Annotated in this window: 42 protein-coding genes and 2 pseudogenes; 7 read left to right on the top strand and 37 right to left on the bottom strand. The window is 70.5% G+C overall.

Annotation, left to right across the window (positions count from 1 at the left end):
* From ACTWQE_RS21555 to ACTWQE_RS21430, 26 genes and pseudogenes are all read right to left on the bottom strand, one after another.
* Positions 1-454 (bottom strand): alpha/beta hydrolase (locus ACTWQE_RS21555; RefSeq protein WP_443330646.1); only part of this gene is annotated, 454 nt, incomplete at its 3' end.
* 278 nt (positions 455-732) lie between these two features.
* Complete coding sequence (gene kynU, locus ACTWQE_RS21550; protein ID WP_443330649.1) at positions 733-1926, bottom strand: kynureninase; 1194 nt, start codon at positions 1924-1926, stop codon at positions 733-735.
* Between the two features lie 112 nt (positions 1927-2038).
* Positions 2039-3001 carry a tryptophan 2,3-dioxygenase family protein gene (locus ACTWQE_RS21545; protein WP_443330645.1) on the bottom strand — a complete coding sequence of 321 codons (963 nt, stop codon included), beginning with the start codon at positions 2999-3001 and terminating at the stop codon, positions 2039-2041.
* 235 nt (positions 3002-3236) lie between these two features.
* Positions 3237-3650 (bottom strand): DUF3151 domain-containing protein, encoded by a 414-nt coding sequence (locus ACTWQE_RS21540; RefSeq protein WP_443330644.1) that lies wholly within the window; start codon positions 3648-3650, stop codon positions 3237-3239.
* 38 nt (positions 3651-3688) lie between these two features.
* Entirely contained in the window at positions 3689-5323 is a 1635-nt protein-coding gene (locus tag ACTWQE_RS21535; protein WP_443330643.1) for an MFS transporter, read from the bottom strand.
* Positions 5324-5817: 494 nt separating this feature from the next.
* Complete coding sequence (fbaA, locus tag ACTWQE_RS21530) at positions 5818-6858, bottom strand: class II fructose-bisphosphate aldolase (protein ID WP_443330648.1); 1041 nt, start codon at positions 6856-6858, stop codon at positions 5818-5820.
* Positions 6859-7049: 191 nt separating this feature from the next.
* Positions 7050-7622 carry an orotate phosphoribosyltransferase gene (gene pyrE / locus ACTWQE_RS21525; protein WP_443330642.1) on the bottom strand — a complete coding sequence of 191 codons (573 nt, stop codon included), beginning with the start codon at positions 7620-7622 and terminating at the stop codon, positions 7050-7052.
* A gap of 341 nt (positions 7623-7963) precedes the next feature.
* A pseudogene (locus ACTWQE_RS21520) lies at positions 7964-8740 on the bottom strand (aldose epimerase family protein); the annotation flags it as partial.
* 467 nt (positions 8741-9207) lie between these two features.
* Positions 9208-10167 (bottom strand): SRPBCC domain-containing protein, encoded by a 960-nt coding sequence (locus ACTWQE_RS21515; protein ID WP_443330641.1) that lies wholly within the window; start codon positions 10165-10167, stop codon positions 9208-9210.
* A gap of 459 nt (positions 10168-10626) precedes the next feature.
* The gene (locus tag ACTWQE_RS21510) at positions 10627-12477 is read right to left on the bottom strand and encodes a spermidine synthase (protein WP_443330640.1); all 1851 of its coding nucleotides are present in this window, start codon (positions 12475-12477) and stop codon (positions 10627-10629) included.
* A gap of 57 nt (positions 12478-12534) precedes the next feature.
* Entirely contained in the window at positions 12535-13080 is a 546-nt protein-coding gene (locus tag ACTWQE_RS21505; protein WP_443330639.1) for a DUF2617 family protein, read from the bottom strand.
* Positions 13081-13439: 359 nt separating this feature from the next.
* Positions 13440-13703 carry a hypothetical protein gene (locus ACTWQE_RS21500; protein WP_443330638.1) on the bottom strand — a complete coding sequence of 88 codons (264 nt, stop codon included), beginning with the start codon at positions 13701-13703 and terminating at the stop codon, positions 13440-13442.
* 173 nt (positions 13704-13876) lie between these two features.
* On the bottom strand, positions 13877-15139 hold the full coding sequence (locus ACTWQE_RS21495; RefSeq protein WP_443330637.1) for a tyrosine-type recombinase/integrase: 1263 nt from the start codon (positions 15137-15139) through the stop codon (positions 13877-13879).
* Positions 15140-15221: 82 nt separating this feature from the next.
* Entirely contained in the window at positions 15222-15461 is a 240-nt protein-coding gene (locus ACTWQE_RS21490) for a helix-turn-helix transcriptional regulator (protein ID WP_443330636.1), read from the bottom strand.
* A 511-nt stretch (positions 15462-15972) separates the two neighbouring features.
* Positions 15973-17451, bottom strand: coding sequence for an ATP-binding protein (locus ACTWQE_RS21485; RefSeq protein WP_443330647.1), 1479 nt, complete (start codon positions 17449-17451; stop codon positions 15973-15975).
* Between the two features lie 2 nt (positions 17452-17453).
* Positions 17454-18302, bottom strand: coding sequence for a bifunctional DNA primase/polymerase (locus tag ACTWQE_RS21480; protein WP_443330635.1), 849 nt, complete (start codon positions 18300-18302; stop codon positions 17454-17456).
* Complete coding sequence (locus ACTWQE_RS21475; protein ID WP_443330634.1) at positions 18299-19039, bottom strand: DNA methylase; 741 nt, start codon at positions 19037-19039, stop codon at positions 18299-18301. Before ACTWQE_RS21475 ends, ACTWQE_RS21480 begins: the two co-directional genes overlap by 4 nt.
* Positions 19040-19130: 91 nt before the next feature.
* A complete protein-coding gene (locus ACTWQE_RS21470; protein WP_443330633.1) occupies positions 19131-19589 on the bottom strand; it encodes a hypothetical protein in 459 nt (152 codons plus the stop codon).
* Positions 19590-19793: 204 nt separating this feature from the next.
* The gene (locus tag ACTWQE_RS21465) at positions 19794-21911 is read right to left on the bottom strand and encodes an FtsK/SpoIIIE domain-containing protein (RefSeq protein WP_443330632.1); all 2118 of its coding nucleotides are present in this window, start codon (positions 21909-21911) and stop codon (positions 19794-19796) included.
* 103 nt (positions 21912-22014) lie between these two features.
* Entirely contained in the window at positions 22015-22332 is a 318-nt protein-coding gene (locus ACTWQE_RS21460; protein ID WP_443330631.1) for a hypothetical protein, read from the bottom strand.
* Positions 22333-22334: 2 nt separating this feature from the next.
* Complete coding sequence (locus ACTWQE_RS21455; RefSeq protein ID WP_443330630.1) at positions 22335-22679, bottom strand: RRQRL motif-containing zinc-binding protein; 345 nt, start codon at positions 22677-22679, stop codon at positions 22335-22337.
* Positions 22679-23539 (bottom strand): protein spdB, encoded by an 861-nt coding sequence (locus ACTWQE_RS21450; protein ID WP_443330629.1) that lies wholly within the window; start codon positions 23537-23539, stop codon positions 22679-22681. Before ACTWQE_RS21450 ends, ACTWQE_RS21455 begins: the two co-directional genes overlap by 1 nt.
* Positions 23536-23814, bottom strand: a complete 279-nt coding sequence (locus ACTWQE_RS21445; RefSeq protein ID WP_443330628.1) for a DUF6303 family protein — start codon at positions 23812-23814, stop codon at positions 23536-23538. The genes ACTWQE_RS21450 and ACTWQE_RS21445 overlap by 4 nt, the downstream gene beginning before the upstream one ends.
* Positions 23811-24257, bottom strand: coding sequence for a Pycsar system effector family protein (locus ACTWQE_RS21440; RefSeq protein ID WP_443330627.1), 447 nt, complete (start codon positions 24255-24257; stop codon positions 23811-23813). Before ACTWQE_RS21440 ends, ACTWQE_RS21445 begins: the two co-directional genes overlap by 4 nt.
* The gene (locus ACTWQE_RS21435; protein WP_443330626.1) at positions 24254-24526 is read right to left on the bottom strand and encodes a DUF6284 family protein; all 273 of its coding nucleotides are present in this window, start codon (positions 24524-24526) and stop codon (positions 24254-24256) included. The genes ACTWQE_RS21440 and ACTWQE_RS21435 overlap by 4 nt, the downstream gene beginning before the upstream one ends.
* A gap of 95 nt (positions 24527-24621) precedes the next feature.
* The gene (locus tag ACTWQE_RS21430; protein WP_443330625.1) at positions 24622-24801 is read right to left on the bottom strand and encodes a hypothetical protein; all 180 of its coding nucleotides are present in this window, start codon (positions 24799-24801) and stop codon (positions 24622-24624) included.
* Positions 24802-25195: 394 nt separating this feature from the next.
* On the opposite strand from ACTWQE_RS21430, the gene ACTWQE_RS21425 reads away from it, so the two are divergent.
* The 3 genes from ACTWQE_RS21425 (at position 25196) to ACTWQE_RS21415 (ending at position 27374) form a co-directional block, all read left to right on the top strand.
* Positions 25196-25954, top strand: coding sequence for a GntR family transcriptional regulator (locus tag ACTWQE_RS21425; RefSeq protein ID WP_443330624.1), 759 nt, complete (start codon positions 25196-25198; stop codon positions 25952-25954).
* Positions 25951-26652 carry an AAA family ATPase gene (locus ACTWQE_RS21420; protein WP_443330623.1) on the top strand — a complete coding sequence of 234 codons (702 nt, stop codon included), beginning with the start codon at positions 25951-25953 and terminating at the stop codon, positions 26650-26652. The genes ACTWQE_RS21425 and ACTWQE_RS21420 overlap by 4 nt, the downstream gene beginning before the upstream one ends.
* A gap of 176 nt (positions 26653-26828) precedes the next feature.
* Positions 26829-27374, top strand: coding sequence for a hypothetical protein (locus ACTWQE_RS21415; protein WP_443330622.1), 546 nt, complete (start codon positions 26829-26831; stop codon positions 27372-27374).
* A 74-nt stretch (positions 27375-27448) separates the two neighbouring features.
* Here ACTWQE_RS21415 and ACTWQE_RS21410 read toward each other — a convergent pair whose 3' ends face one another.
* Together ACTWQE_RS21410 and ACTWQE_RS21405 are read right to left on the bottom strand one after the other, a co-directional pair.
* Positions 27449-28030, bottom strand: coding sequence for a hypothetical protein (locus tag ACTWQE_RS21410; RefSeq protein ID WP_443330621.1), 582 nt, complete (start codon positions 28028-28030; stop codon positions 27449-27451).
* 508 nt (positions 28031-28538) lie between these two features.
* Positions 28539-29732, bottom strand: a complete 1194-nt coding sequence (locus ACTWQE_RS21405) for an aminotransferase class I/II-fold pyridoxal phosphate-dependent enzyme (RefSeq protein ID WP_443330620.1) — start codon at positions 29730-29732, stop codon at positions 28539-28541.
* Positions 29733-30023: 291 nt separating this feature from the next.
* Here ACTWQE_RS21405 and ACTWQE_RS21400 point away from each other — a divergent pair, with 291 nt between their 5' ends.
* Entirely contained in the window at positions 30024-31253 is a 1230-nt protein-coding gene (locus tag ACTWQE_RS21400; protein ID WP_443330619.1) for a hypothetical protein, read from the top strand.
* A gap of 42 nt (positions 31254-31295) precedes the next feature.
* Here the strand turns inward: ACTWQE_RS21400 and ACTWQE_RS21395 are convergent, their stop codons facing one another.
* A complete protein-coding gene (locus tag ACTWQE_RS21395; protein ID WP_443330618.1) occupies positions 31296-31838 on the bottom strand; it encodes a YbjN domain-containing protein in 543 nt (180 codons plus the stop codon).
* Positions 31839-32091: 253 nt separating this feature from the next.
* Positions 32092-34779 carry an ATP-dependent Clp protease ATP-binding subunit gene (locus tag ACTWQE_RS21390; protein WP_443330617.1) on the bottom strand — a complete coding sequence of 896 codons (2688 nt, stop codon included), beginning with the start codon at positions 34777-34779 and terminating at the stop codon, positions 32092-32094.
* A 110-nt stretch (positions 34780-34889) separates the two neighbouring features.
* Here ACTWQE_RS21390 and ACTWQE_RS21385 point away from each other — a divergent pair, with 110 nt between their 5' ends.
* Positions 34890-35162, top strand: coding sequence for a hypothetical protein (locus ACTWQE_RS21385; RefSeq protein WP_443330616.1), 273 nt, complete (start codon positions 34890-34892; stop codon positions 35160-35162).
* 75 nt (positions 35163-35237) lie between these two features.
* Entirely contained in the window at positions 35238-35645 is a 408-nt protein-coding gene (locus ACTWQE_RS21380) for a pyridoxamine 5'-phosphate oxidase family protein (RefSeq protein WP_443330615.1), read from the top strand.
* A gap of 200 nt (positions 35646-35845) precedes the next feature.
* On the opposite strand, the gene ACTWQE_RS21375 is transcribed toward ACTWQE_RS21380, so the two are convergent.
* The 7 genes from ACTWQE_RS21375 to dnaK all read right to left on the bottom strand — a co-directional run bounded on the left by ACTWQE_RS21375 (position 35846) and on the right by dnaK (position 42146).
* Complete coding sequence (locus tag ACTWQE_RS21375) at positions 35846-36139, bottom strand: hypothetical protein (protein ID WP_443330614.1); 294 nt, start codon at positions 36137-36139, stop codon at positions 35846-35848.
* Between the two features lie 6 nt (positions 36140-36145).
* The gene (locus ACTWQE_RS21370) at positions 36146-36505 is read right to left on the bottom strand and encodes a cupin domain-containing protein (protein WP_443330613.1); all 360 of its coding nucleotides are present in this window, start codon (positions 36503-36505) and stop codon (positions 36146-36148) included.
* A gap of 336 nt (positions 36506-36841) precedes the next feature.
* Positions 36842-37399 carry an SRPBCC family protein gene (locus tag ACTWQE_RS21365; protein ID WP_443330612.1) on the bottom strand — a complete coding sequence of 186 codons (558 nt, stop codon included), beginning with the start codon at positions 37397-37399 and terminating at the stop codon, positions 36842-36844.
* Positions 37400-37889: 490 nt separating this feature from the next.
* Positions 37890-38366: a heat shock protein transcriptional repressor HspR gene (locus tag ACTWQE_RS21360; RefSeq protein ID WP_443330611.1), complete on the bottom strand. Its 477-nt coding sequence runs from the start codon at positions 38364-38366 to the stop codon at positions 37890-37892.
* Between the two features lies 1 nt (position 38367).
* Positions 38368-39552, bottom strand: a complete 1185-nt coding sequence (gene dnaJ / locus ACTWQE_RS21355; RefSeq protein ID WP_443330610.1) for a molecular chaperone DnaJ — start codon at positions 39550-39552, stop codon at positions 38368-38370.
* A 30-nt stretch (positions 39553-39582) separates the two neighbouring features.
* Positions 39583-40293: a nucleotide exchange factor GrpE gene (gene grpE, locus ACTWQE_RS21350; protein WP_443330609.1), complete on the bottom strand. Its 711-nt coding sequence runs from the start codon at positions 40291-40293 to the stop codon at positions 39583-39585.
* The gene (gene dnaK / locus ACTWQE_RS21345; protein ID WP_443330608.1) at positions 40290-42146 is read right to left on the bottom strand and encodes a molecular chaperone DnaK; all 1857 of its coding nucleotides are present in this window, start codon (positions 42144-42146) and stop codon (positions 40290-40292) included. The genes grpE and dnaK overlap by 4 nt, the downstream gene beginning before the upstream one ends.
* 322 nt (positions 42147-42468) lie before the next feature.
* Here dnaK and ACTWQE_RS21340 point away from each other — a divergent pair.
* Positions 42469-43292: pseudogene (locus tag ACTWQE_RS21340) on the top strand (Fe-S oxidoreductase); the annotation flags it as partial.

Below are 43292 nucleotides of genomic sequence, written 5' to 3'. Positions count from 1 at the left end.
GCCCGGCACCGTCCGCGCCACCGGCACCCTCGGCGCGAACAGCACCATCCATACGCCCGGCAGCCCCGGCAGTCCCCGCAGCCGTCAACTCCTCGACGAGCGCCGGGAGGTGGTCGACAGCCAGCGCGACATCGTCGAACGTCTCAGGCCACCGGCCCGCCCTCGGCCCGCCCCCGGTACCGGCCCCGCCGCCGGACGGGGGGCCGTCCGCCGCGTCGTCCGGGCCGCGGCGGTACTCGACCGAGGCGACGGCGAGACCGCACCCGGCGAGGTACGCCGCGAACGGCGAGATGTGGCGACGGTCGTACGGCGACCGCCAGGCACCGCCGTGCAGCAGGACGACCAGCGGTACGGGACCCCGTCCGCCACGAGGAGCGTAGAAGTCGACGACCTGGTCCCGCAGCGCGCCGTACACGAGGGTCGCGTACGGCGCCACAGGTGCCCGCCCCAGCACGGCCGCCGCCTCGGTAGCCGCGGCGGCCTCCGCCTCCGCTGGAGCCGCCCCTGTTCCTTCGGGTTCGGCAGCGGCCCCCTGCGCGGTACCAGAATCCCCTCCCCGGCGCCGCCGGCGGCGCCCAGGCCACGTGCCCGGCCCGGCGGCCGGTCCCACGGGGGCGGCCCCGGCCGCGTCCGCACAGTGCCTCAGCGCCTCGGACGGAGCCACGGCCGGGTCCGGGCAGTGATCAGGGGCGGCCGCGGCAGGCGGGCCGTCCGGCTGCGGCACAGCCACCGTCAGAGCCTACCGTCCGCGGTGGTGAGGACCTGCCCCAGGACCCGCGCGGCGCGTTCCACGTCCGCGAAGGAGGTGTAGAGCGGGGTGAAGCCGAAGCGCAGGACGTCCGGGCGGCGGTAGTCGCCGACGACCCCGCGGGCCGTCAGTTCCCGCATCACCTCGCCCGCCCCACGGCAGCGCAAAGCGACCTGGCTGCCGCGCTCCGCGTGCGCGGCCGGGGTGACCGACTCGACCGCGCCGGGCGGCACATGGTGCTCCACGCACTCCAGGAAGAAATCCGTCAGCGCGAGGCTCTTCTCCCGTACCGCCTCGATCGACACGCCCTCCCAGACCTCCAGCGCCGCTTCCAGTGCCAGCATGGACAGAATGTCCGGCGTGCCGACCCTGCCGCGTACGGCGCCGTCCGCCGGAGCGTACGAGGCCGCCATGGAGAACGGGTCGGCGTGCGAGTTCCAGCCGGGCAGCGGAGAGTCGAAGAGCGGCTGGAGCTCCCGGCGGACGTACAGATAGGCGGGGGCACCCGGGCCGCCGTTCAGATACTTGTACGTGCAGCCGACCGCGAAGTCGGCCGCGTGCGCGTCGAGGCCCACCGGCAGCGCGCCCGCGCTGTGGCACAGGTCCCAGACCACCAGCGCCCCGGCCGCGTGCGCCGCCGCCGTCGTGCCGGGGAGGTCGTGGAGCCGCCCACTGCGGTAGTCGACATGGTTCACCAGCGCCACGGCGGTGCGCGGCCCGATCTCGGCGGCCATGGCGCCGGGGGCGACGGCCCGGATACGGGTGCCGGTCATCCTGGCCGCGGACTCGGCGATATAACCGTCGGTGGGAAAGGTCGAGGCGTCGACCAGCACCTCCTCGCGCGGCACCGTCCCCGGCGCCCGGGACCGGGCGATCCGTACCGCCGCGACGACCGCCTTGAAGACATTGACGCTGGTGGAGTCCCCGACGACCACCTGACCGGGCCCGGCCCCGATGAGCGTCGCGATCCGGTCGCCGATCCGCTCCGGCGCCGTCCACCAGCCGCTCTCCTCCCACGAACGGATGCGTAGCGCGCCCCACTCCCGCTCGATGACCTCGGCCATCCGGCCGGGAACGCCGCGCGGCAGCGCGCCGAGGGAGTTGCCGTCGAGATAGGTCACCCCGTCGTCGACGGCGAAGCGCTCACGGATGGCGGCCAGCGGATCCACGACGTCCATCCGGGCGGCCCGTGCGGCGGGGTCGCCGGGCAGTCCGGAGTCCGGGGCGGAGCCGCCGCCATGTCCCGCCGAGGCGGCGGAACCCTGTCCGGCATCGGTGCCGGTGCGCGCCTCAGACATGGCTGCGGGCCGTCCACAGCTCGGGAAAGACGTTCTTCGCCGCGCGCTTCTCCAGCCAGGCCACCCCCGCGGAGCCGCCCGTACCCGTCTTGGCGCCCATCGCCCGCCGGGTGGCGACGAGATGGTCGTTGCGCCAGCGCCACACCAGCTCGGCGACCTCGGTCAGCGCCTCCCCGAGGCGGGCGAGTTCACCGTCCTGCGGGCCGGAGTAGATCGCCTGCCAGGCCTGTTCGACCGCCGGGTGGGGCTCGTAGCGCTGAGCCGGGTCACGGTCGAGGACTGACTCGGGAACGGCGTGCCCACGGCGGGCGAGCAGCCGCACCACCTCGTCGTAGAGGCTCGGCTCGGCGAGCGCCTTCTCCAGCTCGTCGTGTACGCGCGGCGCACCGCGGTGCGGGACGAGCATCGACGCGGACTTCTCGCCGAGCAGGAACTCCAGCCGTCGGTACATCGCGGACTGGAAGCCGGAACCCTCGCCGAGCGCGCCGCGGTAGGAGTTGAACTGGGCGGGGGTGAGGTGAGCGAGCGGCTTCCAGGAGGCGTTGAGCGATTCGAGCTCGTAGGCGGAGCGCCGGAGAGCGGCCATGGCGACGGGCAGGTCGTCCTGGCGCAGCGCCTCGGCGGCGGTCCGCCACTCGTGCACGATCACGGTGAACCACAGCTCCATGACCTGGGTGGTGACCAGGAAGACCATCTCGCCGGGGTCGTCGGAGAGCGGGTGCTGGAGGTGGGTGAGGACATCCGCCTGGACGTAGTCCTCGTACGGCGTCGTGCCGTTGAAGTCCAGGTTCGGGGTCTCCGGACCGGCCTCCGACGCACCGGCCTCCGACGCACCGGGCTGCGGCTCAACGGCTTCCGGCTGACCGGGCTGGGATTCACCGACTCCCGGCTGAGCGGATTCCGGCCTGCCGGCTTGCGACGCACCGGCTTCGGGTCCATGGGGCGACTGCGACATCACTGTCTCCTCGGTACTACGTGCTACCGGGTAGCGGTCCGCCCCTTCCTCTCGGCATCGGAGCCCCGGTCCCCTCTCGGGCCCGGCTTCCGCGAACGGCGGAACCGGGCCCTCAGCGCATCATCGGTCTCGTGCGCGCGTACAGCAAGGAACCTGCCTGCGCCGAAGCGGCAGGCAGGCCCGGGAGGCCGACAGCACAGGCGGTCGTACGGCCTCGGTGGTGATCAGGTGGTGATCAGGTGAGGATGTCGGCGGCGGTCGGGGAGGAGTCCCGCAGGAAGGTCGAGCAGCGCTCGTACTCCTCCTGCTCGCCGATGGACTGCGCGGCGCGCGCCAGGGCATGCAGCGCGCGCAGGAAGCCGCGGTTCGGCTCGTGCTCGAACGGCACCGGGCCGTGGCCCTTCCAGCCGGCGCGGCGCAGCGCGTCGAGCCCCCGGTGGTAGCCCGTGCGGGCGTACGCGTAGGACTCGACGGTCCGGCCGCCCTCGAAGGCGTCGTCGGCGAGCTGCGCCCAGGCGAGGGAGGAGGCCGGGTACTTCGCGGCGACCTCGGCGGGAGCCGCGCCGGAAGCGAGCAGCTCGCGGGGCTCGGGGTCGTCGGGCAGATGCGTCGGGGGAGGTCCCCCGAGAAGGTTCTCGTGAATGGACATGGGTTCCAGTCTGCCTGGCCCCGGCCCGGATGGGGTGATCAGGACGGGTCGGAAGCGGGAGTGCCGGGGTCGAGCGGCGGTGCGTTCACCGCGCAGTACGTACGGCATTCCGCACGGCAGGGCCGCCTCGGGGCGGCCTCCTCACCTTCGGCCGGCGGCGCCGGGGCCGGCGCCTCGGACCGTACGGCCAGGAAGGCGATCAGCGCGCCGAGTCCGAGGATGCCCGCGCACAACGGCATCGCCCGCCGGAAGGTCTCCGCGAACTCCCCCGCGTCCCGGTAGGCCTCCGGCCCCATCCCGGCGAGCAGCGGGAGCGCGGCCACCGACAGGAGCCCGGCCGCACGCGCCACCGCGTTGTTGACACCGCTGGCCAGGCCCGCGCGCCCCACCTCGACCGACGCGAGCACGGTCGCGGTGAGCGGCGCGACCAGCAGCACCATGCCGGCACCCATGACGAGCAGTGGGGGCAGCACATCCGTCCAGTACGAGGACCCGGCCCCCACCCGCGTCATCAGCAGCATGGCGGTTCCGCAGAGCAGCGGCCCCACGGTGAGCGGGATTCGCGGCCCGATGCGCTGCCCCAGCTCTCCGGAGCGCGCGGACAGCGACAGCATCATCAGCGTGGTGGGCAGCAGGGCGGTCCCGGCGGCGAGAGCGGAGTAGCCGAGGACCACCTGCAACTGGAGGACGGTCAGGAAGAAGAAGCCTGCGAAGGCCGCGTACACGCACAGGGTCACGGCGTTGACGGCGGTGAACTGGCGGGAGGCGAAGATCTTCGGCGGCAGCATCGGATCGTCGCGCCGACGCTCCAGTCGGACGAAGGCCGCCCCCAGCAGGACGCCGCCGACTCCGGTGATCACCACGGTCGGGGAGGCGCCCTGCTCGGGGGCGGCGATCAGGGCGTAGGTGACCCCGCCGAGGGACAGCGCACCGAGGGCTGCCCCGGCGACGTCGAACCGGCCGTGCGCACGCGGGTCGCCGGTCTCCGGCACGTGCCGCAGCGCCACCGGTATGCACACCGCGGCCAGCGGCACGTTCAGCAGAAACACCCAGCGCCAGCCGGGCCCGTCGACCAGCCAGCCGCCGAGGAACGGCCCCACCGCCGCCGCGACGCCGCCGAGGCCGGACCAGGCGCCGACGGCCCGCGCCCGATCGTCCGGGTGGAAGCTGCCCTGGATGATCGCCAGCGAGCCGGGCGTGAGGAGCGCCCCGCCGATGCCCTGGACGGCCCGTGCGGCGATCAGCACCCCGGCGTTCGGCGCCAGTCCGCAGGCCAGCGAGGCCAGGGCGAACCACACGACGCCGACGACGAAGACCCGCCGCCGGCCGAACCGGTCCCCGAGCGCCCCGCCCAGCAGGATCAGCGAGGCGAGAGTGAGCAGGTAGGCGTTGACGGTCCACTGCAGCACGGCCAGATCGGCGTTGAGATCGGCTCCGATGCGCGGCAGGGCGACATTGACGACGGTCCCGTCGAGGAGGGCCATGCCGGACCCGAGCACGGTCGTGAGCACGATCCACCGGCCCGAGGCCTCCGACAACCGGATCGTGCCGGCCCTCGCGCCGGGCCGTGGCGGAGAAGGTCCGGAGCCGCCCACCGGCTCTGCCCTGGCGGGGCGCCCCGCCGCCGGACCCGTGCCGGACTCGCCCCCGGCCCCGGGCGAGGAATCACCCATACCCGGGATCATCCTCGGGTCACCGGCCCGAGGCCAGCCCGGCGGCCGTACGAGCCGTCGGAGACCGCAGCAGCGGAGCCGGTCCGCGACGCGGCACACGACAGCAGAGGCCGGGCACGGGGGACGAAGCAGCCCGACGTTCCGTACGGCCCCAGGTCCCGGTCAACGGCCCGTCCGCAGGCAGCCACACCGTGCTGCTGACCCGACTCGCAGACGGCCCCGTGTCACGGACGGCCCCGATCGCGGACGGCCCCGATCGCGGACGGCCCCGATCGCGGACGGCCCGTTCGCGGACGGCCCGTTCGCGGGCGGCGCCCGCCGTCGACGAGAGAGCGGCGCGGAGCGCAGGGGCGCCCAGCGGAGTTACCAGGGCACCACCGGCCGCCTCCGCACATGGGAACGCCGGAACGGCGGCCCGGGAGAGGCGTGCCTCTCCGGAAGCGCGGCGGGCCCGGCACCTCCGGTGAGGTGCCGGGCCCGTTGAGCCACCGGGGCTACTTCAGCTTGGTGCCCGTGGAGCGCAGGTCCGCGCAGGCCTTCGTGACACGCTGCGCCATGCCCGCCTCGGCGGACTTGCCCCAGCTGCGCGGGTCGTAGGTCTTCTTGTTGCCGACCTCGCCGTCGACCTTCAGCACACCGTCGTAGTTACGGAACATGTGGTCCGCGACCGGGCGGGTGAAGGCGTACTGGGTGTCCGTGTCGAGGTTCATCTTCACGACGCCGTTCTCCAGCGCGGTGCGGATCTCCTCCTCCGTGGAGCCGGAGCCGCCGTGGAAGACGAAGTCGAACGGGTTGTCCTTGCCGTACTTGGCGGCAATGCCGTCCTGGAGGTCGCGGAGCAGGTCGGGGCGGAGCACGACATTGCCCGGCTTGTAGACGCCGTGGACGTTGCCGAACGAGGCGGCCAGCAGGTAGCGGCCCTTCTCGCCCAGGCCGAGGGCCTCGGCGGTGCGCTCGACGTCGGAGACGGTGGTGTAGAGCTCGTCGTTGATCTCGTGCGTGACGCCGTCCTCCTCGCCACCGGTCGGGGTGATCTCGACCTCGAGGATGATCTTCGCCTTGGCGGCCTCGGCGAGCAGCTCCTGCGCGATGGCGAGGTTCTCGTCGAGCTTCTCGGCGGAGCCGTCCCACATATGGGACTGGAACAGCGGGTTCTGGCCCGCGGCGACACGCTCCTGCGAGATGGCGAGCAGGGGCCGGACGTAGCCGTCGAGCTTGTCCTTCGGGCAGTGGTCGGTGTGCAGCGCGATGTTCACCGGGTACTTCTTGGCGACGACATGCGCGAACTCGGCCAGCGCGACGGCACCGGAGACCATGTCCTTGCTGTACTGGCCGCCCAGGAACTCCGCGCCACCCGTGGAGACCTGGATGATGCCGTCGCTCTCCGCCTCGGCGAAGCCGCGGAGAGCCGCGTGCAGCGTCTGCGACGAGGTCACGTTGATGGCCGGGTAGGCGAACTTGCCTGCCTTCGCCCGGTCGAGCATCTCGTTGTAGACCTCGGGGGTTGCGATGGGCATCTGTCCGCTCCTTGTGATCTGCGGGTGTGCAGCCGGGGTTCCGGGGGCTGCTCTCCGGGAATTTCAGTGGCCCTGACCTAGGGGGCGACGTCATCGTCGCCCCCATCTTCCCAGACGAGGACGATTGGTCCACCCGGCCTATAGCCCATACGGCGGCAAAGGGTGGAGGGTTTCACGTGAAACCCTCCACCCTTTGTTGAAACAGCAGGTCAGAGACCCAGGTCATCGAGTCCATACGCCTGAATGTACGGAAGCCCAGCTTCCGCAACCGCAGGCGCGGCGCCGCGCTCGACGATCACCGCAACGGCCACGACCTCGGCGCCCGCCTCGCGTGCCGCCTCGACGGCGGTGAGCGGAGAACCACCGGTGGTGGAGGTGTCCTCGACCACGAGCACCCGGCGGCCCGTGATGTCCGGCCCCTCGATCCGGCGCTGCATTCCGTGCGCCTTCTGCGCCTTCCGCACGACGAAGGCGTCCAGCTTGCGGCCCCGGGCGGCGGCGGCGTGCAGCATCGAGGTCGCGACGGGGTCGGCTCCCAGGGTGAGCCCGCCCACGGCGTCGTAGTCGAGGTCGGCCGTGGCGTCCAGCATGACCTGGCCCACGAGCGGGGCGGCCTCCGCGTCGAGCGTGATCCGGCGCAGGTCGATGTAGTAGTCGGCCTCCAGCCCGGAGGAGAGGGTCACCTTGCCGTGGACGACGGCCTTGTCCTTGATCTGCTGCAGCAGGGCATCACGAACATCGGGGGTCACGGGGGTCGTCCCCCGAGAGATGGCTGCACTCATACGGATGAGCCTAACCGGGCCGGCCGCGGGTGCGAGCCACGGCGGTGTCCGCGTCCGGAGGCAGGCCACCGGTCAGCCGGGTCGACAACGCCGCGGACCCCGGGCTGAAGCTCCGCGCCCGTGCGGCCGACGCTCTCCGGGCCCATGAGGACCTCCGCCACGGCCCGTACGGCCGACGCGGCGGATCCCTGCGGCCGACGTCGCGGGTCCGTACGGTCGACGCCACGCACCCCTGCGGCCGACCCCCCGGCCCTGCGCCCGACGCCAGGGCCCCGTACGGCCCGACGCCACGGACTCGTACCGACGGACGCCGCCGGTCCGTACGGTCGGCGCTCCGGGCCGAGCCGACGCCATGTCCAGGTGGTGGCGATCTCCAGGGGCTGGACCGGGGTGACCAGGCAGGGATGCGTATTGAGACCGTTCGGCGGCCCGGACTGCGGCTCGACGCACACCGCCTCGGCCTGCTGGTCGTAGACGACGACCCACTCCGCGCGACTGGTGACCCTCAGCTCCAGCTGACCGGGCCAGGTGAGAGTGACGTCCACGCCGTCGGGCATTCCGAAGCAGTCGTCCCACGGACCGGGCTCCGGCACGATATGCCGACCGGTCGGCAGATGGTTCTCGCCCCGCTCCTCCTGCCAGCCGGGCGTGAAGCCGATCTCCACGTCCGCACCGCCGGTGCCCAGATTCCGTACGAACCAGGGGTGCCAGCCCGCCTGGGCGGGGAAGGAGTCACCGATCGTCTCGACCCCCATGGTGAGGGTCAGGGAGTCCTCGGTGAGGTCGACCAGCTGGGTGACCCGGCCGGGGTACGGCCAGGGCTCGGCGAGGTCGTGGGTGAAGACGGCGGACGCCTTCTCGGTACGGGCCGTGCTCCACGCGGCGTCCCGGCCGGTGCCGTGGATCGCGTGCGGCGGGGCGTTGAGCGGCAGTTGATGCCGTACGCCACCGTTGAGGAAGCGGCCGTTCTCGATACGGCCGCAGAACGGCACCATCGGAAACGCCCCGTACTCCGCGCCCTGTCTCAGCAGCTCCGTACCGCCGATCCGCAGTGAGCCGAGACGGCAGCCGAGTGCGGGCAGCACGGTCAACTCGGCGTCTCCGGCGCCGAGTCGCACCGCGCCGCGGGTTGCCGCTTCCGGGGAGCCGGTGTCATGGGTGCTCACCCCTCGAACCCTAACCGTGCCGCCGCCCCGGCGCCCGGGCGCCGGCCTTGCGCGCGGTCGCGCAGACAGGCGCGGGGCCTCGTGCCGTGACCGGGAAGGTTCACCGGCTCGCGACGCCCGGCACGGCACTCCCCCAGCTACCGCTGGGTGAGGTCCCCCCCGGCCGAAGGCTGGGGGACCCCCACGCTGCGTTGCCGGAGTCGCCCGAGTACTCCCCTGGCCTTCGGCATGGGGGACCCCAGTACGAGGGCGATCTCCCCCGGACCCCGTCCGGGGGCACCCCCACCGCCGTGCGATGCACCGCACCGGACGCCGCGAGCTTCCCGGCGAGCCCTCCCGGTCACAGCACTGGCCAGGGCCCTCCCGCCGGACGGAGTCCGGGGGAGTCGCGGGGTCCGGGCACCATCGCCCGGACAGGGCTATCGGCGGCGGCGCAGAATGCGGCCGACGACCACGGCCGAGGCCACGACCACCGCCGCGGCGGGAGCCGCCCAGCGGAGCGTGACCGTGGTGGAGGCGGGCTGGGGCGCGGGCACGGGGGCGTACCGGCCGCGCGGCGGCGCGTGGTCGACCTCCTCGGCACTGCGGCCGATCATGGTGCGGCGGGCGTGCGCGGCCTCGGCGGGCGGCCCCGGCTCGAGGTCGTCGTCCAGCTCCGGCTCGACGTCATCTCCGGACTCGCTCTCGCCTTCGGCACCGGCGTCGTCATCGGTGTCGTCATCGGCATCGGCGTCGGCGAGCGGGTCGAGCGATGGTGGCGGAACCTCCGTCTCGAAGAGGGAGGCCGCTGCCGCCTCGGACTCGTCCCCCTCGGCACGCGCGGCCCGCTCCGCGCTCTCGGCGGCCTCCGTGGAGCGCGCGTGGGCGCCGTTGTCCGGAGAGGGGATGCCCGGAATGGCGCGCTGGTTGTCGTCGTCCTCATCCGAGCCGAGAGGAGCCGACTCCAGGCTTGCGGTCAGTTCCGAGGCGAAACGGTCCAGCAGACGCCGGCCGGCGGCAGCGGCCGCAGCGTCGTCGACCTCGGCGAGCCGCCCCTCACTGCGTACCGTCCCGCCACACGTCAGCACCGATCCGCCGTCGCCGGCGGACAGCCGTACGGTCAGCGCGAGCTTCACGGACCCGCTGCCGCGTGACTCCGCGCCGTCGGCCTCGACCGCGAGATCGCCGCCGTCCTGCGGTGTGATGCGAAGGGTGCCGCGATAGGTGATGGTCGAATTGCCGACGCGCAGGCGCAGCCTGCCCACGAGTGCGTCCGGGGCCTCCGGCGCCGCGTCGGTGTCCGGCTGGAACCCGGGAACGCAGCGGGCGACGCGCGTGGGGTCGGCAACAGCCCGCCGCACGGTGTCGGCGGAAAACGGAACGAACACCTCATGCTCCATGGAGACCGAGCCTACCCAGCCACCGGCTCACGGCACGCGTATCCGGCAACATCCCGCTCCTTCGATTGCGAGCCCGCCTCCCGTACGAGGACCCCGGGACGGGGCGGGCAGCAGGCCCGCGTCTCCCGTACGACGGGTGCCGGGACGGGTTCGTCTGCCGCACGAGGACGCCGGGACGCCCGCGTCTCCCGTACGACGGGTGCCGGGACGGGCCCGTCTGCCGCACGAGGACACCGGGACGGGCTCGGTCCCGCGTCTCCCGTGCGGGCCACCGGGACGGCTGTCGGCCCGCCGCCTCCCGTACCGTGCCGGGACGGGCCCGACTGTGCATGGAGCGCCCCGGCTCTCGGCCTCCTCTGACGGCGGCACCGGGAAAGGGCCCTCGGCCCGGCCCGCCCGGCACCGCCACGGTTCGGCGTTCGGCCCCCGCCCCGGCCCGCTCACGACCGGCGTACCAGCTCATTCCAGATAGCGCGGGTGCATCAGGGTCGACGCCGGTACGCCCCGCACCCGATCGCTCTGCGCCGACCATGCCGCCCGCCGCAGCGAGGACGGAGTCAGTGAGCTCAGCGGCGGCGCCCCGGCGGGCAGCTCCAGCCGGATCGGCCGGCGCTGCCGCGACGCCAGGACGAAACCCCAGTCCCGCGGACCGGCCGCCACGTCCGCGGACCGGTCCGGGCCCCCGGGGAAGCCCGAGACCCGTCCGCCCACCCGGTAGGGCGCTGTCCGCAGCCCCACCGAGCGCAGCGTCGCGTCGACGGTCCAGAACACCCTCGGCCGTACGGAAGGCGTGCCCGCGTGGACGGCGAGCCGTCCGTCCGGAGCCAGCACACGCCGCGCGAGACCGTAGAACTCCTGCGAGTACAGCTTGGTGCTGGGCGTGATCCCCGGGTCCGGCAGATCGGAGATCACCACGTCGTACGGGCGCGCGCCCTCCGCCCGTACCTCCGTCCGCAGCCATTCGAACGCGTCCTCCGGCACCACCCGCACCCGGCGGTCTCCGAAGGCATCGCCGTTCAGGGCGGAGAGCCCGGGGTCCGTACGGGCCAACCTCAGGACTCCCGGGTCGAGTTCGACGATGGTCACCGACCGCACATCCCCGTAGCGCAGCACTTCGCGGAGGGCGAGCCCGTCGCCTCCGCCCAGCACCAGCACCCGGCGGTGCGGTCCGGCCATCGCCGGGTGGACGAGCGCCTGGTGATAGCGGGCCTCGTCGCGGCTGCTGACCCGCAGCCGTCCGTCGAGGAAGAGGGACAGCGAACGGGGACGGCGCCTGGACGGGCCCGCGACCTCCCCGGAGCCCCCGACCTGCCCTGCGCCGCCCCTGATCTCCGCGGAGCCCCCGGCCGTCCCGGCCTCCCCGCTCTCCCCGGCCTCCCCGCTCTCCCCGGCGTCCCCGATCTCGTCAGCGTCCCCGGCCTCCCCGGCCTGCCGCGCGCCTCCGGCCTGCCCAGTACTCCTCGTGCCTCCCGCCTCCCCGGTGTCCCCGGTGAGGACGATCTCCTGCACCTCCGTCTGCACCGCGACCCGTACGTCCGCCCCGTACACCGCGCGCCGCGCCGCCTCCTCGAAGGGGCCGACGACGGCCGCCCCGGCGGCGAGCAGCGCCAGCACCAGCACATTGACCACGAGGAGCAGCCACCGCGCCCGTACGGTCAGATCGCGGCGGAAAAGCCACAGCACCGTCGCCCCGCCCGCGACGGCGTTCACCGCCCCCGTCAGCAGCGCCCCGCTCAACTGCCCCAGTGCCGGCAGCAGAAGAAAGGGGAACGCCAGCCCGCCGACGAGCGCGCCCACATAGTCCGCCGCGAAGAGATCGGCGACCGCACCCCCCGCGTCCTGCTGTCTGATGCGCTGAATCAGCGTCATCAGCAACGGCACCTCCGCGCCGATCAGCACGCCGATCGCCAGGGAGAAGGTGACGAGCACGGTGCGGGACTGCCCGAACCAGGCGAAGGCGGCGTACAGCGCCATCGCCGATGTGCCACCGACCAGGGCCAGCGCGGCCTCGACGAGCCCGAAGCCGACCGTGGGACGGCACCGCAGCCGCTTGGCCAGCAGCGAGCCGACGCCCATCGCGAAGACCATCACGGACAGCACGACCGACGCCTGGGTGACGGAGTCACCGATCAGATACGAGGCGAGGGCGACGAGTTCGAGTTCGTAGACCAGGCCGCAGGCGGCGCAGACGAAGACGGCGCCGAGAACGAAGTACCGGCCCAGGCCGGCAGGTACGGGCAGCAGCGCCGGGCCCTGCGGCTCTCGCGGCGGCGCCGCGCGCGAAACGCCGGACACGGAAGGGTCGATCACGCTGGAACGGTACGTCACACCTCACGACGGACAGGTCACCCACAAGAGTGCAATGGGTCACGGCGCTCCGGCTGGGCTGACGGCCTGCGGGGATACGGGCAGACGCGCACTGATCCGCGTACGGGTCGCCACGAGCCGCCCCTCCTGCGGATAGGCGTGCCACGTCCGCCACCGCAACTGCCCCTCGTGGCGCTGCGCCATCATCGCCGTGAAGGCGTTCGGGCTGCCGGGGAAGGTCCCCGCCAGGCCGTGCGGGTGTTCGGCGACCAGCGCCAGCAACTCCTGGGCGCGCCCGGCGAACGAGCCCCGGGAGAGCGTCTCGACACGGGCCGCGAACTCGTAGTCCCAGTTCCCGACGCGTTTGGCCACACCCAGCGGCAGAGGCTTGCTGCTGCCGGGCATACAGGCCACGGTCTCCGAGCACACCCCCTGCTCCTCCTCGACGAGCACTTGGTGGGAGGCGCCGAGCAGCCTCAACTGCACGGTGGCGTCGCCGAGTCGGAGGTCGAGCACCGCCAGGGCGGGCAGCGGCTCCCGGCCCAGGGCCCAGGCCAGGTCGGTTGCACGGGTATCGGTATAGGCCGTCTTGAGAGTGGTGAGCATGGGTCGGCTCCGCAAGCATGCTGCGAGTGGATTGGTGGGCCGGCCCGCCCCGAAGAAGGACCTGGGGAAGAAGTCGTCGCCGGCTCGTGCCCACGTGGGGTCGGTCCGAGGAATACGGAATCATGAAATGCGCGGGGCCCACAGTATTTTTACCCATCTTCTCCGGGTTTCCATCCCCCAGAGGGCCTTACAGCTCAACTGTTCAACTACAAAGCACCCGGCGGGCGTTGGGCCCGCCGGATGCATATGCGTTCAAGCATGGGACAGACGCACAAACCGCTGGTGGATGCGGTAGTTCCGCGGCTGTCGCAGTGGCGCTCGGTGACCGCGGCAGCGATGGTCCGGCTGCCGCCGACGGCTCAGCTGCCGCCACCACCGCCGCAGCCGCCACCGCCACCGCCGCCCCCGCCGCAGGACGACCCGCCACCGCAGGAGGAGCCACCGCCGCATGAGGAGCCGCCGCCACCGTGGTGGTGACCTCCGTCCCCCGCCCACCAGCTTCCCCCGCCGACGGAACCGCCCCCGCGGCGGTTACGGCCCCCCGAGCCGTTCGCCGACTTGGCGGCGCCGATGATGACGGCCAGCGCTATCAGCGCGATCACCGCGAAAATGATGATGCCCATCAGACCCTCACGCTCCTTTCGGTCCCCCGAAGCGAGGTCCCCCCGCTTCTTGCGTGGAGGGCTGATGCCCCCGGGTCCGCGGGGCCAAAGCAGAGTTGAGGAAGTTCAGAGCCTTCTCACGGGGCAACGACCCCTGACCTGCACAAAAGGGCAGTTCAGGGGCCGTCGGTGGGTCATTGGGCCGTCTGGGGGCCGTGATCTTCCTCGGAGAGGCGCTGAAACACCATGTCGATGGCGCGGCGGGCACGCTGGCGGCTGTCGGGCATCAGGTGGGCGTACACCCGCAGCGTCAGCCCCGGGTCGGCATGCCCCATGTACTCGCTGACGGCCTTGATGTTCTCACCCGCGTCCAGCAACGCGGATGCGTAGAAGTGCCGTAGGGCGTGCATGCCGTGCTCGCGCGCCGAGTCGTACTTGCCGTCATCCTCCGCGTCTGGGATGAGTCCAGCGACCGCGAGAGCGGGCTTCCACTCCTTTCCGTTGAAGTTGCTACGCCAGACCATGCCCCCTTGCTCCGCCGTGAAGATCAGCCGGGCGGACACCTTCGGTCCCTCGGGCACGTCCCACGGCAATGTGATCTCCACAGGCTTGAAGGCGTCCATATGCGCCCGTAGGGCTTCCGCCACGGAGCCGGGCAACGGCACGTCCCGCTTCTTGCCTCCCTTGGGGAGGGCGAACACCGGGTGCCCTTCCACGTGCTTGATCTGCCGGACCACGTGAAGCGTGCGCCCGTCGGCGTCAATGGCGTCCTCAGCGAGCCCGAACACCTCGCCCTGACGCAGGCCGCATCCGGCTCCGACGTTGACCATCGCTTGGTACCGGTCCAGAAGGGCCGCGCGAACGGCGAACACCTGGTCGGGCACCCACGGGATGACGGGATGCGCATCGGGCTTGGGCCGCCGCACGGTCCGCGCACTGCACGGGTTGCGCGACAACAAGGTGTCGTCGACCGCGGCGGACAGGACCGCTTGAACGTCCGCGAAGATGTTCCGGGCGTAGGAGGCGCTGACACCGGGCTTTGCTTCCAGGGCCGCGACAAGCTCCCTGATGTGCTCCGGCCGGAATGTCCCGATCGGCCGGGAGCCGAGCACCGGGTAGACGTGCAACCGCAGGCGCCGGCCGAGTTCCTTCCGCGTCATCGGGCTCGAAGTCCTGGTGTCCAACCACTTGTCGGCGTACTGCCGGAACGTGATCTGCATGGACTTCGGGTCCGTGTACTGACCGCGCGTCATGTCCGTCTCGATGGCACTGAGCCACTTCTCAGCAAGCCGCTTCTGACGGTCGGGGAAGCTCTTGGACTTCTCGGTGCCGTCCGGGCCGACGTACCGGGCGCGGTAGCGCAGGCCGCTGCCGTGGCGGTCGCTCTTGACGCGGACAGTCTTGCCGTCGGCGTTGGTCTCGGTCTTGAACCAGCGGTCTTGGATGTGGCCTGCCATCTGGGGCGGGGTCCCTTCTGGGCATGGGAGGGGGAGGGCCACGGTGTGGCCCTCCCCGGGGAGTCGGGTGGTGCGGCAGGTCTCAGACGGCGTCGTCTAGGGCGGTGCGTTCGGCCTCCCACGCCTGTACCGCGGCGGGGTTGAAGCGGAGGTAGCGTCCGACGCGGAAGCCGGCCGGGCCGATGCGCTTACGTCGCCACTGGTAGACGGTCTCGACGCTCGGGAGGCTGAACATAGTGACCAGGTCCTCGGGGGTGAGGTAGCGGTCCGGGAGCCCGCCGCGCAGGAGGGCGCGCGGGTCGGGCGGCTCTTCGGTGGCCATGGCTGGTGACTCCTCATGTCCGTGGCGGAGTTGGGTGAGGGGTCCTGCGGTGGGTTCTGGTGCCGTGGGTGGAGTGCAGGCGAGGGCGAGCGTGCGTGTGTCCGAGGTGCGGATTTCTGCGTCACCTGCGTCATGTGCGTCACTTATGGCGCTGACCTGCGGCTTTTGGGTGACGCAGGGGCCCCGAGGGTGCGTCACGGGTGACGCAGACCTTCGTCACGGGGTGACGCAGGTGACGCGGGGTGACGCAGCGGCGGGCCATCTGCGTCACCCCGCTTTCGGCAGGTCGCGGGCCGTTTGAGGTGCGTGGGTGACGCAGGTGACGCAGCGTCTCTCTACTTCGGACAAAGAGGGGGTGGTGTCTGTTGTGGTGCGCGGCTCAGGGCGTGAAGAACGAGCCGCTGCGCCGGCGCGACCCTGACAGGGCGGCGCCGCCGCCGAACAGCAAGAGGAGCACGCGGCCCCGGGTGCTCCTCTTGCTTGTGCGGGCGGTCGCCGGGGGCGTAGCCGGTCAGAACGCCGCTTCCTGCTCGTGCGGGAGTGGTGCGGCGGACGGGCGGGCCATTTCGATGTAGCGGGCCGTGTTGTTGCGTCCCCAGTCGATGAGGACGCCCCGGGCGGCGAGGGTGGGCTGAAGGCGCTTGAGACGGTCTGAGAGCACCTTGCCGATGGTCGGCCACCCTTTAGGCAGGGGACGGAAGTCCTCGCCGCTGTAGAGGCTGGTGAGGCAGTGCAGCCACTCGGCCGACGTCATCCGCTGCTCGGTGCCCGGGTCGATGCCGGCGGCATGCTTGAGCACGGTCTGTGCCAACAGGTCGCCCTCGATGACGTCGTCATTGAGGTCGTCCAGGCTGGCCCGGTAGGCGGCGAGCGCTCCCAGACCGGTGGCCGCGTCGAGCTGCGCGCACAGGTGCGCGAAGTCGGCCATGCGCAGGTCGGTGGGGATGTCCGCCTGCGCGGCGCGCACCTGCACGGTGAGATCCAGCAGCGAGCCGAGGATGACGGGCAGGACCTCTGCGAAGTCCGACCACAGTTCCGCCTCGGTGCGCCGGACGCGGGGGCGTTCCAGCCGCAGGGGCAACAGCCGTTCGGCGAGGTCGGGCCGGATGACGCCCACGTCGATGCCGGTCAGGAGCAGGGGACGGCGGTAGCCGACGCGGAAGACGTCCCCGTCGGTGAACAGGGCGCGTTTTACGTTCTCGGCCCCGGTGACGATGCAGCACATGGCGTCGGACAGGTCCGGGGTCATGTGGGAGAGGTTGTCCAGGGCGGTGACCCAGCCAGCCGCCACCGCCGCGATCAGGTTCTCCTCATCCTTCGGTGCCCGGCGCAGGTCCCCGGTCATGCCCTCGATGATCCGTACGAGCATCCGCCCACCGGTGGACTTCCCCGCCCCCTGAGGTCCGGTGAGGAACGGCGCGGGTACGGGCACGGACGGAGCAAGGCAGCCGATCAGCCAGGCGATGGCCAGGCACTCGGTCTCGGCATTGGCGAAGTTGCACAGCCGCATCAGCAGGTCGATGCCCTTGCCGTTGGTGTCCTTGGTCGGCAGGGGCAGTTCACCGGTGAGCTGGGTGCGTCGCCAGCACACCTCACGCGGGTCCGGGGTGAGGATCTCCCAGCCGGTGGGGTGGATACGCACGGACTGCCCGTCGTTGCGGCCCAGGTCCAGCCACGTCGCTCCGTCGAATCCGGGGGCGACGCGGATGTGCACGGGCTGCACGTCCTCGGTCAGTGCGAGGGCTTCGATCAGGTCCAGCGCCTCTTTCAGCGCGGTGCCGTTGAAGACGCCCACACCGTCGCGGAAGAGACCGACCATGAGTTCTTGGCGGTGGCTTCCCGTCGTTCCCTGCGAGCGGATCGGGCGGGCCACGGGGTGGCCGTTCCTCTGCGCATACACGGTGCCGTCGGCGGTGCGGAAGTACCGGAAGTGGCTCTGTGCGTAGTCGGTGATGACCTGGCGTGCGGGGTTCTTCTCGTCGTCGGACATGGTCACAGTCCCAACGTGGTACGGGCGTTGGTCCACGCGTCGGTGCAGTGCCGCGGGGACTCTCCCTTGGCCTGCGCAGCGTTGAACAGCCGCGTGATGTGGGTGTCGGTGAGGCAGCCGCACCGGCCATGCGTCGACAGCACCGCCAGGAACGTCCGGTACACGGCCGCATGAACCGCGCTGCGGGCTTCCGTGATGCGCTGCTCCGCCATGGCGATGCCACGTTCCAGGAACGCGGCCGTGCGGTGGGGGCACTGCCCGCCCCCGGACCGTGCGGGCACGGAGACCGAACGAGGCGCCGACCGGACGATGGGCGGTTCCTTCACGGCCAGCGCGCGCACGGCATCCGGCAGGGCGGTCAGGGTGCCGGTGCCGGTGCCCAGCCATCGGGCGTAGGACATGGTCGACTTGAGGTCGACGCCGGGACGCACCGCGTTGTGTGACGTCATGGCGCCCCGATAGAGCCAGTGCTCACCGCGCGTCGTCGGCACGGTCCGGGTGGCGGGCAGTGTTTCGCGAGCCCAGTCGACGGCCGCCGCGTCGTCCAGGTCGACCACGGTCAGCCCGGCGGCACCGGGGTGGTAGGCCACGGTGACGGCCCGCCGCCATGCGGCCGTCCATGCCGGGGAGGTGAGGACGGCCCAGTCGGTGGTTGCGGCGGCCCATGCGTGGCAGACGCCAGGGCACCGGCACGGACCCGCGCTCTTCATGTTCGGCCGGCCGCCGCAAGTGTTGCCCGCGCAGGAGCGGCAGTTGCCGAACGGCGCCTTCCCCGCGCGCAGGGGCAGCACCGGCACACCCGTAGCGGCCAGCTCCAGAGCGGTCCGCAAGGGCTCGGGCAACGCGCTCACGCGGCCACCTCCAGCGCGGGCGTGAGGGTGGCGAGGTAGGCGCGTGCGATCCACTCCGTGTAGGCGGGCGGGAGCGCCTCCCGCAGCCGCAAGTGATCGGTCGACCAGTCGATGCCCTTGGCGGTGCGGATCTCCTCGACGGTGGCCTTGCCCCCGCCAGAGCCGTACGCGGCGACGTAGGGGCCGTCGCGGTAGACGCCGTGCCGCCAGCCGCGCACATAGCCCCGGTGCTGCGGGTGGGCCGGCTGCGCGGTGGTCCAGCCGCCCAACTCGAAGTACCGGTGCATGAGCACGCCCAGGCTGAACATCTCGCCGCACAGGCGCAGGTCTTTGCGGACCTCGGAACCTGCCACGTTCTCCATCACGTACGGCCGCCCGGTCGACTCCAGCGCGGCCCGGGTCGGGGCGATGAGCCGGGGGTAGGTCCGGCCGATGGCCGCGTTACGCGCCCGGTTGGTGCCCTTGGTGGGAGCGCCCTCCCCTTGGCACGGCGGGGAGGCGTGAATGAAGTCGAATTCGTGGCCGTGCACGCGGATGAACTCGACCGCGTCGCCCTGGTGGAAGACGTCGCCGCAGTAGTCCGGCTGCGCCTGGATGTCGACACCGGTGACGTGCACGCCGGGGATCGCGCGCTTGATGCCCTTGGTGGCGCCGCCGATGCACGAGTAGGCGTCCAGCACCCGGAAGCGCGGGAGGAACGTGTCCGGCACTCGCCGGATGACGGTGGGTTGCGTCATGCTGGGAGACCTCCACAGGTCAAGTGGTTGGCAGGTGGACAAGAGCGGCCCCGCATTCGTTGGCGTGAGGTGGGGGCCGCTCTTGGCGTAGCTAGCCGTGGAAGTGGTTGCGTTTGATCACGGCTTTGCGGATGTTGACGGTGGTTCCGCCTCGGTGGCCGTTCGCGCTGAAGATCTGTACGGCGATCCAGCCGCCGAAGATCACGGCCGCGAGGGTGATCAGTTGCGTGATGAACGCAGTCAGGGCCGCGATGAACGACGTGAGCAACAGCAGCCCGCCGCACACCGCGAGGAACCCGACGCCCCCGAGGGCGACGTTCACCGCCGCGCGGGACACGGCCGGCTTAGCGGCGAGAGGTTCGGGCTGCGCGGGGCTGATCGCGTAGCCGGTGACGACCCGCCCGTCCGGGAGGACGACGCTCGCCACGGCCGGGACGGTGCCCGGCTGCACAGGTACGAGCGGGCCCGCCTGCGCGGGAGCGATGAGGGTGGGTTGGTGGACGGTCACGGCCCGTTCGGCGGGCAGGTAACCGGAGTGTTCGGGGTGCATGCGGAATCCCTTCCGGCAGTGGGTCAGGGAGGATCAGGCACCCCCTTGGGGATGCGCTGTGGAGGGGGTTGCAGGGGCCTGACCTGGTGTGCCTCCCTGCCTCCCTGAACGATCATTTGTGCAGGTCAGGGTGAGGGAGGCGGGTCAGGGAGGGGGTCAGGGAGTTCTCCCTGCCTCCCTGACACGCCGGCGGTCGTCTCCCTGTCACTCGGCGGCGGAAGCGGAACCTGTGTCGTCGCGGTTGGTGAGCGCACGGGCGAGGCGGTCACGGCTGACGACCATGACGCCGTCGGACTTGTACGGCTCGGCTCCGGTGCCGTCCAGGACGCGCTTGAGGTCGATGAACGACCACCCGCCGTAGGCGTCCGCGTTGAGTGTGCCGAGCCGTGCCAGCACGTCCTTCGTGCGCACCCGCTCCGCCGTGCCGACCACGGCCGCGATGTCCGCGAGCGGGTCACGGTCCTGGTCGCGTTCGATTGCGTGCAGGGTGGTGACGCCGTCACGCAGGGCCTTGGCCCGGTCGGTGATGGCTTCGGCCGCGTCGTCGTCGATGTAGTGCGTGCGCACCGTGATGGACGACTGTCCGGCCGGGATGGTGATGCCGTCGGAGGCGACGACCAGGGTTCCCCGGTCCAGGCCCGGACGCAGCAGGTTCGGAGCCGCCCCGCCGTCGACGGCCTTGTCTCCCAGGGCCATGCGGGCCTGCGACTCGGTGCCCAGCGCGAGGGATGCGCGGGTGTGGGCGCCCTCGCGGACCAGCTTGGGAAGGTTCTCGTTGGTCGGGTCCTGAGTGCCCTGCCACATCAGCACGTTCACGGCCCGCCCCTGGTTGTGGATTTTGCGGACGGCCATGAAGTACCGGGAGTTGGCCTTCGACCCGCCATAGGGACGCTTGTCCTCGTCCTTGGCCGGGCACATGAACGCCACCTGTGCCTCGTCAACCAGCACGATCAGCGGCGGGAACACGGTGCCGGGCGGCGTCTGGATACGACGGTTCATCTCGTCGACCGCGCCCTCGACCATCTCGGTCACCTGGATCACGTGCTCATCCGTCGGACCCTGGATCAGGGTCGTGGCGAGCCCGTCGAACATGGCCCAGTCGCCCACGCCCTTGAGGTCACCCATGAGGAACTGCACCGACTTGTCCAGCGACAGCCACAGGGCCAGGGAGCGCAGGGCCACGGTCTTGCCCTGGTTCGACAGGCCCGTGATGAGTAGGTGGCGCTGATACAGGCTCAAGCTCGCAGCGTCCCCGCGCAGGTCCTGACCCCAGGGCGCCTTGCCTTTGGCGTAGTCGGCGGTCACCGTGTCGTCGGTGACCAGCGGAGACGGGCCGATCGGCTCATCCAGCGCCCCCGAGTCCGCGACCCACAGCCGCACCGTCCGCGCGGCCTGCGGGATGGTGATGAACACCTCGTGCTCGTGCCGGGTCAGGTTCTCGGCCAGCTTCCGGCGCTTGTTCTGCACCTCGTTGGTCGACACCCCGGAAGGAAGGGTCACGTCGACTTCCACGCCGCATCCGGCGATGGTGATCGGCCCGAGCATGCTCGCCCCCGCGTCGCCCATCTCTTTGATGGCATTCCGCAGCGCCGGCACTCCGAGGTCGCGCAGGGCCTTGACCACGATGGACGGCGTAATCGGCTCACCCTCACCGTTGCGGACGTTCGCTGGCAGTGCCCAGTTCGGGGCGGCCTGCTGCTTGCGGCCAACCGACCACAGGGCCAGCAGGGCGAGGAACGGGCCGATCGTGAGCGCCGGACCCCACACGATTTGCACGATCCGGATCAGCAGAGCCATGAAGTCGATGGTCGCCGACAGCGGGGTGACCACGTCCCCGACGTGGCCCGTGTTGAGGGCCATCACGACGCCAAGGGCGACCAGAATGCCAACGCTCATGCCGGCGCCGACAGCCACGCCCTTGGCGGCCTCCACGGGCGAGTGCAGGAGATCCATGCGGCGGTGATGGCGGGCGGCGCGGAAGCGCTGCAACCGCTCCTCCCACTCTTCCGCCGCTTCCAGGTTCCCCGCGGCTTCCGCCGCCCGGATCATGCGTTCGTAGCGGGAGCCGGTACGGCCGTCCCAGGTGCGGCGAGCCACGATCCGGCCGCCGTTGAGGGTGTAGAGGCTGTGCCGGGCCGCCGCGCGGACGGTGGCCCTGGTCGTCTCGTGCGTGGCAACGGTCTTGATGGCGTGTCCGGAGCGGACCCACAGCGGAACGGGCCGGGCCGGCGGTGCGTCGGGCACGACCGTGAGCACGGTGGGGGCGGTGTCGGGGGTCGGGGGGTCGGTGGGCTTGTGGAGGTGGACGACGTTCTCAGACATGCTGGAAGTTCTCCTGACTGCCCCCAGCAGGGGCGGGAGTAAGGGAGAGAGCCGGGGTGGCCGTGTCCGTGGAAAGTCCCGGCCACCCCGGCGTGATGGCTGGTCAGAACCAACCGGACGACTTCTTCTTGGCCTTTTCGCGGGCGGCCTCGGTCGTGAGTCGCTGCCGCTCGGCGTGCAGGGCGGTCAGCTCCGCGTTCAGCCGCATCTCGGCGGCGTTGCCGGTCGTGTCCATGCGCTGTTCGTCACGGCCCGCGCTACGCCCCCGGGCCACCTTGTAGGCGCCGCCGGCCAGGGCGCGGGCCATGGCCCGGCGCTCGCTGCCATTCAGCGGCCACCACTCGCCCCGGCGGACCGCTTCCAGCTTCTTCGTCGTCGTCTGGATCTCTCGGTCCAGGCGGCGGATGTCGGCGTTGCGCATGGTCAGACGCTCCTCGGAGAGTCGGAGGATTCGGGGTAGGCGCAGGGCGCGCAGGTGCCGAGCGAAGTGGGGATGACGTACCCCGCATCGCGGCACTGCGGGCAGATGCGGCGGGCGGCGTTCGCTTTCGCCAGCGCTGCCCACCGGCCCGGGGTCATCGGCCGCACGGGCTGGGCGAGGTCGACGCGGTAGAGGTAGGCGACCAGCGGTTCCCGGCGGCGGCGTGGCCGTTCGAGCTGCGCGGCCACCCCTTGACCTCCGGGCCGCAAACCGCGCGCCCTGAGTTGACGGCGGGTGGCGTAGCCGTCCGGGGCCAGGCGCCACCGGAACACCGGCAGCGCGCCCATCAGGCGACGCGCTTCCAGGCGGCCCGTAGGCGGACCTCGGATGCGGAGTGGCCGGCCGCGCGGAAGCGGGCCGCCATCTCCCGGTACGACAGGGCCGGGGTCTGGCTGTGACGGATGTCGTCGACCAAGACGTCAAGCGCATCGTCGGTGAGGGCGGGTACGGCTTCCAGCGCGGGTGCTCCGGTCGGCTCGCTCGGGCCCCACACCGGCAGTTCCCAGCGGGACGTGACGCCGGGTGTGACGGGGCTCGTCACGCTGGTCAGCGCCCTGCCGGTCTCCTCGCCCTGCCGGGCCGTTTCCAGCGTCGACCACGCCTGAGACAGCGTCTGCGCGGTCTTCGCCTGGACGTGGGCGACGCGGGCGCCGGCCGCCGTCACGGCCGTCAGCCGGGTCTCCTCGGTGGCCGCTTCCGCCCGCAGCCGGGCGCGGGCAACGGCCGCCTCATCGCGGGCTTCCTGCTGGATGCCCCGGATGGCGTCCAGCGCGTTCGGGGTGAGCGCGGTCCGCTCCCACATGCCGTGCACCAGCCACAGTGCCTTGGCCGCGATCGGCAGCCACGCCACGGCCAGCCACGCACCGGCAGAGTCCTCAGCGGTGAGCGCGTGGGCGACCAGAACGCCGGCGGCGATGAGGCCGAAGGACCAGCCGACGGCGGTCACGGTGCGGTTATGGTCGCCCTGCGCGGCCAGGCGGCGTTCGTAGGCGAGCGTGGCCAGCCATCCGCCGTCGATGCCCAGACCGACGACCACGGCCACCGGCCACGGCACGGCCGTGCCCAGCCACATCACGACCACGGCCAGGGTCAGCACCATGGACACGGCCGTCATCGCGACGGCCGGCAGAACGGTCTTCGCACTCATGCGGTAGCCCCGTCCTGCTCGCGCACGTCCACGGCCGCGATCAGGACGACCGGCGTGCTGTCGTCGTCGTGCTCCTGGCTGTCCTCGATCCAGGACCACTCCGCACCGGGTGCGACCTCGTAACCGAGGGAGGCCAGTGCCTCCCGACGCTGCGCCCCGGTGGGCACCGGGCCGGACTCCCACCGGACGGTGGGCCACTCGCTCTCGCCGTACAGGACGACGTACAGGCGCCACGGCCCGCCGTTGCTCGCCATCTGCGCGGTCAGCCTGTTCACAGCGCGCCTCCCGCCGTGAGTAGCGCGGCGAGGATGAGCAGCGCGCCGCCGGTCAGGGTGAGGTCGACCGCGCGGCGCAGGCACGTGAACTTGGCGACCGCGAGCCGGGACAGTCCGGCGATATCGGTGGCCAGATCCCGGGCGACGGCGGCGCCGATCTCGTCAGCGGTGAGCGTGGCCCACAGCGGGAAGCCGTGCCGGCCGCCAAGGTTCGGGCGCACCGACCGCAGCAGCAGACCGGCCGCCGCCACCAGCAGCACGAGACCGAGACCGCCCGCGACGACGGCGGGCACGGTCAGCGGCACGTCGCGAGCGACCGTCCAGGTACCGGCGAGCACCGCGCCGACGAACGCCAGCAGCAACGCAGTCTTCGTGTCCGTCCGCGCAATCTCCGCCTTCACCTCAGCGTGGGCGGCGGTCACGTTCCGGTCGATGGCGCTCACGCGGCACCCCCGGGAAGGCTCGCAACGGCCGCATTGAGGTTGAGCTGTGCGACCCTGGCGGCCAGCGCCCGGCGGCGGGCCCGGCGGATGCGCCGGGTGTCCATCTCGGTCGGGATGCGGTCCAGGGTGATGATCTGCGCATCCAGCAGCTCGATGTCCGCCCGGATGACGGGCATCTCCTGCTCGATCGCATCCAGCTCCGCGTCCGTCGGCTCCATGAAGTCGGCGAACGCGGTAACAGCGGCCTGAACAGTAACGATGTGGCTCATTGGGTCGTGTGTCCTCTCACAGGTGGACGGCCCGACAGCGCCCCTGGAGTTGCAGCTCCGGGGGCGCGCCGTTTGTGGATGAAGCAGGTCTGAGGTCAGGGGCGAAAGGCCCAGGAGATGAGGCTGCTGACGGCGTCGGTGCAGTCGGTGACCCGACCGGCCTCCAACTCGTCGGCCCGGTCCTCCATCTCCTTCGCGGCGGTGTCCTTGCCCCGGCGGCGCAGCACCTTCGCCACCTCGCGGTTCTTCGCGGCCTGTGACTTCATGCGGTCCATGAACAGTCCTCTCGGCTGGTGAAGCCCTCGCGGCTCCCCTCAGCGCTGCTCGTACGGGACGAGCAGCGGAGGCAACCGGCCGCCGCTGGAAAGCGGCGGTACGGCCGAGGTCTTGCTGTCTCCTTCGGGAACACGAGCTCCCGTTTGTAGGCGTATGGAGACGTTGGCCTTTCGGCCTAGCCATCCGGTTGACCAGGGATCCGGTCCCCTCGGCCCGCTCTGTCCCGGGCCCCTTGACCTTGAACGCGCCCTGCACCAGGGCGCCTTAAGGTCCCGCACCCGCTGTTCGGCCGAACCGACCGGCGGGCACATCCCTAAGGTTCCCTAGGGTTCCCTGCGGTGTCAAGCGGTAAGCTAGGGAACCTAAGGGCACTTAGACGAGGGAGCTGACGTAATGGCTGGTCAGGCCGACAATCGGGCGCCGTACGCACGTATTGCCGCCCACTATGCGGAGCTGATCGCCTCGGGTCAGCTACAGCCCGGAACGCTTCTACCGAGCATCAAGAAGCTCTCGGAGGAGTGGAACGTAAGCACCGCAACGGCGGAAAAGGCACTGCGCAAGCTGCGTAACGATGGCCTGGTCAGAGGGATTCACGGGATCGGGACCGAGGTCATGGACCTGCCGGCCCCGATGTCCTCCGGATCCCAGCGCCAGGACCGGGGCCGCCGCACCGGGTCGAGCTGGGGGTCTGGCGAGCGGTCCGACTCCCACCAGGCCGCTGTCGTGCCCGCCCCTACTGAGGTGGCTGAGGCCCTGGACATCGAGCCTGGTTCCGACGTGATCCGCCGACGCCGGGTCTACAGGGACCGACACGGCATCGTGGCGCACAGCACGTCCTGGATCCCTGCTCGGTACGCGAAGCTGATCCCCCAACTGACCATGAGCGAGCGCCTGACCGGGGGCACCTCACTCCAGCTCATCGCCGAGGCGACCGGCCACCCGATCAGCCATCGCATCGACACGGCCTCGGCACGCCTGCTCACAGCCGAGGACGCACAGCTTCTGGAGCTAGACCCCAGTGACCCGCCGACCGAACCAGTGGTCGTGATGACCGCTAAGTTCGTCAACAGCGAGGGAAGCATCGTGGAGTACGGCGTCGACCTAGGAGGTCCTGGTCGCACGTGGCGGACGGAATCGGAGGTTTCCTCGTGACGGTCATGGATGACACGCTCGCGAGTGTGCTCGAAGACCGCTTGGGCGCACTGCTTGCGGCTCGCAGGGCTGGCACAATCACGCCCGAAGCCGAACAAGAGATGGCCACGATCTTCGAGACCCTGACGAGCCCCATGTCCCCACGCCCACCGTTCTGCGTCCTGATGGCCGGCCTCCCCGGCTCCGGCAAGACCACGCTTTCCCGCACACTCACTGATCGCGGGTTCGTACGCCTGTGCCCGGATGAGGAGATGTACCGCCGCCATGGCGTGTATGGGGTCGACTTCCCGCGCGGCACTTTCCCGACCCTTGAGCGCCCGGTCCTTGAGGACATCGCGCTTGAGCTGCGCGAGCTACTCCTCGCGGGGCACGATGTGGTGGTTGACCACGGCTTTTGGACGCCGGACGACCGTGCCAAGTGGCGAGCCATCGCGACCGACGCCGGCGCCGCACCGATGCTGGTCTATCTCGAAGCAAGCCATGAGGAACTCTGGTCACGGATCAGCAAGCGCAATGAGGATCATGCGCACGATCCGAACGCGATCTACTTCTCCGAGAGCGACCTTCAGCGGTACCGCAACCGGTTCGTCCCTCCCGAGTCGGACGAACCGCACATCACGTACGCCGGCGATCCTGCAGCCGTGCTCTCGGCACTGGAGGCGGCCGCGCCCATCGACGAGACGTCACGGAAGGGCTGACGCCCCAGTCAGCGCATGCGTATTCATGCCCGTCCAGCACCGTTCACGGCGGTGCACTGCACGGGCCGAAGTGCGGGAATGAACGGGGATGAACGGCTCCGAATCAGGCCTTGACCAGGCCGAACAGATCTCGAAAGCGAATGTGGCCCAAGTATCCAGCGTCACACAGTAGCTTGATGGCTATGGACGCAGGCATGGCGGCTGTTCTTGGGGCCACCGCAGGGGCATTGGCGACGACCGGGGCTGCGATAGCCACCGGTTGGGCTTCACGAGAGCAAGCAAAGATCGCGGCGCGGGCCGAGCATCGCAGACAACGCAGGGAACCACGCCAGGAGATCTATAAGAGATTCATTGGAGCCGCGAACAACGCCGAATGGCACTTTGCGGCATTACCACTCCTGATCGCCGCTTTCGACAGGGATGAGCTGGAAGCTCAGGAACGCATTGGTCGATTCAGCGAAATGACCGACAGCATTCAGGAAACTTGGCTGGACGTTGTACTGGCGGGCCCAGCCGAAATAGCTCAGACAGCATCAGCGATAAAAGATGCGTGCCAAAGTCTTACCATATGCGCTCACGCATTTTCGGAAGGTGGCCACGCAAAGTCGATCCTTGAGCGCGACGCCAGAGCTTTCAGCAAGGAACTTTCCGAGAGTTTGGCAAGATTCATAGCTCAAGCACGAGATGCCCTGGACGATGATGGCAGTCGCCGACACCGTTGAGCACTAGGTCGTCGAGCCAGCGAGGTCCGCAACAAGCCGCATGGCGCGTCGTTTCCCTGATCGATACACCAACGTCACCCCGACACGAGCAACCCGATAGCCGCTACCGCTACTGCAGCCGCGAGAAACGCTACCCCAATGAGGACGCCGAATTTACGGCACTGAACTACCCGCGCTGCTTCGTCAATTACCTTCGCATCGACGATGTTATCGCGAACCGCGAGGCGGGGCTCTCCTTCCGTAAGCGCGGTGAATGTCACTGTCTGCCCCTTTTTTATCAACTCCGGCCCAAAGGAAATGGTGTTTCCCTGGGGTGCGAGAATTGCGAGGGTTCTACCCGTCACGGAAGTCACATCGAGCACGGGAGTGCTCAACTCGAACGTGAGGGGCCGCCCCTGATCAAAGTAGTCACTAGCCACTGCATGGCGACCGGTGTTCGTCAAGGATACAACCAATACATGGGGATTCTGCATGATGACGCCGTTGTGAGTGACGACAGTCCGACCGGAAGAAATGGAATTAGGGTTTATGAGCGGGTCGCGGCTATGTACCCGGTAGGAAAGTTGACGCTTTGGCGGAAGAATCGCCTCTCTCATGTAGTAGATCCCTATGACGCCGAATGTGAGAGTACATGCGAGAGCAATCACGTCGAACATTGCACTTCAACCCTCCCTGAACCCGGCCATGATCATGAAGGTCGTGCGGGGTAGTTCATGGCGATGCCCACCCTTCGGGCTGATACCAAGCGCTCGAAAAGCAGGATCAAGTCGGAAGCCACCGTCTGCGGGATGATGGCGTCCTACGCTCTCCCCGCGTACGTTTTATCAGTCTAAATCAGCAACTGCCTCCAAGGCTGTGGACTACTCGTGGACAGGTCACTCGTCATCGGTCCGGATGAGAGCGGGGCAGGTAGGCCACACGCCCTGCCCGGGTCCTCGGACGGCCCGCCACTTTGAGCGGGCTGGGCCGTCTGTGGGCCGTCCGAGGGCGGCCAACGACGACAGATGACGACAACCGACGACAGCACTCCCCCTGCTCAGCGACGGCGCCGTGGGTGCCGGCGCAGGTGCTCATCCGCGAAGGTGAGTTGAGGAAGTCCAGAGGTTCAGGGGCGGCCGGGCCCCGGCCTGCGCCCGGCCGCCCCCACGGTCCCCGCCCGCCGCGTCAGGTGGCACGCACCAGCTGGTCCACGGCCGTACGGATCGACTCCTCGCGCTTGCAGAAGGAGAACCGGACCAGCCAGGCCGGGGCCCCCGCCTCCAGATAGAAGGCCGAGGTGGGGATGGCCACGACCCCTGCGCGCTCGGGCAGTTCCCGGCAGAACTCCACGCCGTCGGCATACCCCCACGGCCGTACGTCCGCCTGTACGAAGTACCCGGCTTCCGCGCGGAAGGGGCGCAGCCCTGCCCGCGCCAGGCCGTCGGTCAGCAGATCGCGATGGTTCCGCAGGGTGGTGCGCAGCTCTCCGGCCCACTCCTCCACGGAACCGAGCATCCGGGCCAGCGCCTCCTGGTACGGGGTGCCGGAGGCGTACGTCAGAAACTGCTTCGCGGCCCCCACCGCGGCGACGAGCGGGGCCGGACCGCAGATCCAGCCGATCTTCCAGCCCGTGACGTTGAACGTCTTGCCCGCGGAGGAGATCGTCAGGGTGCGCTCACGCATCCCCGGCAGCGAGGCGATCGGCACATGGCGCGTACCGTCGTACGCCAGATGCTCGTAGACCTCGTCCGTGACGACGGTCAGATCGTGCTCCTGGCACACCTCGGCGATCACCGCCAGCTCGTCTGCGGTGAACACCTTGCCCGTGGGGTTGTGCGGGGTGTTCAGGATCAGCACCCGTGTCCGCGGGGACACCGCGGCGCGCAGCGCGTCGGCGTCGAGAGCGAAGCCGTCGCCGTCGAGGACCAGAGGTGCTCCGACGAGACGGGCGCCGGCCAGCCGGGCATCCGCCGCATAGGCGTCGTAGCACGGGTCGAAGGCGATGATCTCGTCGCCGGGGTCGCAGAAGGCCAGCAGCGCCGAAGCGAGCGCCTCCGTCGCACCCGTGGTGATCAGCACCTCCCCCTGCGGCCGGTAGTCCAGGCCGTAGCGCCGCAGCTGGTGCGCCGCGACGGCCTCACGCAGCGACGGAAAGCCGAGGGCCGGCGGGTACTGGTTGCTCCCCGCCAGCAGAGCGTCCGCCGCGTCCTTCAGCAGCGCGGGCGGGCTGTCCAGCTCCGGCACGCCCTGGCCGAGGTTCACGGCGCCCGTCCTCCGCGCCAGATCGGTCATCTCGGTGAAGATCGACGTACCCATGTCCCGGACGCGCGCCGCGGCGCCCCGGCCCGCCGTGCCCGCGGTGCTCCGCGTGCCGGCCATCCCCCTCGTATCCATGCGATCCCGCTTTCCCGAAGTAGTCCAGAGATCCGGCTTCACGATAGGCGTGCGGCGGGGGGAACGGTCCACGAACGGGCAGGCTCGGCCATCCCGCCGCCGCCCCGACGGGCTCGTATGCACCCGAGCGGGTGCACTTCCGCCCACCGTCGGGTGCGAGCGGTCGCGCTCGGCACAGGGTGCCGCGCAAGGTCGGTGATGCAGGGTCCTCCTCCCGAGCTCCTCCCGAGGGGCGGGTCCGCGTCCGCTTCACCGCGCCGCACCGGAGGTGCCCCCGTGTCCGCCGACACCCATGTGCCCGTACGCGCCCCGAGACCGCGGCCCGTACGGGTCCGGGCCGGTCTGATCCCACGGGCCCGCGGAGCGCTGTCGCGGGCCGCGCCCGCCCTCACGCTGTACGCGGCCGCCCGGCTCTCCGGCCTGGCGTTCATGACGCTCTGGGCCTGGCACACCGGGAAGCACCCGCGCAATCTGCTCGGCTTCTCCTGGGACTCCGTCTGGTACTCCCGGGTCGCCGAGCACGGCTACGGCACCATCGTGCACAGCGACGACCCCACCCGCCTCTACAGCGATCTGGCCTTCTTTCCCCTCTATCCGGCCGTGGTCCGGGCGGTCCGCGGCGTCCTCTCCCTCGGTTTCGTCAATGCCGGGCTGCTGGTGTCCTGGGCTGCGGCGGGCTGTGCGGCCTGGGGGATCTACGCGGTCGGCGAGCGGCTGCACGGGCGCCGGGCCGCCACTCTGCTCGTCCTGCTCTGGGGCGTGCTGCCGCACGCGGTCATCCAGTCGATGGCCTACACCGAGTCGCTGCTGACCGCCTTCGCGGCCTGGTCGCTGTACGCCGTGCTGAGCGGCCGCTGGCTGTGGGCCGGATCGCTCGCCGTGCTCGCCGGGCTCTCCCGGCCCAACGGCATCGCCGTCGCGGCCGCCGTCTCGCTCGCCGCCGCCTGGCAGATCGTCCAGCTGTGGCGGAACCGCGTCCCGGACAGCCTGTCGCTGCGGGCCCGCCAGGACTGGCGGCTGTGGGCGGGAGCGGTGATGGCGCCCCTCGGCTGGTGCGGTTACATCCTGTGGGTGGGCTGGCAGAAGGGCAGCCCGCTGTTCGGCTACTTCCGGGTCCAGCGCAAGTGGGGCTCGGAGTTCGACTTCGGCCGGGACGCCTGGACGTCCGTCCGCAATCTCGTCGTGGGCCGTGAGCACTTCACCTACTTCATGGTGGTCACCGTCGCCACGCTCGCGGTGCTGATGTTCGTCCTGCTGCTGCTGGACCGGCCGCCGCTCCCGCTGCTCGTCTACAGCGCCGTCCTGCTGGTCATCGCGCTCGGCGGGGCGCGCTACTTCTCCTCCAAACCGCGCTTCCTGCTCCCGGCCTTCCCGCTGCTGCTGCCGCTGGCCACCGGCATGGCAAGAGCCCGGCTGCGCACCGTCGCCGTGACGATCGGCGCGCTGGCCGGGCTCTCCTGCTGTTACGGCACGTACTTGCTCACGATCGCCACCTCGGCGCCCTGACGGGCCTCGCGGGGGCGGTCGGCGTGACGCCGCCGACGGGACTCAGTCCTCGCCGTCGTCGTCCTTCTTCTCGTCGGGGTCGGCGGACTCCACGTCCGCCTCCAGACCGAGCTGCTCCACGACCCACCTGTCGAACTCGATCGAGGCCCGTACCCAGCTGACGGTGCTGGACACGAAGTGCTCCAGGCTGACGCCGGTGCCGACCAGCATCTGCGCCTCGCCGATCAGGCGGACGGTGCCGTCGTCGTTGGTGTGGCTGTAGACCTTCGGCCACAGGGTGCGGCGGTTCCAGTCGTCGATCGACTCGAGCAGCTGGGGCTTGGACTCGATGGGGTGCGGACGGTCGTAGAAGGTACGGACCGAGAAGACTTCCTGCTCCTCCTCACCACGGAACATGAAGTACGTGCGGAACTGCTCCCACGGGGCGGCGAGGTCCCCCTCCTCGTCGACGACGTACTTCAGCTCCATCTGGTCGAGGAGCTGCTTGACCAGGTCCTGATCAGGGACGACGGGGCCCACCGGCCCCGACGGCTGCGGTTCGGGCTGGCCCCCGAAATTCGGAATCGAGGACGGGTCGATGCTCACCGTGGATTTCCCTTCGTACGGATTCTCCCATCCTCCCTCATGCCGGGCGGGGCCTGGCAACCCCTGCCGGACGGTCACCGGCACGGGCCGGAACGATCGGACCGTTCGGTGCAGTGCGAGGGCGGAACTGCCGCCCTCAGGGAGGGGGGCGGAACCGCCGCCCGGCGGGCCTGGAGCCGACCGGGCGGGCGGCGACGGGGCCGGGCCGGTCGGCCCGGTGCCGCGGTCGGCCGCAGTCACCGGGCCGCCGCGGTCACCTGACCGGCCGGACCGTGAGCGCCTTGCCGTCCAGGTCCACCCTGACCCGGTCGCCGTTGTGGACCTCTCCCGCCAGGATCTCCTTCGCCAGCTGGTCGCCGATCGCCGTCTGGACGAGGCGGCGCAGCGGCCGGGCGCCGTACACGACCTCCGGGCCGGGCTCCCCTCCGCCGTCCTCGGCGCCTCGCGGGTCGTAGCCGAGGTGGGCCAGCCACTCCAGCGCGGAGTCGGTGACATCGAGGGTGAGACGGCGGTCGGCGAGACGGCGCTGGAGATGGTCGATCTGGAGCTGGGCGATCCGCTTGAGCTGGTCGGCGCCGAGGGCGTGGAACACCACCAGGTCGTCGAGACGGTTGAGGAACTCCGGCCGGAAGGAGGCCCGTACGATCTCCATGACCTTCGCCCGCTTCTCCTCCTCGCTCAGCGCGGGGTCGACCAGATACGGCGAACCGAGGTTGGAGGTGAGGATCAGGATGGTGTTGCGGAAGTCGACCGTACGGCCCTGACCATCCGTTAGCCTTCCGTCGTCCAGCACCTGGAGCAGAATGTCGAAGACCTCGTGGTGCGCCTTCTCCACCTCGTCGAGCAGCACCACGCTGTACGGGCGCCGGCGGACGGCCTCCGTCAGCTGACCGCCCTCCTCGTAGCCGACATAGCCGGGCGGGGCGCCGACCAGCCGGGCCACGGAGTGCTTCTCGCCGTACTCGCTCATATCGATACGGACCATGGCCCGCTCGTCGTCGAAGAGGAAGTCGGCGAGCGCCTTGGCCAGCTCGGTCTTGCCGACGCCGGTCGGGCCGAGGAAGACGAAGGAGCCGGTGGGGCGGTCGGGGTCGGCGATCCCGGCGCGGGTACGGCGTACGGCGTCCGACACGGCCCGTACGGCCTCGGTCTGGCCGATCAGCCGCCTCCCGAGCTCGTCCTCCATCCGCAGCAGCTTCTCCGTCTCGCCCTCGAGGAGCCGCCCCGCGGGAATGCCGGTCCAGGAGGCGACGACATCCGCGATGTCGTCGGGGCCGACCTCCTCGCCGATCATGCCCTCCAGGGCCTGCTGCTCGGCGGTCGCCTCCTCCAGTTCCTTCCGGGTCTGCGGGATGACCTCGGAGCGGAGCCGGCCGGGGGTGACCCAGTCGCCGGTCTCGGGGGCCTTGCGCTCGGCGAGCTCGAGCTCGGTCTCAAGCTCGTCCAGGCGCTTCTTCAGGTCTCCGACCCGGGTGTGGATCTCCTTCTCGGCGTTCCAGCGGGCCCGCAGACCGCGCAGCTTCTCCTCCTTTTCGGCCCGGTCCTTGCGCAGCCGGTCCAGCCGCTCCCGCGCGTCCGGGGAGAGGTCCTTCTCGCGGTCCTGCTTCTTGCGGAACATCCGCTCGGACTCGGTGGACTGGGCCGCGAGCAGCGACTCCTCCTCCATGAGCAGCCGGTCGACGGCGCGCTGGAGTTCGTCGACCTCGACGGGCGAGGAGTCGATCTCCATCTGGAGCCGGGCGGCGGCCTCGTCGACGAGGTCGATGGCCTTGTCGGGGAGGAATCGGGAGGTGATGTAGCGGTCGGAGAGGGTGGCGGCGGCGACCAGCGCGGAGTCGGCGATGCGTACCCCGTGATGGGCCTCGTACCGGCCCTTGAGCCCGCGCAGGATCGCGATGGAGTCCTGGACGGACGGCTCGGCGACCAGCACCTGCTGGAAACGCCGCTCCAGCGCCGGGTCCTTCTCGATCCGCTCCCGGTACTCGTCGAGGGTGGTCGCGCCGACCATCCGCAGCTCACCGCGGGCGAGCATCGGCTTGAGCATATTGCCCGCGTCCATGGCGGAGTCGCCGCCCGCGCCCGCGCCGACGACCGTGTGCAGCTCGTCGATGAAGGTGATGATGCGGCCGTCGCTGGCCTTGATCTCGGCGAGGACCGTCTTGAGCCGCTCCTCGAACTCGCCGCGGTACTTCGCTCCGGCGACCATCGCGCCCAGGTCCAGCGCGACCAGCCGCTTGTTCTTCAGCGATTCGGGCACATCGCCCTTCACGACCCGCTGGGCGAGCCCTTCCACGACGGCGGTCTTGCCGACGCCGGGCTCACCGATGAGCACCGGGTTGTTCTTGGTACGGCGGGACAGCACCTGGATGACGCGCCGGATCTCCTGGTCCCGGCCGATCACCGGGTCGAGCTTGCCCTCACGGGCGAGAGCCGTGAAGTCGGTGCCGAACTTCTCCAGGGCCTTGTAGGTGCCCTCCGGGTCGGGCGTGGTCACGCGTCGTCCTCCGCGAGTGGTCTCGAAGGCGTCGAGCAGCCTCTCGGCGCCCGCACCCTGCTGGTCGAGCAGCTGCCCGGCCGGGCCGCCCTTGGCCGCGATCCCGATGAGCAGATGCTCGGTGGAGACATAGTCGTCGCCGAGCTCCTTGGCGCGCTGTGCCGCGTCGGCGACGACCGCGAGGAGCGTGCGGTCCGGCTCGGGCGGGGCGACCGTGGAGCCCTGCACGCTGGGCAGCCCCCCGAGCAGCCGCTCCGCACCGGACCGTACGGCGGCCTGGTCGGCCTCGACCGCGGCCAGCAGGTCCTGAAGGTTCTCGTTGTCCTGGCCCTCCAGCAGCGAGAGCAGCAGATGCACCGGGGTGATGTCGGGGTTTCCCGCGGACACGGCACGGCTGCCGGCGGCGGCGATGGCTTCCTGGCTCTTGTTGGTCAGCTCGGCATCCACGGGCGTGCACTCCTCCTCGTCCTGGTCACAGCGCTCCTGCCAGATTCGACCTGCATTAAGTTGAGTCTAACCAACTCAAGGCTACAGCAGGGTGCCTTCAAGGTGCTTTCATGGGACGATCAGCTCGGCATCTCCCCTCTCCCCACGCCTGCCCGGTCCGTGCCGCATCAGTGCCCGGCCGTGCCCGCGCCGTCCTCTTCCCGGTCGGCCGCGAGCAGACGGTGGATCACACGCTGGACCCGGGGACGAGCACAGCCCGCACCCGGATCCGCACCCTGATCGCCTCCGGGCCGGGCACCACCCCGCACGGCCCGGACATCCCCGCGCCGTCCCGTACCCGTGCTCGACCCCCGGCCAGGTCTCGTCAGCCGGCCGCCGGATAGGCACATGGTCCCGAGCAGCCGCCGCACCTGGCCCCCCAGGACCCGGCCCCGCAGCCCCTGGGTACCGTCGGGGGCATGGCCCTCGACCCCCGCGACCCCGGCCCGGAGTACCTCGCCTTCTGGCGCGAGCGTCATCTGTGCACGCTCACGACGCTCCGGCCGGACGGCAGCCCGCATGTGGCGCCGGTGGCCGTGACGTACGACCCCGAGGCCGGAGTCGCACGGGTGATCACCAACAAGAACAGCACCAAGGTGGCCAACATCCGGGCGGCGGCCGGGCCGGAGGGCGCACGCGTCGCCGTATGCCAAGTGGACCGGCGCCGCTGGGCGACGCTGGAGGGCCGGGCGACGGTTCGTACGGAAGCGGCCCCGATCGCGGACGCGGTCCGCCGCTACGCCGAGCGCTACGAGCGCACTCCCGGCCCCAATCCGGACCGGGTCCTCATCGAGATCACCGTCGACCGCGCCCTCGGGAAGACGTGACCCTCACGGCCCGCCCTCCGGCGGCCAGCGCACGCCACTGGCGGGCGTCGGGACGCCCAGACCGGCGTGTGCGGCATCTCGGCCCACAACCGGGCGCCACGACCGGCGCCTGCAAGAACTCGGCCGACGACCGGGCGCAACGGCCCGGCGCCTGTAGACCCGACAGGGCGCAACGGACCCGCGCCTGCCGGAGCTGATCCTCACGCCTGCTCTTCGATGACCTCCAGGTTGATGAACCGGGGCTCGCCGGTGCACAGCGCCCGGAACTGCTCGGCGACGCGCTGTGTCTCCGGCAGGTCGTTGTTGACCATCGCCTCCTCGTAGGAGGGGAACTCCACGATGTCGACGTAGTGGTGAGGGTTGTCGCGGTCCTGCGTGTGGGAGTCGCGCGTGAGCGTGCGCTTGCCCTCAGTGGCTTCCAGCCACTGGTTGAAGACGTCCTCCATCTCGTCTTCGCGGGTGGTCTCGTACTCGATGATCTGCACGAACGTCATTTACGATCAGTCCTTCTTGGCGAACGTTGCCGCTGTGCCGCCGGCGAAGTCGTACGCGACGACCGGCTCGTCGCTGATCACCCAGGCGTCGTGGCCGGGGGTCGCGACGTAGACGTCGCCGGGTCCGATCTCGCTCTCCGCGCCGTCATTCATCTGAATGCGCATCCGCCCCTGTACCACCATCGCGGTGTGGTGGATCTGGCAGCTCTCGGTCCCCGCGATGGGGCCCACGGATTCCGACCAGCGCCATCCCGGCTCGAGCGTGGCCACGGCGAAGTCCAGCCCGGTCAGGTGGAGAACTTCGAGGTGGCCCTGGGGAAAGTCACGCCGCTCATCCGGCTTCTCGATCGTCTTGACTTCCAACATGACGGTGCCTCCCTTGCCACACTTCCATCGTGCTCGCACCCCGCCCGCCCTCGCGACCGGGGGGCACACCTTGGCCGAGGCGGCACCAGGGCGTGTTTCAAAAGTGCCTCCCCCAGACTCCGTCCGGGTGGGGGTCCCCCCGCTCGAAGGCTGGGGGAGTGCCCCCACGCTGCGTTGTCGGGCTCGTCCGAGTACTCCCCTGGCCTTCGGCATGGGGGACCCCAGTACGAGGACGACCTGCCCCAGCCTCCGGTCGGGGGTACCCCCACCGCTTGCGATCGCACCACCAGACACCGCGGACCCCGCCCTTCGGGCGTACGGCGCGAAACACGCCCTCTAGCGATCCGAAGACGGAACCTGATGCGTGTCCACTGCCCTGTGAGGTGCGACGGTCCTGCGGGCCTGGCGAGCACGCAGGTGGCGCAGCAGTCGGACGTAGGGCGACCAGCGTGCGGGCCGTCGCACGGTCCCCGTCAGTGTCCGCTCAGCGTTGTCGAGGAGGTCCTCGATGACGGCATTGTGAATCGGGAGGCTCACGAGGAAGGCCAGCGCCGTGCGCTTACCGAGGATCCACCTCGGCCGGCCTTCCAGGACATGCCGCATACGCACCCGCCCTGGGCCCGCGGGTTCCACCTCGGCGTAATGGACGCCGTCGAGAGGGGAATCGGGGGCGAACCGGAAGCGCACGCGACGACCGGGCTCGTATTCCTCGACGTGGTACCGGACCTTCGCGTGACCGCCTGACGCGCCCACAGCCAGCGGCCCGTCCAGCTGAAGAGCGGGCCAGACCGTGCGCGGCCACAGTGTGTCCTGCGGCGAGCCCAGGCCGTCGAGCAGTCGGCCGGCCTGCTCGAGGGACCCCCTGATCACCCGTTCGTGAACGTTTCGCACCACAGCCCGGTCCCCCTGCTTCCGTACGCACTCGTATGGTTTCTCTACCGTACAGGTGGCCGGGCACGGAGACAGCGACGGCCCGGAGTACCCCCACCGGGCGAGGCAGCAGCACAGCCAGGCAACTCCCCTTCTGCGTCGGCGAGTTGCACCCGACCGTGATCCAGTCGACTCAGCGGCGCTCGCCGACGGACCCCAGGGCAGGCCGGTGGTCCAGCGGGGAGTTCCGACGGCAGGGCCGCCGCGGACTGGCAGGCGTCGTCGGTCGGCATCGGCGCGGGTCACCGCTCCCCGGCCCCCGATCGTGGAGACGGTGCGGTTTCCGGGGTCCGGGGCGTACAGCGGCCCGGCCTCGGCCGCCGCGTCCGCGAGCCGGGCGGTGGTCGCCCCGGTCTTCGCGCGCGCCGGCACCGCGGACGACCCCCCTCCGAGAGATTCGGAGGGGGGTCGTCCGCACAGGCACGGGCCGCCCGGAAACGCCGGGCCCAGGAAACTAGTCGGAACTCTTCCGCTTGGGGCGCCAGACGACCAGCGCGCTGGTCTGCTGGACGTCCTGATACGGCACCAGGTCCCGCCGGTACGAGGCGTGTACTGCGGCCTCGCGCTGCTGCATGGCCGCCGCGGCCCCCTCCACCGCCTGCTGGAGCTCGGCGACGCGCTGCTGCAACGCCGTCACCTGGTTCTCCAGTTCGATGATGCGCTTGATACCGGCGAGGTTGATGCCCTCGTCCTGGGAGAGCTGCTGCACCTGGCGGAGCAGCTCGATGTCCCGGGCCGAGTAGCGCCGGCCGCGGCCGGCCGTGCGGTCCGGGGAGACCAGGCCCAGCCGGTCGTACTGGCGCAGGGTCTGCGGATGCAGGCCGGACAGCTGTGCCGCGACCGAGATGACGTAGACGGGGGACTCGTCGGTCAGCTCGTACGGGTTACGGCTCCTGCCGCCCCTGCCTCCGGGAAATCCTCGGCCGTCCATCTCATGCTCCCTTCGCGGCCTGGAAGAGCTCCGCCCGCGGGTCCTCGCCCGCCGTGGCCTCGGCGAAGGCCTCCAGGGCTTCCTTCGCCTTCCCGCCGAGGTCCTTGGGGACGGCGACCTCCACCGTGACCAGCAGATCGCCACGGGTGCCGTCCTTGCGCAGCGCGCCCTTCCCGCGGGCGCGCATGGTCCGCCCGTTGGGCGTGCCGGCCGGCAGCTTGAGCGTGACCGGCGGGCCGCCAAGGGTGGGCACCTTGACCTCGCCGCCGAGCGCCGCCTCCGGGTAGGTGACGGGCACGGTGACGGTGAGATTGTCGCCCTTGCGCCCGAAGACCGGGTGCGAGTCGACGTTCACGACCACGTACAGATCGCCGTTGGGGCCGCCCCGTTCGCCCGGGGCGCCCTTGCCGCGCAGCCGGATGCGCTGGCCGTCGGCCACCCCGGCGGGAATCCGGACCTGCATGGTGCGGGAGCTGGTGGCGCGCCCGCTGCCCTTGCAGACCTCGCACGGGTCCTGGGCGATCAGGCCGCGTCCGCGGCAGTCCACACACGGGTCGGTGAGCGAGAAGCCGCCACCGCCGCCGCGGCTGACCTGGCCGGTGCCGACACAGGTCGGACACACCCGAGGAGTACCGTTTCTGTCGCCGGTGCCCGAACAGGCCTTGCACGCCGCTGAGCTGGACATCCGCAGCGGGACCGTGGCCCCGTCGACCGCCTCGGTGAAGCTGAGCGTCACCTCGGACTCGATGTCCTGGCCGCGGCGCGGCTGAGTGCGGGTGCCGGGGCCCCCGCGGTTGAACAGGCCCCCGAAGACATCACCGAGACCGCCGCCGAAGCCGCCCGCGCCGCCCGCGCCTCCGCCCTGGGCGCCTCCGAAGAGGTCACCCAGGTCGAAGTTGAAGCCGCCGGGGCCGCCCGCGCCCGGTCCGGCACGGAAGCCTCCGTTGCCGAACAGGGCACGCGCCTCGTCGTACTCCTTGCGGCGCTTGGAGTCGGCCAGGACGTCGTTGGCCTCGGAGATCTCCTTGAAGCGCTCCTCGGCCCTGGCGTCGCCCTTGTTGGCGTCCGGGTGGTACTCGCGGGCGAGCTTCCGGTACGCCTTCTTGATCTCCGCCTCGGTGGCGTCCTTGGGGACGCCGAGGACCTTGTAGAGGTCCTTCTCCAGCAAGTCCCTGCTCAGGCTCATCCCCGACGCCCCTCCTCTCCTGCTGCCGCGTCAGCCCTCGTCCGGGCCACCGCTCTCCTCGTCCGCCGACGCCCCGTCACCTTCGGCGCCGCCCTTGGGCTGCGCGCCGGGCTGCGGCTCGGCGACCGCGACCCGCGCGGGGCGAATCGTTCGCTCGCCGATGCGATACCCCGGCTGCAGGATCGACACGCACGTGGTCTCGGTGACGTCCGGCGCGTAACTGTGCATCAGGGCTTCATGGATCAGCGGGTCGAAGGGCTCGCCCTCCTTGCCGAACTGCTGCAGCCCCATCTTGGCGGCCGTGCCCTCCAGCGATTCGGCGACGGACTTGAAGCCGCCCACCAGCTCGCCGTGTTCGCGCGCCCGGCCGATGTCGTCGAGCACCGGAAGCAGTTCGGTCAGAAGATTCGCCGCGGCGATCTCCTTGACCGTTATCCGGTCCCGCTCGACCCGGCGGCGGTAGTTCTGGTACTCGGCCTGGAGCCGCTGGAGGTCCGCCGTGCGCTCATTGAGCGCCATCCGCACCTGGTCCAGCTGTGCCTGCAGGCCCACTGTCTGCAGCTCGTCCCCGGCCTGGGCCGCCGGGCCCGCCTGGTCGGCGGACCCGTCGGCCTTCGCCGCACCGTCCTGGCCCTGAGCGTTCGGGCCGGACGCCGCGGAGGCAGGTCCCTCGTCACCGAAGGAGGGCGAGGAGGGAGGGACGTCGGGCTGCTCGTCGAAGCCCGGGGTCTCCTCCGTCACGCGGCACCACCCTTCGGCTTCTCCTCGTCGACGATCTCGGCGTCGACGACGTCGTCGTCCTGGGCCTTCGCCTGGCCGTCACCCTCGGGGCCGGCACCGTCCGCGCCCGCGCCGTCCGCCTGGGCGTTGGCGTACATCGCCTGGCCCAGCTTCTGGCTGACGGCCGCGACCTTCTCGGTCGCGGTGCGGATCTCGGCGGTGTCCTCGCCCTTCAGCTTCTCCTTGAGGTCGTCGACCGCGGTCTCGACCTCGGTCTTGACGTCACCCGGGACCTTCTCCTCGTTGTCCTTGAGGAACTTCTCGGTCTGGTAGACGAGCTGCTCGGCCTGGTTGCGGGTCTCGGCGGCCTCGCGGCGCTTGTGGTCCTCCTCCGCGTACTGCTCGGCCTCGCGCATCATGCGGTCGATGTCGTCCTTCGGCAGCGCGGAGCCACCGGTGACGGTCATCCGCTGCTCCTTGCCCGTGCCGAGGTCCTTCGCGGCGACGTGCATGATGCCGTTGGCGTCGATGTCGAAGGTGACCTCGACCTGCGGGACACCGCGCGGGGCCGGCGGCAGACCGGTCAGCTCGAACATTCCGAGCTTCTTGTTGTACGCCGCGATCTCGCGCTCGCCCTGGTAGACCTGGATCTGCACCGACGGCTGGTTGTCCTCGGCCGTGGTGAAGATCTCGGAGCGCTTGGTCGGGATCGTGGTGTTGCGCTCGATCAGCTTCGTCATGATGCCGCCCTTGGTCTCGATACCGAGGGACAGCGGGGTGACGTCGAGCAGCAGGACGTCCTTGACCTCGCCCTTGAGGACACCGGCCTGGAGGGCCGCGCCGATGGCGACGACCTCGTCCGGGTTGACGCCCTTGTTGGCCTCCTTGCCGTCGGTCAGCTCACGGACGAGCTCGGCGACGGCCGGCATACGGGTCGAGCCACCGACGAGGACCACGTGGTCGATCTCGGACAGCTGGATGTTCGCGTCCTTGATGACGTTGTGGAACGGAGTCTTGCAGCGCTCGAGCAGGTCGGAGGTGAGCTGCTGGAACTGGGCGCGGGTGAGCTTCTCGTCCAGGTGCAGCGGGCCCTCGGCGGACGCCGTGATGTACGGCAGGTTGATCGTGGTCTCGGTCGACGAGGACAGCTCGATCTTCGCCTTCTCAGCGGCCTCGCGGAGGCGCTGGAGGGCCATCTTGTCCTTGGACAGGTCGACGCCGTGACCGTTGGAGAACTGCTTGACCAGGTAGTCGACCACGCGCTGGTCCCAGTCGTCACCGCCGAGGTGGTTGTCACCGTTGGTGGCCTTGACCTCCACCACGCCGTCGCCGATCTCGAGCAGCGAGACGTCGAAGGTGCCGCCGCCGAGGTCGAAGACCAGAATGGTCTGGTCGTCCTTCTCCAGCCCGTAGGCGAGGGCGGCCGCGGTCGGCTCGTTGACAATGCGCAGAACGTTGAGGCCCGCGATCTCGCCGGCCTCCTTGGTGGCCTGGCGCTCGGAGTCGTTGAAGTACGCCGGGACGGTGATGACCGCGTCCGCGACCTTCTCGCCGAGGTAGGACTCCGCATCCCGCTTCAGCTTCTGCAGAATGAACGCGGAGATCTGCTGCGGGTTGAAGTCCTTGCCATCCAGGTCGATCTTCCAGTCCGTGCCCATGTGGCGCTTGACGGACCGGATCGTCCTGTCGACGTTGGTGACTGCCTGGCGCTTCGCGACCTCGCCGACCAGCACCTCGCCGTTCTTGGCGAAGGCGACAACGGACGGCGTGGTCCTGGCGCCCTCGGCGTTGGTGATGACGGTGGGCTCACCGCCTTCGAGAACACTGACGACGGAGTTCGTCGTACCCAGGTCGATGCCGACCGCACGTGCCATGATCGCTTCCTCCAGCTGACTTGAGTGGAACAGACTCAAGCGTGCATGATCCCAATTTTCCTGTCAACAGACCTGAGCCGACCGCGCTCAAGTCTTATGCCGGATCCCCTGTCACCGCGGACGCTCGGCCGACGGGAAGGGTTGCCTGGGCGACACAGATCACCGAGTGGGCGACTTCATGCGGCCTGCCATCCTGGGTAATGTCAGTCGAACGGGAAAAGTGACCGCTTAGTAAGATGGAGTCCCCGGGCGCGAGGCCGCGCGGCCCCACTACCCGCCCCGTCCCGCCCCAGAAGCTCTCGCAGGTCCGAGGAGCCCTCACATGCAACTCGCCGCGATCATCGTGTCGCTGGTTCTCACAGCGGTCGGCGTGGCGATCGCCGGCCGAGCCTTCGCGCAGATCTACCGGTTCGTCAGGCTCGGCCAGCCGGTCCCGGCCGGCAGCCGTACCGATGAACCCAAGCAGCGCACGATCACCCTGGCCAAGGAGTTCGTCGGCCACACCCGGATGAACCGCTGGGGCGTGGTCGGAGTGGCGCACTGGTTCGTCGCCGTCGGCTTCCTCACCCTCGGTCTGACGATCGTCACCGCCTACGGCCAGCTCTTCCAGGCCGACTGGACCCTGCCGGTGCTCGGCGGCTTCCTGCCCTACGAGATGTACACCGAGTTCATCGCCCTGGCGACGACCGTCGGCATCCTCGTCCTCATCGCGATCCGGCTGATGAACCTGCCCACCCGGGCCGGCCGCAAGTCGCGCTTCGCGGGCTCGAAGGCCTGGCAGGCGTACTTCGTCGAGTACGTCATCCTCACGATCGGCGTCTGCATCCTGGCGCTGCGCGGGCTCGAGGGCGCCCTGCACCACGTCGGCCACTACGAGGCCGCGTACTTCGCCTCGTACCCGCTGACCGCCGCCTTCGACGGGCTCAGCACCGAGGTTCTGCAGAACCTCGTCTACCTCTTCGCGATGATCAAGCTCGGGGTTACGATGACCTGGGCGATCGTCATCGGTCTCAACACCAACATGGGTGTGGCCTGGCACCGTTTCCTGGCCTTCCCCAACATCTGGTTCAAGCGCGAGGCCGACGGCGACGTCGCCCTCGGCGAACTCCAGCCGATGGTCTCCGGCGGCAAGCCCATCGACTTCGA

Origin of the sequence: Streptomyces sp. 8N706, from assembly GCF_052245415.1 — a bacterium.
GTDB lineage: Bacteria > Actinomycetota > Actinomycetes > Streptomycetales > Streptomycetaceae > Streptomyces.
This window is presented reverse-complemented; position numbering and strand designations above follow the sequence as displayed.

Coding starts and splice junctions, on each gene's coding strand:
- kynU (WP_443330649.1), bottom strand. CDS start 1,926: ATGGACGTCGTGGATCCGCTGGCCGCCATCCGTGAGCGCTTCGCCGTC.
- ACTWQE_RS21545 (WP_443330645.1), bottom strand. CDS start 3,001: ATGTCGCAGTCGCCCCATGGACCCGAAGCCGGTGCGTCGCAAGCCGGC.
- ACTWQE_RS21540 (WP_443330644.1), bottom strand. CDS start 3,650: ATGTCCATTCACGAGAACCTTCTCGGGGGACCTCCCCCGACGCATCTG.
- ACTWQE_RS21535 (WP_443330643.1), bottom strand. CDS start 5,323: ATGGGTGATTCCTCGCCCGGGGCCGGGGGCGAGTCCGGCACGGGTCCG.
- pyrE (WP_443330642.1), bottom strand. CDS start 7,622: ATGAGTGCAGCCATCTCTCGGGGGACGACCCCCGTGACCCCCGATGTT.
- ACTWQE_RS21515 (WP_443330641.1), bottom strand. CDS start 10,167: ATGGAGCATGAGGTGTTCGTTCCGTTTTCCGCCGACACCGTGCGGCGG.
- ACTWQE_RS21505 (WP_443330639.1), bottom strand. CDS start 13,080: ATGCTCACCACTCTCAAGACGGCCTATACCGATACCCGTGCAACCGAC.
- ACTWQE_RS21500 (WP_443330638.1), bottom strand. CDS start 13,703: ATGGGCATCATCATTTTCGCGGTGATCGCGCTGATAGCGCTGGCCGTC.
- ACTWQE_RS21495 (WP_443330637.1), bottom strand. CDS start 15,139: ATGGCAGGCCACATCCAAGACCGCTGGTTCAAGACCGAGACCAACGCC.
- ACTWQE_RS21490 (WP_443330636.1), bottom strand. CDS start 15,461: ATGGCCACCGAAGAGCCGCCCGACCCGCGCGCCCTCCTGCGCGGCGGG.
- ACTWQE_RS21485 (WP_443330647.1), bottom strand. CDS start 17,451: ATGTCCGACGACGAGAAGAACCCCGCACGCCAGGTCATCACCGACTAC.
- ACTWQE_RS21475 (WP_443330634.1), bottom strand. CDS start 19,039: ATGACGCAACCCACCGTCATCCGGCGAGTGCCGGACACGTTCCTCCCG.
- ACTWQE_RS21470 (WP_443330633.1), bottom strand. CDS start 19,589: ATGCACCCCGAACACTCCGGTTACCTGCCCGCCGAACGGGCCGTGACC.
- ACTWQE_RS21465 (WP_443330632.1), bottom strand. CDS start 21,911: ATGTCTGAGAACGTCGTCCACCTCCACAAGCCCACCGACCCCCCGACC.
- ACTWQE_RS21460 (WP_443330631.1), bottom strand. CDS start 22,332: ATGCGCAACGCCGACATCCGCCGCCTGGACCGAGAGATCCAGACGACG.
- ACTWQE_RS21455 (WP_443330630.1), bottom strand. CDS start 22,679: ATGGGCGCGCTGCCGGTGTTCCGGTGGCGCCTGGCCCCGGACGGCTAC.
- ACTWQE_RS21450 (WP_443330629.1), bottom strand. CDS start 23,539: ATGAGTGCGAAGACCGTTCTGCCGGCCGTCGCGATGACGGCCGTGTCC.
- ACTWQE_RS21435 (WP_443330626.1), bottom strand. CDS start 24,526: ATGAGCCACATCGTTACTGTTCAGGCCGCTGTTACCGCGTTCGCCGAC.
- ACTWQE_RS21430 (WP_443330625.1), bottom strand. CDS start 24,801: ATGGACCGCATGAAGTCACAGGCCGCGAAGAACCGCGAGGTGGCGAAG.
- ACTWQE_RS21425 (WP_443330624.1), top strand. CDS start 25,196: ATGGCTGGTCAGGCCGACAATCGGGCGCCGTACGCACGTATTGCCGCC.
- ACTWQE_RS21415 (WP_443330622.1), top strand. CDS start 26,829: ATGGCTATGGACGCAGGCATGGCGGCTGTTCTTGGGGCCACCGCAGGG.
- ACTWQE_RS21410 (WP_443330621.1), bottom strand. CDS start 28,030: ATGTTCGACGTGATTGCTCTCGCATGTACTCTCACATTCGGCGTCATA.
- ACTWQE_RS21405 (WP_443330620.1), bottom strand. CDS start 29,732: ATGGCCGGCACGCGGAGCACCGCGGGCACGGCGGGCCGGGGCGCCGCG.
- ACTWQE_RS21385 (WP_443330616.1), top strand. CDS start 34,890: ATGGGACGATCAGCTCGGCATCTCCCCTCTCCCCACGCCTGCCCGGTC.
- ACTWQE_RS21380 (WP_443330615.1), top strand. CDS start 35,238: ATGGCCCTCGACCCCCGCGACCCCGGCCCGGAGTACCTCGCCTTCTGG.
- ACTWQE_RS21375 (WP_443330614.1), bottom strand. CDS start 36,139: ATGACGTTCGTGCAGATCATCGAGTACGAGACCACCCGCGAAGACGAG.
- ACTWQE_RS21370 (WP_443330613.1), bottom strand. CDS start 36,505: ATGTTGGAAGTCAAGACGATCGAGAAGCCGGATGAGCGGCGTGACTTT.
- ACTWQE_RS21360 (WP_443330611.1), bottom strand. CDS start 38,366: ATGGACGGCCGAGGATTTCCCGGAGGCAGGGGCGGCAGGAGCCGTAAC.
- dnaJ (WP_443330610.1), bottom strand. CDS start 39,552: ATGAGCCTGAGCAGGGACTTGCTGGAGAAGGACCTCTACAAGGTCCTC.
- dnaK (WP_443330608.1), bottom strand. CDS start 42,146: ATGGCACGTGCGGTCGGCATCGACCTGGGTACGACGAACTCCGTCGTC.